Annotated in this window: 46 protein-coding genes (1 of these 46 cut by a window edge); 22 read left to right on the forward strand and 24 right to left on the reverse strand. The window is 44.3% G+C overall.

Translation table 11 applies throughout. The annotated features are described in order from the left end of the window. Positions 1 to 4: 4 nt before the first annotated feature. The 3 genes from tcdA to H9L11_RS03020 form a co-directional block, all read right to left on the reverse strand. Complete coding sequence (tcdA, locus tag H9L11_RS03010) at positions 5 to 814, reverse strand: tRNA cyclic N6-threonylcarbamoyladenosine(37) synthase TcdA (protein WP_005380241.1); 810 nt, start codon at positions 812 to 814, stop codon at positions 5 to 7. Between the two features lie 99 nt (positions 815 to 913). Next, positions 914 to 2017, reverse strand: a complete 1104-nt coding sequence (mltA, locus tag H9L11_RS03015) for a murein transglycosylase A (RefSeq protein WP_033905546.1) — start codon at positions 2015 to 2017, stop codon at positions 914 to 916. 273 nt (positions 2018 to 2290) lie between these two features. Continuing rightward, entirely contained in the window at positions 2291 to 2746 is a 456-nt protein-coding gene (locus H9L11_RS03020; protein ID WP_005380234.1) for a DUF2850 domain-containing protein, read from the reverse strand. A gap of 162 nt (positions 2747 to 2908) precedes the next feature. On the opposite strand from H9L11_RS03020, the gene argA reads away from it, so the two are divergent. After that, positions 2909 to 4246, forward strand: a complete 1338-nt coding sequence (gene argA / locus H9L11_RS03025; RefSeq protein ID WP_012841478.1) for an amino-acid N-acetyltransferase — start codon at positions 2909 to 2911, stop codon at positions 4244 to 4246. A gap of 400 nt (positions 4247 to 4646) precedes the next feature. After that, positions 4647 to 4835 (forward strand): hypothetical protein, encoded by a 189-nt coding sequence (locus H9L11_RS03030; protein WP_074191720.1) that lies wholly within the window; start codon positions 4647 to 4649, stop codon positions 4833 to 4835. 48 nt (positions 4836 to 4883) lie between these two features. Here H9L11_RS03030 and H9L11_RS03035 read toward each other — a convergent pair whose 3' ends face one another. The 6 genes from H9L11_RS03035 to recC all read right to left on the reverse strand — a co-directional run bounded on the left by H9L11_RS03035 (position 4884) and on the right by recC (position 16460). Further along, the gene (locus H9L11_RS03035) at positions 4884 to 5255 is read right to left on the reverse strand and encodes a hypothetical protein (protein WP_033905547.1); all 372 of its coding nucleotides are present in this window, start codon (positions 5253 to 5255) and stop codon (positions 4884 to 4886) included. A 26-nt stretch (positions 5256 to 5281) separates the two neighbouring features. Then, positions 5282 to 5656, reverse strand: coding sequence for a hypothetical protein (locus tag H9L11_RS03040; RefSeq protein ID WP_033905548.1), 375 nt, complete (start codon positions 5654 to 5656; stop codon positions 5282 to 5284). Next, a complete protein-coding gene (locus H9L11_RS03045) occupies positions 5644 to 6654 on the reverse strand; it encodes a LysM domain-containing protein (protein ID WP_033905549.1) in 1011 nt (336 codons plus the stop codon). Before H9L11_RS03045 ends, H9L11_RS03040 begins: the two co-directional genes overlap by 13 nt. 165 nt (positions 6655 to 6819) lie before the next feature. After that, positions 6820 to 8967: an exodeoxyribonuclease V subunit alpha gene (gene recD / locus H9L11_RS03050; protein ID WP_033905550.1), complete on the reverse strand. Its 2148-nt coding sequence runs from the start codon at positions 8965 to 8967 to the stop codon at positions 6820 to 6822. Then, positions 8967 to 12641, reverse strand: coding sequence for an exodeoxyribonuclease V subunit beta (gene recB, locus H9L11_RS03055; RefSeq protein WP_205391088.1), 3675 nt, complete (start codon positions 12639 to 12641; stop codon positions 8967 to 8969). The genes recD and recB overlap by 1 nt, the downstream gene beginning before the upstream one ends. A gap of 327 nt (positions 12642 to 12968) precedes the next feature. Continuing rightward, positions 12969 to 16460, reverse strand: coding sequence for an exodeoxyribonuclease V subunit gamma (gene recC, locus H9L11_RS03060; RefSeq protein ID WP_205390986.1), 3492 nt, complete (start codon positions 16458 to 16460; stop codon positions 12969 to 12971). Positions 16461 to 16712: 252 nt separating this feature from the next. Between recC and H9L11_RS03065 the strand changes: the two genes are divergently transcribed. After that, on the forward strand, positions 16713 to 18536 hold the full coding sequence (locus H9L11_RS03065; RefSeq protein WP_205390987.1) for a DUF3413 domain-containing protein: 1824 nt from the start codon (positions 16713 to 16715) through the stop codon (positions 18534 to 18536). 75 nt (positions 18537 to 18611) lie between these two features. Here H9L11_RS03065 and H9L11_RS03070 read toward each other — a convergent pair whose 3' ends face one another. Next, positions 18612 to 19586 (reverse strand): TDT family transporter, encoded by a 975-nt coding sequence (locus H9L11_RS03070; protein ID WP_005391714.1) that lies wholly within the window; start codon positions 19584 to 19586, stop codon positions 18612 to 18614. A gap of 109 nt (positions 19587 to 19695) precedes the next feature. On the opposite strand from H9L11_RS03070, the gene H9L11_RS03075 reads away from it, so the two are divergent. Next, positions 19696 to 20622, forward strand: coding sequence for a LysR substrate-binding domain-containing protein (locus H9L11_RS03075; RefSeq protein WP_205390988.1), 927 nt, complete (start codon positions 19696 to 19698; stop codon positions 20620 to 20622). A gap of 128 nt (positions 20623 to 20750) precedes the next feature. After that, entirely contained in the window at positions 20751 to 21050 is a 300-nt protein-coding gene (locus H9L11_RS03080; protein ID WP_005386503.1) for a YebG family protein, read from the forward strand. Positions 21051 to 21107: 57 nt separating this feature from the next. Here H9L11_RS03080 and H9L11_RS03085 read toward each other — a convergent pair whose 3' ends face one another. Next, positions 21108 to 21710, reverse strand: coding sequence for a hypothetical protein (locus tag H9L11_RS03085; RefSeq protein ID WP_033905556.1), 603 nt, complete (start codon positions 21708 to 21710; stop codon positions 21108 to 21110). Beyond that, positions 21694 to 22308: an AHH domain-containing protein gene (locus H9L11_RS03090; RefSeq protein WP_033905557.1), complete on the reverse strand. Its 615-nt coding sequence runs from the start codon at positions 22306 to 22308 to the stop codon at positions 21694 to 21696. The genes H9L11_RS03085 and H9L11_RS03090 overlap by 17 nt, the downstream gene beginning before the upstream one ends. 446 nt (positions 22309 to 22754) lie before the next feature. On the opposite strand from H9L11_RS03090, the gene dapD reads away from it, so the two are divergent. Continuing rightward, positions 22755 to 23786, forward strand: coding sequence for a 2,3,4,5-tetrahydropyridine-2,6-dicarboxylate N-succinyltransferase (gene dapD, locus H9L11_RS03095; protein WP_025768219.1), 1032 nt, complete (start codon positions 22755 to 22757; stop codon positions 23784 to 23786). Positions 23787 to 23856: 70 nt separating this feature from the next. Here dapD and glpQ read toward each other — a convergent pair whose 3' ends face one another. After that, complete coding sequence (glpQ, locus tag H9L11_RS03100; RefSeq protein WP_205390989.1) at positions 23857 to 24912, reverse strand: glycerophosphodiester phosphodiesterase; 1056 nt, start codon at positions 24910 to 24912, stop codon at positions 23857 to 23859. Positions 24913 to 24968: 56 nt separating this feature from the next. Then, positions 24969 to 26333 carry a glycerol-3-phosphate transporter gene (gene glpT / locus H9L11_RS03105; RefSeq protein WP_005380199.1) on the reverse strand — a complete coding sequence of 455 codons (1365 nt, stop codon included), beginning with the start codon at positions 26331 to 26333 and terminating at the stop codon, positions 24969 to 24971. Between the two features lie 896 nt (positions 26334 to 27229). Between glpT and H9L11_RS03110 the strand changes: the two genes are divergently transcribed. The 5 genes from H9L11_RS03110 to H9L11_RS03130 all read left to right on the forward strand — a co-directional run bounded on the left by H9L11_RS03110 (position 27230) and on the right by H9L11_RS03130 (position 33579). Continuing rightward, positions 27230 to 28084 (forward strand): MIP/aquaporin family protein, encoded by an 855-nt coding sequence (locus H9L11_RS03110; protein ID WP_005380195.1) that lies wholly within the window; start codon positions 27230 to 27232, stop codon positions 28082 to 28084. A gap of 59 nt (positions 28085 to 28143) precedes the next feature. After that, entirely contained in the window at positions 28144 to 29661 is a 1518-nt protein-coding gene (gene glpK, locus H9L11_RS03115; protein ID WP_005380193.1) for a glycerol kinase GlpK, read from the forward strand. A gap of 159 nt (positions 29662 to 29820) precedes the next feature. Further along, the gene (locus H9L11_RS03120; RefSeq protein WP_005380192.1) at positions 29821 to 30612 is read left to right on the forward strand and encodes a DeoR/GlpR family transcriptional regulator; all 792 of its coding nucleotides are present in this window, start codon (positions 29821 to 29823) and stop codon (positions 30610 to 30612) included. 176 nt (positions 30613 to 30788) lie between these two features. Beyond that, complete coding sequence (gene glpD, locus H9L11_RS03125; protein WP_033905559.1) at positions 30789 to 32348, forward strand: glycerol-3-phosphate dehydrogenase; 1560 nt, start codon at positions 30789 to 30791, stop codon at positions 32346 to 32348. Positions 32349 to 32625: 277 nt separating this feature from the next. After that, positions 32626 to 33579 (forward strand): CorA family divalent cation transporter, encoded by a 954-nt coding sequence (locus H9L11_RS03130; protein ID WP_005391702.1) that lies wholly within the window; start codon positions 32626 to 32628, stop codon positions 33577 to 33579. Positions 33580 to 33652: 73 nt separating this feature from the next. Here the strand turns inward: H9L11_RS03130 and H9L11_RS03135 are convergent, their stop codons facing one another. Continuing rightward, positions 33653 to 34837, reverse strand: coding sequence for an NnrS family protein (locus H9L11_RS03135; RefSeq protein ID WP_205390990.1), 1185 nt, complete (start codon positions 34835 to 34837; stop codon positions 33653 to 33655). Between the two features lie 184 nt (positions 34838 to 35021). On the opposite strand from H9L11_RS03135, the gene H9L11_RS03140 reads away from it, so the two are divergent. Beyond that, entirely contained in the window at positions 35022 to 35573 is a 552-nt protein-coding gene (locus H9L11_RS03140) for a gamma-glutamylcyclotransferase family protein (RefSeq protein ID WP_042521366.1), read from the forward strand. A gap of 38 nt (positions 35574 to 35611) precedes the next feature. Here H9L11_RS03140 and H9L11_RS03145 read toward each other — a convergent pair whose 3' ends face one another. After that, entirely contained in the window at positions 35612 to 36199 is a 588-nt protein-coding gene (locus H9L11_RS03145; RefSeq protein ID WP_017820436.1) for an outer membrane beta-barrel protein, read from the reverse strand. Between the two features lie 420 nt (positions 36200 to 36619). On the opposite strand from H9L11_RS03145, the gene ebgR reads away from it, so the two are divergent. Then, on the forward strand, positions 36620 to 37606 hold the full coding sequence (gene ebgR, locus H9L11_RS03150; protein ID WP_025768213.1) for a transcriptional regulator EbgR: 987 nt from the start codon (positions 36620 to 36622) through the stop codon (positions 37604 to 37606). 170 nt (positions 37607 to 37776) lie between these two features. Here the strand turns inward: ebgR and H9L11_RS03155 are convergent, their stop codons facing one another. After that, a complete protein-coding gene (locus H9L11_RS03155) occupies positions 37777 to 38718 on the reverse strand; it encodes a LysR family transcriptional regulator (RefSeq protein ID WP_064376473.1) in 942 nt (313 codons plus the stop codon). A gap of 88 nt (positions 38719 to 38806) precedes the next feature. Between H9L11_RS03155 and chrA the strand changes: the two genes are divergently transcribed. Beyond that, on the forward strand, positions 38807 to 39946 hold the full coding sequence (gene chrA / locus H9L11_RS03160; protein WP_017820434.1) for a chromate efflux transporter: 1140 nt from the start codon (positions 38807 to 38809) through the stop codon (positions 39944 to 39946). Between the two features lie 123 nt (positions 39947 to 40069). On the opposite strand, the gene H9L11_RS03165 is transcribed toward chrA, so the two are convergent. Next, positions 40070 to 40714 (reverse strand): response regulator transcription factor, encoded by a 645-nt coding sequence (locus tag H9L11_RS03165; protein ID WP_005380169.1) that lies wholly within the window; start codon positions 40712 to 40714, stop codon positions 40070 to 40072. Positions 40715 to 41282: 568 nt separating this feature from the next. Here H9L11_RS03165 and H9L11_RS03170 point away from each other — a divergent pair. From H9L11_RS03170 to H9L11_RS03185, 4 genes are read left to right on the forward strand one after another with little or no spacing between them, the layout of a single operon-like run. Next, positions 41283 to 42212: a hypothetical protein gene (locus H9L11_RS03170; RefSeq protein ID WP_005391691.1), complete on the forward strand. Its 930-nt coding sequence runs from the start codon at positions 41283 to 41285 to the stop codon at positions 42210 to 42212. 20 nt (positions 42213 to 42232) lie between these two features. After that, entirely contained in the window at positions 42233 to 42556 is a 324-nt protein-coding gene (locus tag H9L11_RS03175; protein ID WP_005380167.1) for a hypothetical protein, read from the forward strand. Between the two features lie 5 nt (positions 42557 to 42561). Beyond that, positions 42562 to 43239: a C39 family peptidase gene (locus tag H9L11_RS03180; RefSeq protein ID WP_005380165.1), complete on the forward strand. Its 678-nt coding sequence runs from the start codon at positions 42562 to 42564 to the stop codon at positions 43237 to 43239. Between the two features lie 54 nt (positions 43240 to 43293). Further along, positions 43294 to 43860 (forward strand): hypothetical protein, encoded by a 567-nt coding sequence (locus H9L11_RS03185; RefSeq protein ID WP_064376472.1) that lies wholly within the window; start codon positions 43294 to 43296, stop codon positions 43858 to 43860. 230 nt (positions 43861 to 44090) lie between these two features. Here H9L11_RS03185 and H9L11_RS03190 read toward each other — a convergent pair whose 3' ends face one another. Next, complete coding sequence (locus H9L11_RS03190; RefSeq protein ID WP_005380160.1) at positions 44091 to 45086, reverse strand: transporter; 996 nt, start codon at positions 45084 to 45086, stop codon at positions 44091 to 44093. A gap of 476 nt (positions 45087 to 45562) precedes the next feature. On the opposite strand from H9L11_RS03190, the gene H9L11_RS03195 reads away from it, so the two are divergent. Beyond that, positions 45563 to 47254 (forward strand): AMP-binding protein, encoded by a 1692-nt coding sequence (locus H9L11_RS03195; protein ID WP_025768211.1) that lies wholly within the window; start codon positions 45563 to 45565, stop codon positions 47252 to 47254. A gap of 375 nt (positions 47255 to 47629) precedes the next feature. Next, entirely contained in the window at positions 47630 to 48577 is a 948-nt protein-coding gene (locus H9L11_RS03205; RefSeq protein ID WP_017820432.1) for a LysR substrate-binding domain-containing protein, read from the forward strand. Between the two features lie 118 nt (positions 48578 to 48695). Here H9L11_RS03205 and fusA read toward each other — a convergent pair whose 3' ends face one another. Together fusA and radA are read right to left on the reverse strand one after the other, a co-directional pair. Continuing rightward, positions 48696 to 50786 (reverse strand): elongation factor G, encoded by a 2091-nt coding sequence (fusA, locus tag H9L11_RS03210; protein WP_005386444.1) that lies wholly within the window; start codon positions 50784 to 50786, stop codon positions 48696 to 48698. 215 nt (positions 50787 to 51001) lie between these two features. Continuing rightward, complete coding sequence (gene radA, locus H9L11_RS03215; RefSeq protein WP_005386443.1) at positions 51002 to 52381, reverse strand: DNA repair protein RadA; 1380 nt, start codon at positions 52379 to 52381, stop codon at positions 51002 to 51004. Positions 52382 to 52517: 136 nt separating this feature from the next. Between radA and H9L11_RS03220 the strand changes: the two genes are divergently transcribed. Continuing rightward, positions 52518 to 54866 (forward strand): PilZ domain-containing protein, encoded by a 2349-nt coding sequence (locus tag H9L11_RS03220; protein ID WP_205390991.1) that lies wholly within the window; start codon positions 52518 to 52520, stop codon positions 54864 to 54866. A 63-nt stretch (positions 54867 to 54929) separates the two neighbouring features. Here H9L11_RS03220 and serB read toward each other — a convergent pair whose 3' ends face one another. Next, a complete protein-coding gene (serB, locus tag H9L11_RS03225; RefSeq protein WP_005380142.1) occupies positions 54930 to 55910 on the reverse strand; it encodes a phosphoserine phosphatase in 981 nt (326 codons plus the stop codon). A 91-nt stretch (positions 55911 to 56001) separates the two neighbouring features. Between serB and H9L11_RS03230 the strand changes: the two genes are divergently transcribed. After that, positions 56002 to 56607: a YtjB family periplasmic protein gene (locus H9L11_RS03230; RefSeq protein ID WP_005391677.1), complete on the forward strand. Its 606-nt coding sequence runs from the start codon at positions 56002 to 56004 to the stop codon at positions 56605 to 56607. 95 nt (positions 56608 to 56702) lie between these two features. On the opposite strand, the gene deoD is transcribed toward H9L11_RS03230, so the two are convergent. Next, positions 56703 to 57422 (reverse strand): purine-nucleoside phosphorylase, encoded by a 720-nt coding sequence (deoD, locus tag H9L11_RS03235; protein ID WP_005380140.1) that lies wholly within the window; start codon positions 57420 to 57422, stop codon positions 56703 to 56705. 143 nt (positions 57423 to 57565) lie between these two features. Then, positions 57566 to 57671, reverse strand: the 3' portion of a protein-coding gene (locus H9L11_RS03240) for a phosphopentomutase (protein WP_205390992.1). It continues 1115 nt past the right edge of the window; only the last 106 of its 1221 coding nucleotides appear in the window; the start codon falls outside the window, past its right edge; the stop codon is at positions 57566 to 57568.

Raw genomic sequence — 57671 nt, forward strand, 5'->3', positions numbered from 1 at the left:
TAGTTTACTTCTTATATTTTGAAATCAACTTCTCAACGATTCGCGATACCGCGACAAAGCCAAACGTTGCAGTTACCACAGTCGCCGCACCAAAACCGCTAGCACAATCCATACGTTTTGGGCCTTCCGCTGTCGACTTCACACCACACACTGAACCGTCTGCTTGAGGGTACTTCAGCTGCTCGGTTGAAAACACGCAATCAATACCAAACTTACGAGCCGGATTCTTAGGGAAGTTATGATGACGACGCAAGGTGTCTTTGATTTTCTTCGCTAGAGGATCTTGGATCGTTTTCGTTAAATCAGCGACCATGATCTGCGTTGGGTCAACCTGACCACCAGCGCCCCCCGTAGTGATCACTTTGATCTTGTTGCTGCGGCAATACGCCAACAAAGACGCCTTCGCTTTTACGCTGTCAATCGCATCTAGCACGTAATCAAACTCTTTGCTTAAGTACTCATGTTGATTGTCTGGCGTGATGAAATCATCAATCAGATTGACTTTACACTCTGGGTTGATCAATTTGACACGCTCGGCCATAACTTCAATTTTGCTTTGGCCAACGGTGCCCGTCATCGCATGAATTTGGCGGTTAATATTCGTGACACAAACATCGTCCATATCAATCAGAGTCAACTCACCGATCCCCGTACGAGCCAGCGCTTCCACCGCCCATGAACCTACGCCACCAATACCAATCACACAAACGTGTGCAGCGCGAAGAATGTCTACTTCGCTGTTGCCATAAAGACGACGAGTGCCGCCAAAGCGTTGATTGTAGCTGTCAGATGCTGGGGTATCGAGTTCACGCATATTGAAGTCCAGATGATCGATAGAAAAACAAAGAGTGCGATTTATACGCACTCTTTGATGAAATGTCTAGATAAGAGAGTGTTCCTCTCTCTTGGACGACTATTGTAGCTTTTCTGGCGGTAAAGCCCAAGGCGCTTGAGTTGGTGAGTTTTCCAGCCCAAGTTTCCAAACTCGACCAAAATGCTTGTAGTGCCCTGCTTCCGTTCCTGCTCTCGCACCAATGCCATGATACAGATCCAAATGGTTCTGTTTTACCGCACCACCAGTGTCTAAAACGATCAGCATTCGCAGTTGATGCGCACCGCTCCACGTACCATCCGCATTCAGCAATGGTACTTCCGCCAAGATTGGTGTCCCCATTGGTAAGATAGAACGGTCACCCGCGACCGCCGCCATTGGCAACAAAGGAATACCAGCCGACCCCGTTACTGGCGCTTCCTCTTTTGGCGCAAAGAAGACGTAAGAAGGGTTTTGCTCCAACAACTCGCGCACTGTCGCATCGTCGTTGTCCATCACCCACTCTTTGATTGCTTTGAGGGACATTTTTTCACGCGGCACTTCACCACGTTCAATCAAAATGCGGCCAATACTAACGTAAGCTTTATTATTTTTCCCTGCGTACGCGAAGTACTCCAACGTATCATCATCTTCAAAATGCACATAGCCACTGCCCTGCACTTCCATCATAAACGGGTCAATACGATTAGGCGCATAACCTAGCACTAAACCTTGGCCATCTAATGCCCCGTTGTAGATCTCCGCGCGAGTCGGACAATCTGATGAGCAGTTTGGCTTGCCATAAACTGGGTACTTAAAAATGTCGTTTGGTGTATGACGCAGCTCCATCACGGGAGAAAAGTATCCGGTAAACAGTACATTACCTTTTTGATCACCACCGCCTAATTGCGCAGCTTGAATGCCAAACGCACTCAACGCGCTGGTATCTCCGCTTTGTTGCGCCCACTCACTTAATCGTTGATATAGCGGTTGGTAAATCTTCGCCATGGATGGTGACTTTATCACCACTTGCTCTGCTTGCTTGTTAAATTCAGTAAAATCGCGTGGTTTGTTAGACTCAACCACATCCACTTGATTGAGGATCTGAGGAAACTCACCATCAAGATATTGCTGAGCACGATCATTTTGTTGAGCACAGCCAAAGAGTAGGCTCAAAGAGATAATAGGAAGGAGTTTTTTTAACACGTGTCTTTTCCGTAAAAGAGAATAGCAAAAGGATGGCAAACAAATGCATACGGTGCAATTGAAAAGCAACGACAAAATGTTTCAACGCTAAGCCAATCCGTTTACTCGTTGTGAATTCATTCAGTTAATACAACATGATAGCAGCGGAAGAATTACGGAATTGTCCGGATTATGTTTGAAAGTAAGATTTACTGATTGAGAGATGAAATTGTGATCATCCATGTGACTCACAGACGCAAGAGATCTCTGCTTAACAGACAAAGATAAAAACGACTATCTTACCGCAATCCTTGCACGCCCCTCTAAACGGAATACAGGTAGATAATGTGCATTGGCATCCAGCTTCATTTCTGCATGCTGCTTACCCACAAAATTGAAGTGCCGCTCATTTGAACCCACTCGATACGAAAACGAATCCCCATCGAATTCAAAACTGGTCGCCACTGTAGAACCATTTACGGTAACACCGCGCTCACTCAACACAAATTCTTCACGAGCATAAGGCGCAACATCTTGCTCAACCCAGCGACCATAAATTGTCGATTTGGGAATGGGCGGATTAATGGTTCGAGTAATCAAATCACTATACAGCATGCACACGACAACGGTTCCAACTATCGCTATAAGCATGAGAGAACGCTCTAGCCACTTACGAAGCATTGATTTAGATGACGTTTTTGACAGATTTGAAGCAGTGATCGCAGCATTCTTATTAACAGCAGAAGACATGAGGTTCACGTATTGAGGAAAGACGCCACCATTGTAACCTTCCCTCTTAACGGGACCAAGAACCTACCTCAATATGTTTGTGCTTTATTCCAAAATTTCACCTTGCCACCGAGTGAATAAAAAGGCATTATTTTAACATAGTTAAACAAAGGGATGGCTGTAGTGAAAATTCGTAGTACTGCTCTCGTAAAAGGATTCCGTCAATCAACACCTTATGTCAATGCTCACCGCGGAAAAACCATGGTGATCATGCTGGGCGGAGAAGCCGTCGCACACAAAAATTTTGGCAATATTATTAATGATATCGCACTCATGCACAGCCTCGGAATTAAAGTCGTGGTGGTGTATGGTGCACGTCCTCAAATTAATCAGCTGCTAGAAAAACAAGACCTCACTACGCCTTACCACAAAAATATCCGCATTACGGATGAATCGGCTTTATCTGTTGTTATGCAAGCTGCCGGACAACTTCAACTTGCGATTACTGCGCGCCTATCAATGAGCCTCAACAACACTCCGATGGCAGGCACCCAGCTCAATGTCGTTAGCGGAAACTACATCATTGCTCAGCCACTCGGCGTTGATGACGGGGTGGATTATTGCCATAGTGGACGTATTCGCCGCATTGACACCGATGCTATCAACCGCACTCTTGATCAAGGCTCTATTGTGCTACTTGGCCCCATTGCGAGCTCTGTGACTGGCGAGTGTTTTAACTTACTTTCTGAAGAAGTTGCGACACAACTGGCGATCAAATTAGGCGCAGACAAACTGATTGGTTTCTGTTCAGAACAAGGTGTCATTGATGACAACGGTAATGCTGTCGCCGAGTTGCTGCCAATTGAGGCGGAGCATGTCATCAAAACGCTCTCTGAAAATACGTCTCCTGACCTAGATTACAACACTGGGACACTGCGCTTTCTTAAAGGGTCTATTGCCGCTTGCCGTGCCGGAGTACCTCGCAGCCACTTGATCAGTTATAAAGTAGATGGAGCCCTAATTCAGGAGTTGTTCTCTTTCGACGGTATCGGAACCCAAGTCGTTATGGCGAGCGCTGAACAAGTGAGGCAAGCCAATATTGACGATATTGGCGGTATCTTAGACCTCATTCGTCCTTTAGAAGAACAAGGTGTACTCGTTAGGCGCTCTCGAGAGCAGCTAGAGCAAGAGATTGGAAAGTTTACCATTATCGAAAAGGACGGTCTGATTATTGGCTGTGCAGCCCTTTATCCATACCCAGAAGAGCGCAAAGCAGAGATGGCTTGCGTAGCGATTCACCCTGACTATCGTGATGGGAACCGAGGTTTGTTACTGCTCAACTACATGAAACATCGTTCTAAATCCGAAACCATTGATCAGATTTTTGTCCTCACGACACACAGTCTGCATTGGTTCAGAGAGCAAGGTTTTTACGAAGTCAGTGTCGACTATTTGCCCGGAGCCAAACAAGGGCTATATAACTTCCAGCGTAAGTCAAAAATCTTAGCGCTAGATTTGTAGCTTAACCTTAAATCAGGAAGAGAAATTTAAGGTCCCGCTATACCAACACCTCAAGGTGCGGGATTCAGCTCATTGACGCTCAATCCCACACATCAAGTTTGTTTTGGAGTAAAGCCTCACATAAATCCTGCTTCGAGCTAGTGAGTCATCATGTAAACACCAACTTAGAAATGCGCAAACCATTGCTTAATTTTCGTTCCAATTTTATCTTTTAAATATACATTTGGTTGGCTATACTCTGCTCGCTAGTGATTGGTTTTTAACCAATACGAATGGATCTAGGTGATGTAATGTAGCCTTCACCCTAAAATACTGGGCAATTGAAAAACTAGTTAGCTCCGTATTGCACACCAAGGACAGTTGTTAATCTGACTTTAAATAAGCCGAGACGAGCACTGTTATGAGAACAATCATTTGTAATTCGCTTCAAAGCTTCTGGGATATGGCTGACAATCAGTTTTTAGAAGGCCTAGACGTCCACTGTGTTTTCCCCGTAAATGACGCTGTCCGAGATTTTATTCTTGCTTATCAACAGCAATACAAAATACGCAGCGTGTCTTTTACCAATGCGTTTGCAAAACATGCATAAAAGAAGACCGAGCCATAAGCTCGGTCTTCTTTTACGTACGTAATCAATTCAAAAAAAAATCATAGCCAACAAAGATGCAAAAATAGTGACTACGATAAAGATTAAAATAGTCCAGTACACTACCCCAATACTTATGAACCACTTTGGGCAAACTCTACGAATATCTGTTAGCTTTCTTTTTTTGGCCAACTTAGGAAATGCAACTGCGGCAACAAGGGCTAATCCATGTATTAAGGCCCCAAAGTGACATCCAGAAACTAAAGCAAGCTCAATATCTGTATAATGCTCACTAGTGTACGCATAGCGCTTTACTTTTTGCGGCGTGATAACAATAAGCAAAATACCTACTATCAGGTACCAAAAAACTAACAAAGCACCTGCAACAAAAAATGTAATAAAAGAAACTTCTAATAACTGCAAACTTCACCGACCTTCTATTCCAGCTCTCAAGTAATAGACATCCAAACCACCATTGAGCCTAAAGTGATCATAGCTAGAAGCAATAAAACGCTTATATAAATACGGCAAATTCCGATGAATAGACCGGAGCAAACTTGATGAATATCAGCAAAGCCCCTTCTCCTCGCTAAAGTTGGTAAAGCGACCGCCGCAACTAAGCCTACACCATGTACTAAAGCACCAAAGTGAAAACCCGAGACTAAGGCTAACTCTACTTCTGAATAATGTTTCGGATTAAAAGCAAACCGCTTCACCTTTGGCGGTATAAAAAATATAAAAATTGCTCCGATAATAACGAACCATAAAAACGCGACTCCTCCGGCGATAAAGAAGGTTAGAAAGGACCAATCTAATAACTGCATATATTACCTACACCTGTCGATTCAACTACGTCTAAGTGAGAATAGTGCTCTTTATATACCGCTGCAGCTTGTTTTCCTGAATAATAACTTCCGACAGATGAAGCAACTCCCAATACCAGAGCTCCCACCCAACCAACGGGTGTAGCAACAACAAATAATGATATTGCAATACCAGACATAGTACCTACAACTGTACTTGCTGCAGTTTCCACCAATATTTCGTTTTTCTTTGCCTTAGAGTCTGCTCTAGCTATCTGATCGCAGGCAATACCAATATTAACTGCAGTCAATACAGTGCCACCTTTAGCTGCTACTTTTGATAACTTTGCTAACCTATCAGTATTCTTCTGAAGCGCCGCGGTAGTCATAACCCCGCCGTTTCGAGATATCCTCATAGCCTCTCGAGCTTTCTTACCATTAAAGAGAAGCTTCTCAGTTGGTCCAAGGTTTTTTGCTACATTCTCTAATAGTTTTTTCCTGCGGTAATCATATTGCCCTTTCGAAAACTTTCCTGATTTATAATCTCTATATAAACCATCAAGCTTTTTTAGCTCTGCGACATTTCCTTTTTCACTATCTCCTAATAAAGCCCCCATGGACGCAAAAGTAGCACCGATACCTGCGCTCGCAGGCCCCCAATTGTCATCAAGCCAAGAAAGAGCCCAAAATGCTTCCTTTTCGTTTTGCGACATAGATTTCATCGTTGATTCAAATTGCGCTTGATCATGATCTGAAATGGCAATTTTAGAAGAAAACTCAGATTGCTTGGTGTTTGAAACGTTCAACTTTCTCAAGTAAATAGATTGACCAGATTTAATCGAATTAGGGTCTGAAATTTTTGGGTTGTCTTTTTTTATTTGAGCAACAGCAAAATTATAGCCATCTGTTCCAAACTTAAAATGATAAAACTTCCATATAATTCTCGTAAGAGTATCACCAGGCTTAACACTATATATGTAGCTATACCTATTAACGCTGTTAAAATAAGTTGTATTCATTCCATTCAAATCCTTATGCTCACAATTGCGCATAATGTTAACGTTTCAGATTCAAAAACATCAATTGAAATGACTTTTCTTTCAGAAAGAGAATTGTTAAAACACAACTCATCACCAAGTTTGACATGTAACAAAGGTAAAACTGACTGTAAACTAAGTCCATAATCAGTTAGTAAGCCGCTGTACTAACCCACTCGCGCGAGTCGTTTTCACCTTAATACCTCGCTTCAGAACGTTGAGTTCGGCGTAAAGAGCTAAACGCTTTTTCGCGCGGGTAATGCCTGTGTAAATCAACTCACGAGTTAATATCGGGCTAAAGTCTGGTGGCAAAATCATCAGGGTGTAATCAAATTCACTGCCTTGCGATTTATGGATGGTCATGGCGTAAGCCGTTTCATGTTCAGGCACTCGGCTTGGCAAGACCGATTTCACACTGCCGTCAGGTAACTCGAAAAAGACTTTCAAACGCGGTTCTTCTTCACTGTCATCTCGCATGCAAATACCAATATCACCGTTATACAAACCTAGACCATGATCATTACGCGTAACCATGACAGGTCTACCGTGATACCAAATTTCATCCTGCACCTGAATGAACTTGCGCGCCGCGAGCGCTTTCTCGATGCGCTGGTTTAGCCCAGCAACACCAAAGTCACCTTCACGAATCGCGCAAAGCAGTCGGCATTGGTTGAAGGTATCTAATACCGCTTTGGCTTTACGCGTTAGCGACTCTGGCTCTCCGGTTTCAGGATCGGTTTCCTGTTGTCCAATGCGTTTGAGGTAACGACCGTATTCCTGCACCAACGTCTGCATCATTTGGTTGTAGTGCTGACTACTTAGCGCGAAATGTTCGATATCAGAAAAGTCACGCGCCCAGACGTTATCTACGCTCGCTGCAGAACCTGAGTTAACCGCTTTTGCCAACTGACCAATGCCTGAGCGAGCGTCAAATCGGTAACTCTTTTGCAGCATACATAAACTATCGGCAATGCTAGATGCACTGTTACCCGTATGGGCTAAAGTATCGAACCCCGTCAGTTTTGCAATGGCTGACGCCTGCTCTTTTCCATAACCCAATGCGTGGAACGAACAGATATCACCCAACACGGCCCCTGCTTCAACTGAAGCAAGTTGATCTTTATCACCTAGCAAAATCAGCCGCGCATGTTTCGGTAAGGCATCGACCACTTTATACATCATTGGCAAATCGACCATCGACGCTTCATCGATAACCAAAATATCCAAATGCAGTGGATTTTGCTTGTTGTGACGAAATTCTGCGCTATTAGGAATCGCGCCCAGCAACCTATGTAAGGTACTCGATTCAGTCGGAATTTTGGCTTTTAGCTCCGGAGAAACTGGCAGTTCTTGCACTGCTTTACCAATGGACTCGGTTAATCGCGCCGCCGCTTTCCCCGTCGGGGCCACCAGCTTAATGGTCAGATTTTTCTCGTGCGTTGCCTGTTCAATCAAAGCAGCAAGCAATTTGGTTACTGTCGTCGTTTTACCCGTACCTGGGCCACCAGAAATCACAGCAAATCGACGGGTTAACGCAACTGCCGCCGCAATTTTTTGCCAGTTCACGCAAGCCGAGAGTGGCACGAGTTCATCCAGTGTTTGTAAATCCTGAACCTTGCGCGCATTGCTAAGCACGGAATCAATGGCGTGCCAATCCAACGATTCGCTTGCGACCACATCAAGGTGGTCACACACCAATTGTTGACGCAACACTTGGTTGCTGCTTCCCGCTTCTACTGCTTTGCCTAACGCGTTAAACAGAAAATGGTATTGGCGTGCAAATAAATGGTTGAGCAACTTGGATAATCGCGCAAACTCTTGTGGTTGCAAGTTAACTGCGGCGCCCAACTGATTGAGCTTTTCCGCCAGTGTCACTTCATAATGCCAATAGCGGTGCAGATACAGACGCTCGCCATCGAACATCAGCGGTAAGGCTTCTCCTTGCGCGCCGACCAAGCTGGAATTTTGTAATACTTGAATCCAATCTATGCCTTGCAACTGTGTATTGAGCGCCAATGCCGACTCACCAAACAGCCCTAGCTTACTGGCTAAATCCGTAGATTGCCCTTGTGCATCGAACAGAGACAGACAGATATGTCCTTTGCCGAGCTCACTACTGACAACACCCGCGATAAACGCCAGTGCTTGGCTATCCGACTGTTCATCATGCGTTTGAGAATCAATAAAACAGGCGAATTGGTAGTCGAGCTGACGAATAGCACCTTTGTGCGCCAAGCGTTCCAGCACTACCAATAGACTATCTTGGTCAGAATGAAGATTGCGATTTGTCGTCATTAAAGTAGCTCCATCTGCCCGGCTTGAGTTGAGCGCGTTTCAAGTGCTTGACCATCAATCAAACGATCCATCTCTTGTAAGAAGTCTAAGGTTGGTTTCGCGGCAAAAATGCCGTGGTCACTCTGCCCGTCCATGCCGCGCAAGAACAAGTAATACACGCCACCGAAGTGCTGTTCATAATCATAATTGGCCAATCGGCTACGTAGGAAACGATGCAGTGCTAACGCATAAATCTGATACTGCAAATCGTAGCGGTGATCCGCCATCGCCGATTTCAGAGCCTCACCATGGTAGCTCGTCACATCGTCGCCAAGATGATTCGATTTCCAGTCAAGCACGTAGTATTTACCTTGATGTTCAAACACCAAGTCGATAAAACCTTTGAGCATACCTTGCACGGTTTGGAAACCTAAATCCCCCGCTTTCGCCGACAACGGATCGTGACGTTGAATGACTCGGTTTAACGCCGGTGCAGACAACACTTCAATCGGCAGCAAAAATTCCATCTCCACCAAACGTTGCGACGGTGCATTTTGATTCAGCAGCAAAGACTTACCATCCAACGGCGTTGCGAGTACGGTATCAATCAATTGCTGTAAAATGGGCAACCACTCTTCATCGAGCTGTTCGCTTTCCATCAAGCCAAGGATGATTTGTGTATTCTCTTCCGTCGTGGCTGGCTGAGTAAATTCAATTTCCTCAAACAGGCTGTGCAGGAACGTACCCGGACGCGCACCACGAGGGAAGGTAAAAATCGAACGCTCTGGCTCCACCAAATCCGCTTCGTCTTGTTCTTCAGATGAGTCGATATCAAAACCTGTAATCTCAATCGTGGCATCATGCTCGGCGTGATGAGAGCCTTGCTTGACCAAGCCAGAATAACTGGTGATGCGCCAGTTTCTGTCGATAGGGTTTTGCAGTTCTTTCGCACTAAGATCGTGTATTTCTTCTTGTGGCGCTACGTACTTATCTTCGAGTTGCTGCGGCGGATCGGCCACAACGACACAATCAAGCTCGTCTTGTTGCTTTGTTAAACCTTGGTGCAAATCGTTAATGCCACCTTCTTGACCATTTTGAATCAAATAGCCAATCGCACTGCGGTGTACACCAGTTGGCTCTTTGGTCGAACGGCCATTGCGCAACGGTGAGGCACCGATAAAACACGCATAAACAGCACGCGTTAGTGCCACGTATATCAAGCGTAAGTCTTCCGCCAAACGCTCTTTGTCCGCTTGCTTCATGGACGCATCGTTGCCAGTGATATCCAGTACCGTGCGGTCATTGGCTGCATCGTAATATTTGGCTTCACTGGCTTCTCGATAGCTGAACACAAACGGCAGAAATACGAGGTCATACTCCAAGCCTTTTGATTTGTGAATAGTTACGATCTGCACTAAGTTACGTTCCGATTCTAAACGTTGGATTTGGTCATCACTGCCACCCAAACCGTTTTCCGCATCACTGATAGACTGAGCGAGCCAACGCAGCAGACCGTGATCGCTATCCAGTTCATTACTGGCGTGTTGAAGCAGTTCACCAATGTGCATTAAATCGGTAAGTACTCGCTCACCATTTTCACCCTGTGAACTCGCACCTTCTTCTAGTAATCGCTCGGCAATATGGCGTTTGCTGATCACCGCGCGCAACATCGGCAGCACACCACGTTGAATCCAAAGTTTGCGATATTCTTTGAATTCGTTTACGGCGTTTTCCCACACCACTTCATCGTTATTAAGTGCATCCAAACTTGCTGCGTCGAGGGCAAACAGCTCAGAAGCAAGACTTGCACGCAGCGCACGGTCATTTTCTGGAGTCAGCACCGCTTGCAGCAAACGCTGTAGATCCTGCGCCACTGAACTGGTAAACACACTGTCTCGGTTAGACAGGTACACGCTGGCAATGCCTTGTTCAGCCAGCGCTTGTTTGATCATTCGACCTTCACTACCTGTTCGAACCAACACCGCGATATCGCCCGCTTGAACCGCTTTCTGTTTTTCGCCATTCACCAGACACGCTTGCCCCTGTTGAGCCTGCGTCAAAATAGTTTGGATTTGGCTTGCAGTCGCCTCTGCCATTCGAGTCAAATACTCGCCTTTTGGTAGCGGTTTATCGTCCGCTTCTTGCAACCAATAGGTCAGCGCGGGTTGCTTTTGGCCACCCATAGTCCAAATGCGTTTTTCGGCATTGGGACTGTACCTAACGGGTAAGAACGGAATATCCGAATCATAGATAAATGGACTGTCTGGCAAAGCAAATACTTGGTTTACCGCCTGCACCATATCTGCGCTAGAACGCCAGTTGGTTCCTAACGTGTAGTGGGCACTTACTTGGTTACGCGCTTTGATATAAGTGAAAATGTCTGCGCCACGAAAGCCATAAATCGCCTGCTTGGGGTCCCCGATCATAAACAAACCACATTCCGGGTTGTTCAGATAAATACGGCTGAAAATACTGTATTGAAGCGGGTCGGTATCTTGGAACTCGTCAATCATTGCGACAGGATACAAAGTACGAATACGCGCAGCTAAAAGCTTGCTTTCGTCCGTATCGATAGAAGCAGAAAGTTGTGTCAGCAAATCATCGAAAGAGAGCCACTGTTTTTGATTTTTCGCGTTAGCCAGCATCACACGACAATGTTCAATCGCATGAGCAAGCAGTGGCGCTTTTAAGCTGATTGGGTTGGCAAGAAATGTTTCAATGACTTCAAATACCGCATGCTGCGGCGCACTGCCTTTCGGTGTTTTTTCCAACAAGACGTTTTGCGCGAATTTCTCCAGCTTGTCTGGATAATCGTAACCTGTAGTTTCCGTTGCCGCCCAAGCGTTTACCGCCTCCAACCACGTCGGCAGAGACTTTTTGGTATAGCTACGTTTGTTAATATCTGAATCTGAAATTAGCGTTAAGAAGTCATCTTGGCTTTCTCGCCACTGTGCTTTTAATTCATCAATTTTTTTCAAATTTTCAGTATGAAGATCAGCCAAACTGCCTTTCATTGCTGGAACAGAAAGGCTTAACGGCGCACCAGTTAAGTAATTGCTGATGTCAGACAACAACGCAGATGGAGAGCCCCATAGCTGGCGAATTTCTCCAGCCAACGTAAATGGCAACGGGTAGAAATTGCGACGCCAGTAATCGGCTACAACTTGCGCTTTTAGGTGACTTTCATCGGTCACAAACTCGTTATTAAATCGGCTGCCAGATTCAAACGCATTTTGCGTTAGCATACGTTGGCAAAAACCGTGAATGGTGTAGACCGCCGCCTCGTCCATCTGACGCTCTGCCTGCAATAAAATTTCTGCGGCTTGCTTGTGATCGTCAAACTCATTAAGCAAAGGTTGGATCACCGGGTCGGAACTCTGTCCACGCGCAAACGCGATTCGCGCATCATGGATTCTTGCCCTGATACGATCGCGTAATTCCGCAGTTGCCGCTTCGGTAAAGGTTACAACCAGAATTTGGTCGACCGTAAGCGGTACGCGATGCCGAGTTTCCGCGCTGCCGTGACCAAGCAAAAGGCGCAGATATAAACCTGCAATAGTGAAGGTTTTACCTGTACCTGCTGATGCCTCGATTAACCTCGCGCCATGCAGAGGAAACGTCATCGGTTCTAGTGGCGTTGGTTGAGGTTGCTCTGTGCGGTCTAACGTATGTAGAGGGCACTCTGCACCTGACATTTGATCCATAACGCTGAATCTCTCCGGATTATTTACTAGGACGTATCACCTAATAAATGTGATCTATAGTTAAAAATTCTATTAATATGTTTAACAAGTTGGATCATTTAGAGCTTTGTGAGATCTTTCTCACGGTTATCCATAAGACGTACCGTTAGTATGCGCCCCACGAGATAAGCCAAACCTTTTTGGCGGCACAACTCAAATGAATTAAACAAAAGTATCATGGTCCCTCTGACCTTGTGGCCGTACAGCGAACGCCCTACAAAAAATAATGATTTTCTGGCGGCCACCCTACTCTTCCTTCTCTTTATCCAACTTTCTTTATCACGCTTTTACATCATCAGCGTCTTGAACCGCTAAGCGCGCACCTTGCAGTACTAATGCTGTCAGCAAACGAACTTCTGAGGCCAACTCATCATTCCAAGCAGGCCAAATTCGAGAGATGTACGAATTATTGCCTTCGCCCGGGCTCATGAAGCCATCATTGAATGCGTTAGCCATTTTCTTCAAAGATTTCTCTTCGTCATCGACCCACTGACCACGGCTAAAGCCCGCTTCAACACAAGCCAACGCCGTTTTCGGGAAATAAGGCAAAGGCTTAGTCATGCCTTCGAAGAATAAGCGAACTAATTCAGTCAGTAGATGTTTGGCATACTGCACATCGGCAATTTCTGGGTAGATCAAATGCAGCGCGCCTTCTTTACGATCGTAACCAATGATGTGAGTTTTCTTAGCATGACCCGACGCCGACATGGCAAGGTGATCGATCCACGCAGCAAGGTAATCCTGCGAGCGAATCTTACCGCTTCTATAGCGAATCAAACCGGATTGGTAGCATTGAGTCAGCCAACCTGTTAGGCGAACGTTTTTCTCTTCGCCTTCATTTCGCTCAAACAAGGAATCAAACGTCAGGTCGATTTCCAAATCGTCTTGAGGCGCACCAGATAAAAACGCCAGTTTATCCACCAGCTCTTCCGCCTGAACTCGGTTGGTTTCAAACTCGATATCACCAAACGCCCCCACCGGCAGTTTGCCTTGCGCGCGCTGTTGACTCATAAAGTGTTTAAGCACCTCTGTTTTTTTCTCTGGCTGCATCAATGTCGTTTCAAGCAAGGTTTCTAACAGCTCATCACGCATTTGATAACTTTCCAAACCACCTAAAACAAAGGGTTCGTCGTCTTCCATCACCGGCAGTGGCGGCTCAAAGATTACTTTTAAGCGACGATTGAAAAAATACTGCACCGGTAAGCGCCAGAAACGTTGCAACTCGACTAAGTCGAGCTCAAGTGGGAACGTCGCTCCTAACAGATAGTCGTCTAATGCCCGATTAAAATCACGACGAACATAGCCTTGCGATTGACTACTTTGAGTCAATGCTGCTGGAATCCACTCTTTCGCGTAGCTGGCGTGCATGCCTTGGAACGCACTTGGGCTAAACGGCACCATGGCGTGGGTATTCACCAACGCATTTAATAAGTTGTCGCCAGACTCATCAACGGGCAACGCTTCATCACCACTTAAACAATAGTTTTGGTGGCAGTATTCCATCAGCTCAGAAACCAGAACCGAAGGCACTCGCTCGGTATTGTCTTGGATTGAACGGCCAACATAACTGATGTATAGCGTTTGCTGTGCCGATAGCATTGCTTCGAGGAATAGGTAACGGTCATCATCTCGGCGCGAACGGTCGCCCGGTTTGGTTCTTCCGGTCATCAAGTCAAAGCCTTCTGGCGGCATGGAACGCGGATACACGCCGTCATTCATCCCCAACAGACAAACGGTTCTAAACGGAATAGAGCGCATCGGCATCAGGGTACAAAAGTTCACTTGACCAGCCAGGAAGCGCTGGCTGACTCTTGTGCCAGATAATTTGTTTTGAAGGTATTGGCTGATGATCGACGGCGATAACGCATCATCAAATGCGGCATCAGCTAATTGCTCTTTGAGTTGGCTGAGCGTATCGCGAATGGATTTGAGCGCCATTTCGCCTTCTAACTCAACCGAGAAGAAGTCATCCAGCAGTGAAACCAAAGTCTCTCGCCAACCATCGATAGTTTGAACATGAGAAAGTTTGCTTCGATAAGTGCTAATTTGTTGGATAAAGTGTGCCAACTTGCCCGCCAGCTCTGCGCCCATGCCTTGCACTTCGTTGTACGGAGACAAACTGCCTTGCTCGGTTTCAAACAAGCCTGCGGATTCTGGCATCGCGTAGCCAAGCAACATGCGTTGAATACCAAATTGCCATGTGTTTTGACGGGTTTCCGGCAGTTCAAATTCGCGTCCGGTATTGGCGTCCAACCCCCAGCGAATTCCCGATTCCTCAACCCATTGTTTAGCCTGTAAGAAATCACCTTCGCTGAGTTCAAAACGCTTTAATATCGCCGGAGTTTCCAGAAGTTCGAGTAGTTCTGATGCCAAACAGCGCGTATTGGGTAAGTTCACCAACTGCATAAATGCGGCCAGAATTGGGCTCTCTTGATCGGCGGTTCGGTCAGAAATCGAATATGGAATAAAACGCTCACCCGGCGCGTTACCAAAGACCGCCTGAATCGCAGGGCTGTAAGCGTTGATGTCCGCGACCATCACGATAATATCGCGCGGTTTTAACGTTGGGTCAGCATCGAACATCGCCAACAGTTGATCATGCAGCACTTCCACTTCACGCATCGGGCTGTGACAAGCGTGTAGGCTCAGTGATTTATCACCCAAGCTAACCACTTGTTTGTGATGACTGTTTTCAATCTGTTGGTCATCTTGATGTTCTTCAAGATTGAGAATATCCGCTTGCAATTGATGGAGCAGACTGTCGCGCTCAACATCAACAAAGGCTTCAACTTCATGAGATTCCAGCTGAGACAACAGATACATATTGTCGCGCCCGAGTTTACCCATGGATGCCAACAGACTGTTTCCGACCACATCGGTGTGCAGCTCATCGATCACATTATCTTCCAGTGATCCTTTCAGTTGCTCAGTTTCACCTTGCACTTCCGAGTGATCGTCCTGCCACACAACGTGCTGACGATGTTTCGCCGCCAAACGAGCCAGATATTTGCGATCTCGAACTTCACCCCAGTAATAACGACACGGGTTGGTGAACATCAGATGCACGTCGATGTGTTCACCAATTGCTTTTAGCGCATCCATATAGCGAGGCGGCAACGAAGAAATGCCAAAAACAAACAAACGCTTGGGTAAATGGTCAAAATTGCCGTTAAAACTCTCTAACGTGTCGATAAAGTGCTCATAAAGGTTGGCACGGTGATATGGAGACTGTCCTAATGACACAGTGTGATCATACAACGCTTGCCATAAGATCGGCTGCCACGGATGCTCATCTTCCAGCTCTGGCACACTCTGCCCAGCTTCCCAACTTGCGATCCATTCCGGACGATACACCAAGTAACCATCGAAAATATCGGCAATTTTCTCAGCCAGCTGATACAGCTTAGAGTGGTCAATGTCATCTTTGAGGTACTGCGCTAACGGCGAAAACACCTCTTGGTTGAGAAGCCCCGGAAGCAAATGCATCAACTTCCACGTCATCGCTTCTTTGTTAAACGCACTGCGTTTTGGCACGTCTGGCAATACCTGCGTAAACATTTCCCAAATGAAAGTCGCAGGGAGCGGAAAATCAATGTTCGCGGCAACACCAAACTCTTTGGCCAATTCCATTTTTAGCCACTGGGACATGCCTGGACTTTGAACCAGAATTTGTTCTTTTTCGAACGGGTTTTCCAGCGGACTGATTCGAATCAGTTCGACAAGGAGTGATTTAAGAACGTCAACTTGGTTGGAGTGATAAACAGTAAACAAATTGGGAATACCGAGCGCCGATTGAAACTGTTAGCTAGCTTAGCACAGCCCCATTTAAACCCGCAGTGATCTCGCGTTCGGAAAAAACAAAAGGTTATATATCACTCAAATAGAGTATGAATCTTCTGAATTTTCACATGTCAATCAAGTCTGACATTTCCATACAAAATGTGACATTCGTCGCAACTATTCCATAATAAAAAACACTGTTTTATACTCCCTCTACCCATAATTTATAAACAAACAAAAAGTATGTTTCGCAAACTGTCTTCCAACAGCGCTTGGCTGATTGCTTTTTTTGCTTGCTTTGCAGTGTACCTGTCGATCGCTTGTTATCCTTTTGTGTTGTCTAACAATCAGAATGAACCGCTAACCTTGTTGCAAGGTTACTATTTGGTTTCGACTCAATATGGCTGGCTGGGCTTGATCGCTCTTCCATTTATGTTGTTGAGTTTATTGCTCTCTTTTCTACCGACTCGAGCATTCAAAGGTATCGTGATCGCTATCGCGATCTGTCTATTGATCATGTTTAAAGTCGATATCCTCGTTTTTCAGCAATACAAACTTCACATCAACGCCCTATTAATCCGTATGTTTTTCGAAGGTGGCGGTGATGTCTTCGATATTTCTTGGATGAGTTGGCTTATCTTCGTCAGTGAAGTTGCCGTTCTGGTGATCGGGCTTGCCTGTACCGTTTGGGTAAGTAATAAACTGGCACAAAGCCGAGCTAAGTTCGTTTTGATCAGCGTTTGGTTTGCTGTATTGCTTAGCACGCAGATGATTCATGCGTACAAAAACGCACTTTACGACGATGAAGTCAGTCAGTTTTCGAATAACTGGCCACTTTACTACCCGCTGACGGCTCGTAAATTTATTTACAAACACGACCTAGTGGATGAGAACATTGCATCGAAGAACCGCGTAGAGTTAACCAACATTGAACGTAGCTCACTCAACTATCCGCTTGCGCCGATTCAAGTGCAAAGCAAAGAGAAACAACCCAATGTCTTGTTTATCTTGGTTGATGCGTGGCGCTACAGTGATGCGACGCCGGAAGTCATGCCAAATGTCAGCAAGTTCGCCGAAAAAACAGTGAATTTCACACAACATATGAGCGGCGGCAACTCAACTCAAGCGGGTATTTTCAGCCTGTTTTACAGCTTGCCAGCGACCTACTGGGAAAGCTTTTACGCAAGTCAACGCTCTCCTGTTTTTATGGATACGCTGCAAGCAGAAGGCTACCGCATGGGCATTTTTGGCTCGGCACCGCTCACCAGCCCGCCACTTTCTCGCACGGTATTCAAAAAAGTGTCGGACTTGACCCTGAAACAAACTGGGGAAACAGCTGTCGAGCGCGATCAGCAGATAACAGACAAGTTCATCGAGTTCCAAAAGCAGGATAGCGACAAACCGTACTTTGGTTTTCTGTTCTACGATGCCGCCCATGGCACAGTATTTCCCGAACCTGAATTTGCGAAATTCAAACCATACTGGGAACGCGTTGACCACATTTTGCTCAACAACGATTTTGACGCTTCGCTTTACCATAATCGATACAAGAACTCGTTGTACTACATCGATAGCTTGATTGGTGATGTGCTGAAAAACGTCGACTTAGACAATACCATTGTGGTGATTTCATCAGATCATGGTGAAGAGTTTAATGACCATAAGATGAACTATTGGGGCCACACGGGTAACTACAGTGACGTTCAAGTACATGTGCCTCTTTACGTGTACATGCCAAATCGTCAGCCAGAGCAAATTGATTACCGCACGACCCATTTTGACGTCGTGCCAACCATGATGAATACGCTGTTTGACGTTCAAGGCACAACGAGTTCATACAGCGTTGGTCATAACTTGTTTGATAGCTCAGCCTCTCGCGATTGGTATATTGCAGGCAGCTACTACAACTATGCATTGGTCGGCAAAGAACTGATGCTTGTGGTCAACCCTGGCGGGCACTCTCAGCAACTGAATCGCCAGTTAAAAGTCGAGAAAGAACAGAAAGTTCCTGTCGATATCATTCGTCATTCTCTGGATGAGATGTCGCGATTTTACAAAAAAGGCTAGCGTTCAACATCGACGCCGATTGAAATAAAAAAGCCTCTTGGTTGTAAGACCAAGAGGCTTTTTCCTATCTGCTATTTAAGCGTGATGAGCGTGCATCAAGCGTGGCTGAATCAACAAGTTGTTGATGTATTGTAAGGCCACATAAGAGACAACAAATGTTGCCACAATCAACTCAAGACTAGCTAAGCCTCGCACTTGTTGAACATAGTGCGCAGCCAATCCTTGCAACTCCATCCAATTCGCCATTTTAAACAGCGCCGTCGCACCGATCACCATCGGGAAAGTGAACGCCGCATAGCCTGGGCTAAATGGCAGTCTAAGCAATTTAAAGAATGCGAGGTAAATGATGGCTGTCATCAATACCGCGATACCAAATAGCATAGCGATGATCACTGGTGATGGTGTCGCAGTGACCGTTAAGTACCCTGCCAATGATAGACTTGCTGGTGCCGCCATAATTGCCATTGTTGGTTTCGCTGCATCCGGAATTTCATGGGTAAACATGAAACGGTAAATCATCATCGGCAACATGATCGCGTACGCCACCATACCAAACATCAATGCACCTTGTGCCACTGGTGCTAACATCGGGTTGCCAGAGAAAGACACATCCGCAACGATGATACCCACAGGCGGTACAAACCAACTAGGAACCATGTGGTGCAATTCAAAATCTTTGGCGCGATGGTAAACAAAGCTCACCAAGAATACGATGTGCAAAACCACCGCAATCAGCCAAAGCGCATCGCCAGCTAATGGGTAAAAATGGCCGAGAGAGTTCGATACCACCATAGTGCCCATCGCAAATGTCGGAACCACGCTGCCCACAACCGGATGAGCAAGATCTTGTCTCAATAGATGATTATGTAGCAAAAACTTGGTTGCCAATATAGCCAACAATATGCTCGCGATACCCGCACTAATCCACTGTCCGTAGCCATGTAATTCGGCGAAGTTCTCCCAACTCCAGCCCAAGCTTGCAATACCAAGAGCCAAACCCGCCATTGGAGTTGGTGCTCCCATTACTTTTGCTTTTGTTCTTTGAATCATGATGACCTCAACCAGACTCACTCTTGATGGGACGTATAATACGCTTGCACTTCGTTCCGATATATCTAATTATTTAAAACAAACGTTCAGAATTACTTAACGGTGGGGTATGGCAAGTCACATTTCTCTTAAACAACTGAAAGTGTTTACGACGATCACGCAGCACAAAACGCTCACAGCGGCTTCTGATAGTCTCTTTTTATCGAAAGCCGCAGTGAGCATGGCACTCTCAGAATTAGAAAAGCAGATCGGCCATCACTTATTTGATCGTGTTAATAACCGACTGATTTTGAACCAAGAAGGTCAAAAACTACTGCCACTGGCGGATGAATTACTCAACCGAGCCAAGGACATCGAGAGCATTTTCGATGGTGACCAAGCGCTATCGGGCCAACTTCGCATTGGTGCCAGCGACACCATTGGCAACCAAGTCGCGCCCTATTTGCTTAGCGAATTTCGTCAGCAAACGAACCATCGTTCTCAAAGTCTGTTCATTTCTAACTCCGCACAAATCTGCGACATGCTGACCGATTACGAGTTAGACATAGCCCTCATTGAAGGCAAAACACTTCACCCTGAATTGCAGTCTACCCAGTTTAGCGAAGATGAAATGTGCGTGATTTGCGCGCCCAATTCCCCAGCCGCGCACGAAGGGCCAGTAAACTTAACCGAGCTAGAAAACAGTGAATGGATATTGCGAGAGGCAGGATCTGGTTCACGCGAATTTTTTATGCGCGTTGTCGCGCCGCGCTTGGAACATTGGCATGAAGCTTTTCAGCTCAATACCACCGAAGCGTTGATCAACTCAGTATCGGCAGGGTTAGGCTTGGGCTGCTTGTCACGTTTGTCTGCAGAACCTGCTATTCGTGACGGCCGCGTAAAACTGCTCGACATGCCTTTAGATATGAAACGTCGCTTCTGGTTACTGGTTCATAAAGAGAAATATCAAAGCCCATTGCTCAAAACGTTTATCGAATTTTGCCAAGATTGGGAGCGACCAACAAACCTTCCTTTGACGGACAAACCCGCAAAGTGAAACCAAGATAGTTTAAATGCTAGTCAGTTAGTTGTACGTGTCTCTCATTCTGAGGCTTGTCGCTAGACTTGATTGGTCAAAAACTGTATAAAAAGCCAGTATCAATACACCAAATTAGGGGACCAACCATGGCTGTAATCGTCAAGTACGTGGTAGAACGCAATGGAGAAGAGAAAATGACTTTTACCTCTAAAGCGGAAGCTGACGCATACGACAAAATGCTGGATATGGCAGACGAGTTATTCTCACTGCTGGGTAAAAGTGAACTTCTAGAAGACGAAGGTAAGCAAGAAGATCTTGCAATGTACCTTGCGCAAAACAAAGAAGAAGTGCTTTACGCTCTGGGTGCAAAACGTAAACCTGCACCAAAAAAAGCAAAGAAGCTTGAAGCTGTTGAAGAAGATAGCGAGCAAGAAGACGCTGCATAAGCCTCTCATTTGTTTAGAAAAAACGTCGCATTATGCGGCGTTTTTTTATTCCTGAAGTTAAACACTCTCTATTTCATAAAAACTAACCCCGGTAAACTCGTTTTTAGTCACTAGATTTAAAAAGCTATTGTCGATATTTGAAGTATAGATGCTTATTGGAGAACCACTTAATTTGAAGAGCCTCGGGGTTGAAACTTTAGCACGATCAATAACAAAACGCTTATATGGTCTAGTTCTATGAACTCTGCCATTTGGCTTGTAGTTTATCTCGCACAGTTCAGTATGTAATGCATCCAATTTAGAAGTCACATTAAGTGCATACCAAATGGAGTTATCCACATTTACAGGTAGGAATTCACAACAATCTCCGAGCGTATCTTTGAACAAGCTCGCAATATCATGGCGAACTACGTACGTACAGCTACCCCAGGCAGCAATCATTGGTTTTATTAAGTCATCGGAATCATCATGCCGGAGCCAATCAAGTGTCAATGGTTGCCAAGTTGATATTTTTGAAGCTCCATTGAATATTGGTAAAACTTCATTATTCACGTCGTCTAAACCCAATAGGCTCGTGTGCTCTAGATATAAATATTTATCCACATCTGGCTGAATACCAAATACCTTAGTAAAAGTTTGTTTTTTAAACTGCAATTTCATTCGCCCTTATTTTTCTGGTTATTGGAAACATGCCCATTTTCAAGTCGTCTCCAATATCCTCTAAAACCTCAACGATATCTTCTCTATCTGCATCCTGAGCAATCGTATTTTCAAGTAAATGTTCAACGTTCAAATAGTAAAATGAAGTATGGATACAGGAGTGAGAATAAGCTTCAACCATTTGCGAATGGGGCACATGTTTATTCCATCTTGGTAAAAATACACCATTTTCCGCACTATCTATATCGATTCGAAATGCTGATAGCCTCATTCTGGACTTTGCAGCTCTAATGTCTTTCCATGATACAATATGATGAGCAGCTACATTCTTAGGACGACATTGCCCTGTTTTTTTAAGGATGTTTTTGGCCAAGCGATAACTATGGGCCTTATTATGCTCCCACCTTATATGTTGATTAAGTAAAAGATCATCTTTGGATATCACCCCTCTCTTATACTTAATAGAATCTATCACTGAACCTGCATAAAATATTTGAAATTGCGAAGCTTGCTTGGAAGCGAATAACTTATCACCAGTCACATTAAACAAATCTCTTTCCAGCTCAGACGTTGTAACCGTAACGACTTTTTTACCCATACTGATCTCATTGAAAATGCTTAAAAACGTAGATCAACCTTAATATGAATCAATATGAATATAAAGGATTATTTATCTCAAAACCGAGCCGCCTCAAGCTTGCGCCAAATTTATTTGAACTTATACGACACCTTGTTCTAAACAATTAAAAACATACCTCTGTATCTCGAAAGAACTCGCCAGAATAGGAAAACGCCCTTTCTTTCTAGAGCCGAGACAAGAAACTGCCTTCTATCGTTTCAGCAAAACTCCCCCAATAGACCACCTCGTAGCCACATTTCTCATCAGACAAACATATCTCTAAAAAGACAAAAGGTATCCATCTACGGACTTTCTCCATTTCCCCTCTTTAAACTCCCCAACACTCTCTTTATGATGACTGACAACTTAATTATTTCTTGTCAGTGAACAGACGAGACACAAGACTCAACACATGGAGATCAACTATGGCTTTCTTCTCTCTAGCCTTTGGTACGGCAACTAAAAACCGCGACGGCAAAATCATCGAAGCGTTTTTCCCAAACCCAGTTCTTAACCCAAGCGAAGCGCTTGTTAACGCACTAGCAGCAGTAGCAGGTTACGAGCAAGGCAACCAAGCTATCGAGATCTCTGCAGCACAAAGCGCAGAACTGGCAGCAGCATTTGAAGCAAACGGCGATGCGGCAAACGCTTCTTTCGCAGCAAAAGCAGCAGAATCAGCACAACCACTTGTACTGGTTATCCTTGCAACTGACGAGCAGCCACAAAGCGTTGCTGAAGGCTTCCTAAAACTTCAACTTATCTCTAACCGCCTAGTTCAACCGCACGGCACGGTACTAGACGGTATCTTCGGTCTACTACACAACATCGCATGGACTAACGAAGGTCCAATCGACCTACCTGAACTGGCAGAGCGTCAAATCGAAGCTCGCCTAGCGGGTCGTGCACTAAGCGTAGATTGCGTAGACAAGTTCCCTAAAATGGTGGACTACGTGGTACCAACTGGCGTTCGTATCGCTGACACTTCTCGCGTACGTCTTGGCGCACACGTTGGCGAAGGCACAACGGTAATGCACGAAGGCTTCATCAACTTCAACGCAGGTACAACTGGCGTGAGCATGGTTGAAGGTCGCATCTCTGCTGGTGTAGTGGTTGGTAACGGCTCTGACATCGGCGGCGGCGCATCTATCATGGGTACGCTATCTGGCGGCGGTAAAGTTGTGGTTTCTATAGGTGAAAACTCGCTACTAGGCGCGAACGCAGGTCTTGGCTTCCCAATGGGTGACCGTTGTACTATCGAATCAGGTCTATACGTAACTGCTGGTTCTAAAGTACGCATGCTAGATTCTGACGGTCAAGAAGTCGAAGTGGTGAAAGCACGCGATCTTGCTGGAGTTTCTGACCTACTGTTCCGTCGTAACTCTGTAACAGGTCAAATCGAATGTCTTGCTAACAAGAGCGCGGTTGAACTGAACAGCGAACTGCATAAAAACAACTAATAAATAGTTAAGAAAAATCCCCCAGCAGGAAACTGTTGGGGGATTTTTTAGCTTAAAGAAAAATGCGTGATTACTGATTTAAAAAGCTGACCGCTTTATCTGGGAAATCAGTAAACAAACCATCCACTTTTACTTGGTTGTAGTACACATCCATCATGCCTTCAAAGCTGTCAGTGTACGCTGGAATGCGTCCTGGATCGGCGCGGAACGTGTATGGATGCACTTGCAAGCCAGCGTCTTTTGCAGCCTTCATCAACGGCTTGATGATGATATTGTCTTTGGTTGACTTATCATCCACCAGCATCGGCTTCCAAGGTCCAATTCCTTCCGCGTAACTCGCTACTTTCTTCATTCCGTCGGCTTCGAACATCCAGTCATAACTGTATGGTGTTGCCTTGTCGCCTTTGTACACCATAGTTTCGTTCCAGTCCGTGTAAGCCATAAGCTGAACGAGCTTTAAGTCCATGTCCATTGCAGGCATGAGTTCACTGTTGATGCGTTGAAGTTCATTCGCATCAAAACACTGAAGGTAGACTTTGTCGTCTTGAGAGCCGTAACCGTACTGCTTCAAGACTTTAAGTACTGCTTTAGAAATGTCCTTACCTTCATGACGATGGAACCAAGGCGCTTTAATTTCTGGGTAAATACCGATGTCATAACCCAGCGTTTTGTTTAAGCCTTGGATCAGCTCAATCTCTTCAGCAAACGTCGGCACGGTGAAGTCAGATTTCCACATAGGGAATCGGGTTGGATAGCCCGCTACTTTGTTGCCTTTCTCATCGATGTTGAACCCTTCGGTAGCTCGCAAGGATTTGATTTCCGCCAGAGTGAAATCAATCGCGTAATAACGACCATCTTTACGTGCACGATCAGGAAAACGCTCCGCAACATCCGTTACGCGATCGAGATAATGGTCATGCAACACGACCAACTGGTCGTCTTTCGTCATTACCACATCTTGTTCTATGTAGTCAGGTTTCATTGCGTAAGCAAGTGCTTTGGCTTCTAGCGTGTGCTCAGGCAAGTAGCCCGATGCGCCACGGTGCGCAATGACAAGCGGCTTCGCAATCGCACCAGCAGAGAGGCTAAGTGCTAAAAAAGTAAGACATACTGACTTTGTTTTCATTGTTATTTCCTTGATAAAGCGAAGAGGCAGTATTCCACTGCCTCTTTAAATAAATATTACGCTAGCGCTTCCTTCTCGCGCTCTTTTTGCTCGTGGTGCGCACGTTCACCTAAGAAGGCGTACATCAAACACACGATAGAAGTAATACAAGAACCCACTAAGATGATAAAGCCACCATCCCAGCCAAAGTGGTCTACGGTGTAGCCCAAAATCGCGTTTGCGGCAACTGCCCCACCCAGGTATCCAAACAAACCAGTAAGACCAGCGGCAGTACCTGCGGCTTTCTTCGGAGCGAGTTCAAGTGCGTACAAACCGATCAGCATAACCGGACCATAGATTAGGAAGCCAATTGCAATAAGCGCCATCATATCTACTGTTGGGTTGCCCGCAGGGTTAAACCAATAAACCATCACTGCAACTGTCACTAGAACCATAAATAAGATACCAGCAGGTGCACGACGACCTTTGAACAATTTGTCAGAGATCCAACCACACAATAGTGTTCCTGGAATGCCAGCCCATTCGTATAAGAAATAAGCCCATGACGATTTATCTACCGAGAAATCCTTCGCTTCTTTTAGGTAAACCGGTGCCCAGTCCAGTACGCCGTAACGAATTAGGTAAACAAATGCGTTTGCAATTGCAATCGACCAAAGAAGTTTGTTGTTGAAGACGTATTTGAAGAAGATTTCCTTCGCTGTCATTTCTTGTTCATGGGACTTGTCATAGTCATCTGGGTAATCGTCTTTGTACTCTTCAATCGGAGGCAGACCACAAGACTGAGGGGTATCGCGAACCGTCATCCAAACAAACACAGCAACCAACGTGGCGAAAAATGCAGGAACATAAAATGCAGTGCGCCAATCATCGTTAAATGCCCATAGGCCAAGAATAAATAGTGGACCAATCAAGCCGCCACCCACGTTGTGCGCCACGTTCCAAACCGAAACGATCTCACCACGCTCTTTACGTGACCACCAGTGCACCATGGTTCGGCCACAAGCAGGCCACCCCATCCCTTGGAACCAACCGTTTAAGAAAAGCAAAATGAACATCGCAGTGACGCTACCAGTCGCCCATGGCATAAAGCCAAAGCAAAACATCACTAATGCAGACATCAATAGGCCGCCACTAAGGAAATAGCGAGGGTTGGAGCGGTCTGAAACGCTGCCCATTAGAAACTTAGAGAGACCATATGCAATGGAAACAGCTGCCAAGGCGACACCTAAGTCTCCGCGGCTAAAGCCTTGCTCGATAAGATAAGGCATCGCCAAACTGAAGTTTTTACGAACTAGATAGTAACCGGCGTAGCCAACAAAGATACCGATAAAGAGTTGCCAACGGAGGCGAGAGTAGGTGCTATCGATGCTGCCAGGGGACAGACGATCAATGTGCGCCTTAGGTTTGAATATTCCAAACATAGGAACCTCATTATTTTGTATGCGATGGTAAAAACACAAAAGGAGCGAACGAAACAAAATAAATCTTCGTTCGAAAGTTCATGAATTGTATGGAGTTAGGATTTTATTTCTGTGACAAATGTTGCACATGGATTAAATATAAGTAAATACAGTAAATTATATGAGCATTAATTAGATCATCGTTCAACTTTACTCAAGATTCGTTAATATGAAACTGACATTCAAACCTCTCACTTGAGCATTCCAATTCGAAACCTTTGAAACAAAGGCTCGAATTAGAACATAAACTAACCGTAAAAAGGGCGATTTACGCCTGCCCTACTCGCTCCGAACCAACTAATAACTAAAAAGCTGAAAAACGATCACGTTTAGCATCAAACGAAATAAAAAAAACAATTTTTATTTGAATACAAGCCGAAGCAATGATTCACAAACACAAGACATTAACAGCGTTTATTCTCTTCTCAACTCATCCTATTGGTATCAATGGGATGACGATTTTTCTAAAAGTCCAAACATGACAGCGTATTTTTTTATATCACTGCTAGCCCTTGATACATTTGACATTCTCCTACTCCTTTAGGGTTAACTGCTGCACAAGTTCTGTGTAATAAATCTCCAAGCACGTAGCAGCTTCACAAAACTCCTCTTACCAGTTGTGCATTCTTTTTCACATCGGTAATTTGAGCGCTCTCATCACTGGCCTCGTGACAAATAAATTATTTTCGTTGTGTTCTTTTCCGGTTAAAAGATGCGCCATTTAACAAAAACGAAGACTTTGATTAACAAATTTATGCTCAAACGCTCATTTTTAACGCTCGTTTGTTTTCGCAAACGTTTATATATGCACAATAGTATCGTGCTAGACAGGCAAAAATGATCAAAGGACTTTTAACATGACAACGAACAAACACCCCTCTCTGCTTGGAGAATGTTTGGCCGAGTTTATCGGTACAGGACTACTTATTTTCTTCGGCGTAGGCTGTGTTGCAGCCTTAGTTCTAACAGGCGCATCATTTGGACAATGGGAAATCAGTATTGTATGGGGCTTCGGTGTCGCCATCGCGATTTACTGTACGGCTGGCGTCTCTGGTGCACACATCAACCCTGCCGTTACCATCGCACTTGCTATGTTCCATGGTTTTGATAAGGCGAAAGTGGTGCCATACATTATCGCTCAAATGCTTGGGGCATTCTGTTCTGCTGCATTGGTATACAGCTTATACAGCAACCTTTTCACCGACTACGAAATCGCTCATAACTTCGTTCGCAGCAGCCAAGATGCACTAGCAACTGCTGGTATCTTCTCAACCTATCCGCATGCCTCCCTCTCTTTCTTTGGTGCTTTTGCTGTGGAATTCGTTATCACTGCTGTGCTGATGTTTGCGATTCTGGCTCTGGGCGATGAAAATAACGGCGCGGCTCGTGGCGCAATGAACCCTCTATTGATCGGTATTTTGATTGCCGTCATCGGTGGTTCACTTGGCCCACTAACAGGCTTTGCGATGAACCCTGCTCGTGACTTTGGACCGAAGCTGTTCGCTTACTTCGCAGGTTGGGATTACGCTCTGACAGGTGCAAAAGACATTCCTTACTTTATCGTGCCTTTACTTGCTCCGATTGCAGGTGCGTGTTTTGGTGGTTGGTTGTATCCAAAAGCGATTGCAGCTTACCTTCCACAACAAGGCCACGGTTGCACGATTCCAAACCAATGTGAGACGGAAGAAGAAACAGAAGAAGCTAGAGCTTAAAACTGACGTAACTCGAACATTTACTAAAATATAAATAACGAAACAAAAGGATTCTTACCATGACTGAGCAAAAATACATTGTTGCCCTAGACCAAGGTACAACAAGCTCTCGCGCAGTGATTCTTGATCACGATGCGAACATCGTAAGCGTCGCGCAACGCGAATTTACTCAGATTTATCCAGAAGCTGGTTGGGTTGAACATGATCCAATGGAGATCTGGGCAACACAAAGCTCTACCTTAGTAGAAGCTCTAGCTAAGTCTGGTATCCGTAGCGACCAATTAGCGGCTATCGGTATTACTAACCAGCGTGAAACGACCATCGTCTGGAATAAAGAAACAGGTAAACCCGTTTACAATGCGATCGTATGGCAATGTCGCCGTACTGCTGATATCTGTGAAGATTTAAAAGCACGCGGTCTCGAAAACTATGTACGTGACAACACTGGTTTGGTGCTTGACCCTTACTTCTCAGGTACCAAAGTTAAATGGATTCTGGACAATGTTGAAGGCGCACGAGAAGACGCAGAAGCAGGTAAGCTGTTGTTTGGTACTGTCGATACTTGGTTAGTTTGGAAGATGACTCAAGGTCGCGTTCACGTAACCGACTACACTAACGCATCGCGTACCATGCTGTTTAACATCAACGATCTATGTTGGGATCAAAAAATGTTAGATGAGCTTGGCATCCCAGCATCTATGATGCCAGAAGTGAAGCGCTCATCGGAAATTTACGGTAAAACCAACATCGGTGGTAAAGGCGGTACTCGTATTCCTATTTCTGGAATAGCAGGTGACCAACAAGCGGCGCTTTACGGCCAAATGTGTGTTGAAGCGGGTCAAGCGAAAAACACTTACGGTACGGGTTGTTTCTTGCTAATGAATACGGGCCAAGAAAAAGTCACTTCGACACATGGTCTTCTAACAACTTTGGCTTGTGGTCCTGCAGGCGAACCAGCTTATGCACTTGAAGGTGCCGTATTCATGGGTGGAGCTTCTATCCAATGGCTACGCGATGAATTGAAAATCCTAAACGGTGCAGAAGACTCTGAATACTTCGCGACAAAAGTGGATACATCAAACGGCGTTTATGTCGTGCCTGCATTTACTGGTTTAGGCGCTCCATACTGGGATGCCTACGCACGTGGCACGATTGTCGGCCTTACTCGCGGTGTGAATTCAAACCATATCATCCGTGCAACATTGGAAGGCATCGCTTATCAAACTCGTGACGTACTGGATGCGATGCAAGCTGACTCAGGCATTAAGCTTGCGAACCTTCGAGTCGATGGTGGTGCAGTAGCGAACAACTTCCTAATGCAATTCCAATCCGATGTATTGAACACAGAAGTACACCGCCCTCAAGTAACTGAGGTTACCGCTCTTGGTGCAGCCTACCTTGCCGGCCTTGCCGTTGGTTACTGGGATAGCATTGATGAGTTGCAGAATAAAGCGGTACTTGATCGCACCTTTGAGCCACACGATGATGAAGAAAAACGCAATCGTCGTTACAAGGGCTGGAAACGTGCAGTGAAATGTGCACAAACCTGGTCTGAACTTCACGACGAAGAAGATTAATCTCATCTCCATACGAAAAAAAGAGCGCCATTTGTGCGCTCTTTTTGCGCTTTATCCCCGATTCCTGAACTCGCTTACTTCTCACAACGAGCAAATTCGAGCACAATAGAGCTTCGAATTTGAAGCATTGGCCGTTACCAATGCACAAGGGAGTGGTAAGTGAAGCAAATACCTCGACACCAGCAGATTGTTGAGCTGGTGAAAAAACAAGGCTATGTCAGCACGGATGAGTTGGTAGAAAGATTCAATGTCAGCCCACAAACCATCCGACGCGATCTCAATGAACTCGCCGATGACAACAAAATTCGTCGTTATCACGGTGGAGCCACTATTCCTCTCAGTTCTGAAAACACATCTTACAACACGCGTAAAGCGCTCAACTTCAATGAAAAAGATGTCATTGCAGACGAGGTAGTCAAACACATTCCAGATGGTGCCACACTATTCATCGATATCGGCACCACACCAGAAGCAGTTGCGCGAGCGCTCAATAAAAATCATAAACAGTTGCGTGTTGTCACCAACAACATCAATGTTGCGACCATTCTTTTCCCTAACCCTGAAATCAAAGTCATCTTAGCGGGTGGAGAAGTCCGCAGCAGAGACGGCGGTATTGTTGGCGAGGCTACCCTCGATTTCGTTAAACAGTTCCGTCTCGACTTTGGTATTCTCGGCATTAGCGGTATCGACTTCGATGGCTCGCTATTAGACTTTGATTACCACGAAGTCCGGGTAAAACAAGCGATCATTGACAATAGCCGTAGTGTATTTCTTGCCGTAGACCACACCAAGTTCGGGCGCAATGCTATGGTGAAACTAGGCAATATTGCACAGCTCAACATGATCTTTACCAATAAGCAGCCACCAGAAGAAATCTTGTCAATTTTGAAGGAAGCTTCTATCCCACTTGAAGTGGTTGAAGCTAACGAATCAAACTCCGAAAACGAGTAACGTCAATCGTATAACTCCCCCTCAAATGACCTCTGTCTTAATTAGACAGAGGTTTTTTTGTGTCTAAATCACACAAAACGCTCACAAACGAAAATAATAGATGATCACAAACGAAACCTGAGCTAGGATTACATTATGTTCTAAAATGCTCGTTCGCTCACCAAGAGGTCAAATTTATGAGTATACAAAATAATGCTTCCACTACTAGCTCATCCACTACCTTAGACTTGATCGTAATCGGTGGCGGCATTAACGGAGCTGGTATTGCAGCAGACGCAGCTGGCCGAGGTTTGAGTGTTGGCTTATACGAAGCAAATGACTTCGCATCTGCGACTTCTTCAGCAAGTTCTAAACTGATACACGGCGGTTTACGCTACCTTGAACACTACGAGTTTCGTTTAGTTTCGGAAGCGCTCGCAGAGCGTGAGGTTATTCTTCGTAAAGCACCACACGTCGCACTACCAATGCGTTTCCGTTTACCGCACCGCCCATTCCTACGCCCAGCTTGGATGATTCGTTGTGGCCTTTTCCTTTACGATAACTTGGGTAAACGTACGACGCTGCAAGGCAGTAAAACCGTCAACCTTGCGAAATCTGGCTTGCTAAAACCAGAAATGAAAACGGGTTTCGAATACTCTGACTGTTGGGTTGATGATGCACGTTTAGTATTACTGAACGTTCTTGCGGCTCGCGAAAACCATGCTGAAGTGCGTAACTACTGCCGCGTGGAAAAAGCACACCGTGAAGGTGGTATCTGGCATGTTACTATTCACGATGTGATGACAGACCAACGTTTCGAACGTAAAGCGAAAGCGTTAGTCAATGCTGCGGGGCCTTGGGTAAAACAGTTCTTTGATGATGGATTAGAGCAAGCCTCTCCTCGTAACATTCGCTTAATCAAAGGCTCGCACATCGTTGTTCCTCGTATCCACAACGAACCGCAAGCCTACATTCTTCAAAACAAAGACAATCGCATCGTATTTATGATTCCTTACTTAGATAAGTTCTCAATCATTGGTACAACAGATGTGGAATACAAAGGTGACCCACGTGAAGTGTCGATCTCAGATGACGAAGTCGATTACCTCATTGATATCGTAAACCAACACTTTGTCCACCAGTTGACTCGCGAAGATGTAGTTTGGACATACAGCGGTGTTCGTCCTTTATGTGACGATGAATCTGACTCTCCGCAAGCAATCACACGAGACTACACGCTAGAGCTCGATGCGGAATACGACCATGCACCTCTGCTTTCTGTTTTTGGTGGTAAGTTAACGACCTACCGTAAGTTAGGTGAAGCAGCAATGAAGAAACTTGCTCCGTTCCTACCTGAAATGGGTAAAGACTGGACGGCCAACCAAACCCTTCCTGGTGGTAACTTCAGCTGTAGTCGTGAACAATTAGCGAAACAAATTCATGCTAAATACACTTGGGCGCCAGAAGCATTGATTCTTCGTTATGTCACTCAGTTTGGTACCCAAACGTGGAACTTAATGGAAGGTACAACAAGTGAAGCTGACTTAGGACAAACGTTCTCGACACAAGCCGGTGGTGTTTACCAACGTGAGATCGATTACTTAATGAACCATGAAATGGCAATGACCGATGAAGACATTTTATGGCGCCGTACTAAGCTTGGTCTTTACATGAACGAGGAAGAAAAACAGGCCTTAACGGACTATTTAAAGAAAAAGCTACAACAGAAAGTGGTTAATCTTTCTCAAGTTGGCTAACAGCTCCCCTCCCTCCCCCCACAATAAAGCCTGCTTAGTTGCAGGCTTTATTGTTTTGTTGTTTAAGCACAACACCTTGGTGCGCTCCACTCGATTGCAAATAAGAACAACTATTCATAGACATTTGGCGTTAAATACAATCATACTCATTTGAAAAATAATGCATCAATGACTTCAGAGTACCGTACTCAGAGCATTGCCTCTGTATGGCAATGCAATTCTCGCGAAAGAAGTATCTTGAGGTTATTTTGGTATCGGCTCAAACAAGGAAAAGAAAATGGGTTTTATGATTGAACATTGGGACTTCTCAACCCCAGAAGCAACTCAACAATCCACCACGGCAGAGCAAATTCAAGCTAAGCATTGGTACCATTGCGAACGGCTGCATCCTGATATTCGTGGTTGGCTGGAGCAAAACCAAGTACCTCGAGCTACGGTTGATCATCTATTAGCCGACGAAAGCCGACCATCTTTCCATCCTTTAGATGACGAGAACTTCATGTTGATTTTACGAGGCGTCAATATGAACGGCAATGCATCACCAGAAGATATGCTTAGTATTCGAATTCTCTACTTTCAAGGCGCACTCATTTCAACTCGTAAAATTCCATCACGCGCGATCATGGAGATTCGCCAAGCATTAGCGGAACACAAAGGCCCAAAAAGTCTTGCTAGTTTACTTCATCAGATCATTGAAGGATTAAACAGTAAAATAGACATTTACCTTGATACAATTGAAGAAACACTAAACCAGTTCGACGTGAATGATGAATCGACGTACAAACATATGGCGACTCAAAAAGCACTGATTTCTATCAAGCGTTTTATTCGCCCTCAGCAGTACGCTATCCGTGATCTTGTGGAGTCAGAATCAGAATTGATTGCTTTGAGACCTCATCAATATCGCTTCGCACACAATAATATTACGCGCATAAATGAAACACTTGAGTTTTATCTTGGAGAAGTGGCGCTTTTCCAAGAAGAGATCAAACATCATCGTGATGAGAAAACCAATAAAAACAGTTACCTGTTTACTTTGGTAGCAACGATTTTTCTACCAACCAGCTTCTTAACAGGTTTACTCGGTATCAATGTTGGTGGAATGCCAGGCGTGGAATCCACCATGGCATTCACCTGGTTCTGCATCGCCTTAATTGTCATTTTTGGTCTAGAGTGGTGGCTATTTAAACGCTTGGGGCTCACGAATAAAGCGGACGACGAAGACGAATAAACACTAAACCTATAAAGAACAAAAACCAAAAGAGGAGCACGCGGCTCCTCTTTTCTCTACTCACATTAGAATCTTATCCGGGGTGACCATCCACACGAGGGGTCACAAGCATCACACCAAAGCGCCACACAAACAGCCCAAACGCAACAATCCATAATCCGCCGCTGATATCAATCCACAGCATCATGTTCGCCGGGTCAAAGATCACGGCGAAACTGCGAACCAAAGCTGCCGCGGTAATCGCTGTAAACGCAAGGCTCATGTTTGGCCCTTTGTAGATCATGCGACCAGTATGTCCCATCGTCACCCGTGCAATCATCGCTAAAATCAAACCGCCTAACGCACCTATCGCAAACAGGTGAATGAGGTTATGGCTGGCAAATGCATCTCCCCAGACGCCTCGCAAAATTAAGCTTAGTGGTAAACACAAATACGCAGCATGCAGCGACCACACTAAAGGCTCGCTCAGGGTTAACCAAGGTTTCCAGCGAACAAAACGCACCAACTGAGCAACACCTGCAAATAGCATCAAAGGACTACCTAGTTCTGCAAACGTCACAGGGAAAAAGCTCAGCACAAATAGCATTACCAATGGCAAGTTCGCGAACCACTCTAACCAAGCCAATGGTTGCACTTTTTCGAAATTAAATCGACGCGCAGTAAAAAATGGAATCACACGTCCGCCCATCACTGACAACAGCAAGGTAAACCACCACAGCATTGCTTGCCACACCGCTGAAGAGCTAAAGGGCGGCATACCTTTTATCGTTGCGTAGCTTGCAAAGTTCGCAAAGATGGCCAAAAGAAACAGTGGAACGAAAAACAAATTACGCCAACCTTTGGCTCGATACACACGAATGCCCACCTCATAGGCGATAAACAGTAAAAATACCGCTTCGATACTGCTGGTTAACCATAACGGTGCTTGTGTCCAAAGCAATATGCGGGGCACTAACCACAAGCCAAATAAAGCCAGAAGCATGTAATGCTTGGTACCATTAATGCCAGTCCAGTTTTGTACCGCGGTCAGTACAAAGCCAACTACGATTGCCATCGAAAAACCGAACAACATTTCATGTACGTGCCACCATAATGCCGGTACAGCTAATGCGTTTGGCTGTCCGCTCTGGAACATCCACACCCACAACGCGATCGCAACAATGGCGTAAATCGACCCAAACAGAAAAAACGGCCGAAAGCCTAATCGCAGCCATGCGGGGATTTTTTCTTCCACTTTTTTATCGGTGATATTCAGCATTATCTTGCCCTCAAGCGTCTCTTGATGCTGGTTGACTCAACTACAATATTGATGCTACCACAAACATGCATAAAAAATACATGTTTATAATTAAGATTATACTTAAGAGGTAAAGTTGTGCTTCAGAGGCGGGTTAGGTATAAACGGTGAGAGACACAACCATCAGTTAAGGGATGCAACGAAGATGTACATATTTGGCTATGGCAGTTTGATTAATTCTGCGTCACGTAAGTTAACCGGACAAACGGGAGAAGCCATTCCCGTCATTGCTCATGGACTGGTGCGCTACTGGGGGAAGATTGACGACAGCTACAGCCTCTCTCCATTAGTGGTGAACCAAGGCGATGGACAGGTTAATGGCGTTTTACTCGAAGTGAATAAAGAAGCGCTCGCAGAATTCGATCGCCGTGAGCGAGGTTATCATCGTATTCAACTGCAGCCAGATCAAATCGAAACAGATGCGAGTTTTAACCAAGAACACGACATTTGGGTTTACGTAAAAGACGAGCCACTACCACCATGCGCAAAGAGCCCAATCATGCAAAGTTATGTTGATACCGTACTGGCAGGTTGCTTGGAAGTTTCCCACGCGTTTGCAGAGCATTTTGTGCGTCACACCATTGGCTGGCAACACGCGAAAGAAAATGACCGCCACCAACCCAAATATGGCAACCTTGCAGGCGTACAAGATCACCATTATGAGTTGATTGATAATCTAATAAAAAAAGGAGCCTAACGGCTCCTTTTTAGTATCTATGTTTTGCTTACGCGAGCTTAAAACTTGTAATCAACACCAACGTACAGGCTGTCAAAATCAAAATCTTCGCTGCCACCGTTTTCGGCATCAATACTTACCGAAGAAGCACGGTAGCCACCAGATACAACCAAACCTGAAGCGAACTCATAACCAGCCTCAACACCGTAGTTAAAGCCTACATCACGACCATCATCGGTAACAGTGCTAGATGATTTCACTTCATAAGAAACACTCATTACACCAAGGCCAGCAATCGCACCAACATAGAAGCCTGTACCTGCAAATTGGTATTTAGGCTTCGCATTGAAATTGAACGCAGAAGCATCAACACTAAATTTAACCGGCCACCCCATGTAAGAAAATGTTTCTTCAAAGTCGCCAAAGTATATGTACTCACCTTCAAAAGCTAGTTTGAAGTTTTCTGAATATTGAAGCTCTTTACCTACAGCAAGGCTAAGACCTGTCGCAGAAAGATCTTTTGACAAGCTTTTAACTTTAAGATCTGAATTTACCAAATCAGCACCAACATACCAGTTACCTTTTGCTTGAACTGATGCTGAAGCAACCACTGCACCTAAAGCCAATAATGGCAATACTTTTTTCATTATAATTTCCTAATTTTTCATACTGTTAGACAGCTTTTAAAAGCGCGGAGATTATAAATAGAGTTGAATACTTTCCTATTGATTTGTTTATAAAATGAGACACAAAACATAAACATGAACAATAAAACGTTTGCTTGATTAAACTCTAAACAGCTCGAGTCCTATTAAGTACTAGAGTTACCACAAGTAGCAAGTTTCCAAACCAGTCGCGTTTTTCAGTATTTTTACAGCAATATAATCCTTACGTTTACGGCTTTATTTATTACTCAATAGAGTCTATTTCATGAAAACAATTTGGCTTGATATGATGATTTAAAGTGTTTAGGACTGTCTTACTAAAGGTTTGTGCATATCTAAGTAGCTGTTTAAAATAGTCAGATTATTGAGCTCACACTTGGGCAGTGCCAACGGGAAATTTACATGGCAAAGCTAAAAGATATCGCCATTGAAGCAGGCGTCTCACTTGCAACCGTATCGCGGGTTTTGAACAACGACCCAACGTTGAGCGTTAAAGAAGAAACCAAATACCGCATTTTGGAAATTGCAGAAAAACTGGAGTACCGCACCAGTAGCTCGAAGAAAGGCATCAAAGAAGCTAAGCAAAAACATCACTTTTTAGCCTTATATAACTACAAACAAGAAACAGAGGTGAATGACCCTTACTACTTATCAATTCGTCATGGGATTGAAACGCAATGCGACAAATTAGGTATTACGCTAACCAATTGCTATAACAGTGAAATTGATGTTGAAACGAAAAAGATAACAGGTGTCCTTTTAGTCGGAAATGTCGACCAAAAGGTAGTAGATAAATTACCTAAACGTCTAGCCGATAGCATTTGCTACATAAACTTTTCAGATCCAACCTGCCCTTATGATTGCGTTGATGTCGACCTTATTCGAATCAGTAGGCAAGTAGTTGATTTCTTTGTACAACGAGGCCACCGCCGCATCGGTTATATTGGCGGTCAAGACAAGCACGACGCAGCTGACACTCGTGAAAATGTGTTTTTGGACTATGGCTATCTAAAAGGCGTGGTCGCAGAACATGATATACACTATTGTGCCTGCTCTAGTTTGTCCGGTTATAACTTAGCGAAAGAGATGCTAGCCAAAGGTGACTTCCCGAAAGCAGTATTCATTGATTCAGACTCCATCGCGATTGGCATAGTACGTGCAATCCATGAATTTGGCTTAAAGATACCAGAGGATATTACGCTGATTAGTATGAATGATATTCCTACTGCTCGCTTTACCTTTCCGCCGTTGTCTACAATTCGTATTCACTCTGAGTTGATGGGAACTCAGGGAGTGAACTTACTAGTGGAAAAATACCGAGATGGACGCTTACTCCCTCTTCATGTATACGTTCAAACAGAGCTTAAACTACGTGGTACAACTCAATGATACCTTTTCCATTAATTTCTTTTATGAATTAAATCTGGAACATCCCCCCCTAACCCAAGATATTCATTTTGCACAATCAGTACTGTTTCGGCGTAACGCCGATAACTCAGCGGGTAGTAAGAAGTTCAACAACAAATCACTCTAAGCACCATGAGTGCCCCAAATGTTTATCATTTAGAGGTGATGGTCGAAGAAACCAACTCGCGTAGCCAAATGCCTTTGTCTTCATTGTTTCGGCTGGAATGCCACAGCATGGCAATATCAAAATCCGCAACGGCGATCGGCGGCTTAACAGTAATGAGATCGTCCGAAAAGCCCTCCGCCAACGCCATTTTTTCTGGCACGATGGCAATGAGATCGCGCTTTTTCAATAGATGCCGAATAGTGAGAAAGTTGCGCGACGCCACGGTGACTTTGCGGCTCAAGCCATGTTCTGCGAGCTTTTGGTCTACTTGTGTCTTTAAGCTCCCATCGGGACTTACCAGAGCTTGCTCGATGTTCGCGAACGCTTCCAGAGACAGCAGTGTTTCCCCTTTCAACACCTGTTTATCACACATGCACACGTGTTTTTCGGTGTACAAGTACAAGCTCTCAAAGTTGTCATCCAACACCGGCATGCTGCCAATAATGACATCGAGCTTTTCGTGCTCAGTTAATGCCACGTAGTTGCTACGATTGACGTTAATAAAACTGATCTGCGCCTCTGGGGCGCGCTGGCGTATTTCGTCATAAAGCCGAGGAGCAAAGATAAACTCGGCATAATCCGTTAACCCGATGCGACATACACCCGCGTAATTTTCAGGTTGGAAGGCAGACTTAGTGAGCAAGTCTTTGGCGATAGAATCCAACAAGTGATGCACAGTTGGCGCGATGTGGTGAGCGTGCTCGGTGGGCTCCATATTGTGCCCTTTTCGCTCAAAAAGCGGGTCGTCAAACAACAACCTTAAACGAGACAAACTATGACTCATCGCCGACTGGCTAACGTAACTTTTCTCTGCCGCGACGCTAACGCTTCGATAGCGATACAAGTAGGAAAACGTCACCAATAAGTTCAAGTCAATGTTGCGCCACTGAATGTCCTCTTTCACTCCAACATCCTCATCCCATTTCATTCATAGATGAAATTAAAATCATCAATTTGAGTCATTTTAGAGCATTCGATAAATTAGCAACAATGCTTTTTAGATAAACAGGCTCGACATGTTCACCATATTCAAAACTTTTTTCTGGCTGGGTTGGTTCAGCTTCGGCGGCCCGGCGGCTCATATTGGTTATTTTCGCCAAACCTTTGTTGAGAAACTGAAATGGCTTGATGACAGCGAGTACGCGCAAATTGTCGCACTCAGTCAGTTTTTGCCGGGACCGGGCTCAAGCCAAGTTGGCTTTGCTTTAGGTTATAAACGCGGCGGTTTAGGTGGCGCATGCGCAGCATTTGTCGGATTCACTCTTCCTTCGGTGATCATCATGTTGGCGCTGGCGATGGTGAGCAGCCAAATCACCGACACCGCAGTGTTCCAAAACATCGTTCACGGCCTAAAACTGCTCGCAGTCGTCGTCGTGGCGGATGCGACTTGGGGCATGTACAAAAACTTCTGCCAAAGTAAACTGACCGCGGGTTTGTGCGTCGCGACTGCGATTGCGTTGCTGGTGGCACCAAGCATCATGACGCAAATGTTCGTGTTGATCGCAGCAGGTTTTGTCGGTACGCGATATCTGAAGAAAGACTCCGCGTCATCAGCCGAGCCGTTTAAACCGTCTATCGCGCCATTGGCTCTATTTGCGGTGCTTTTACTCGGCTTACCATTAGTGGCTCATACGTTACCTTTGCTTGGGCTGTTTAGTGATTTTTTCCAAGCTGGTAGTTTAGTGTTTGGTGGCGGTCATGTGGTGCTGCCGCTTCTGCAAAACATTGTTGGCGACCAGCTCAGCCAAGATGCATTTTTAACAGGCTACGCCGCTGCACAAGCTGTACCGGGGCCAATGTTCACCTTTGCGACTTTTATCGGTTATGAGCTTTCGGATACGCCAATTTTAGGCGCTCTGATCGCAACGCTTGGCGTATTCCTCCCAGGGTTTCTTTTACTGCTTGGCGTTCTTAAAAACTGGCAAGCACTGGCAGGCAAACCGCTGGTCTCCGGCGCCATCAACGGTGTAAATGCCTCGGTAGTAGGGTTGCTACTCGCGGCACTTTACCAGCCAGTATTTAGCAGCGCAGTTGTTGCTCCCATCGACATGGCGTTAGTGATTGCGGGTTTCTATCTACACAAAAAGCTCAACCTTTCGGTACTATGGATGATCGTGTTTTTTGTGGCAGCAGGCCTTGTCACGGGCATGATGTAGCCTGCTGATACGCCAACTATTGAATCTAGATAAACCACGGGCACTCAAATACGAGTGCCCTTGCTTAGATTAGATAGTGAAAACGGAACAGACCCCGATAAAAAGAGCATCACAAATTGTGACTTAACTTCTCTCGGTTAAGCCATTGTTCATTCTTACCAACTTAACCGCATCATGACGAGAATGGACATCGAGTTTTTTGTACAACTTGTATATATGGCTTTTCACTGTACTTTCAGATAAAAAAAGTCTTGAAGCAATTTGTTGATTTGAAATGCCGTACACAAGTAGCTCTAGAATCTGTTTTTCTCTGCATGTTAACTCATCATGCTGCTGTTCTTCGGACAAATTTGCATGCCGATAATTGAGGACTAACTTCTCTAGGTACATTCTTGGTAGCCACAACCCACCTTTCAGTACGTATTCCGCGCCATCACATATATGTGTCACTGATGCACTTCGGAGCAAAATTCCTTTTAACAACTTCCAATGCAGTAAGTCCGTTTGTACTTTTTCACAAGGGACGTTGTGAAGCATAAAGGACCACCCAAATAGATCAAAATCTGGTAACTTTCCTTGTACTTCAAGCTGACGCATAAAATCGTAATCAATAAACATCAAATCGATACTGAGTGAGTGACTTCTGAACACCACTTCATCTGGTTGCATTATCTTTACATCGACATCATGAATGGAAGACAGCTGTTTTTTTATTAAGTTACTTTGTAAATTACTCTCAGCTAGCAGTATCAAGTGCTTCTTTTCCATAGTCCCACCACATTAACTTACCTGTTTCACCAACCCCCGTTAGAAAATTAATTGGGGATAGCAAAGAGAATTTATCTTCATTTTAAGTAGAAAATATAGCACTTCAGAATGATATCGCATTGCTTTTCAGCACCGAAAAAGACTTAAAAAGTATGAACATGTTATATTTTTATCCATACTTTTCAACCTGTGTTAGCATAAGGATATGATTTATAATATTAAATAATAAAGATAATAATTGGATAAAATACCATTTATAAAAAATGGATGACTGCTCCGCTCAGTGCAATAGAACGAATTACTTCTTTATATTGGCTTCATTTCATACTTGATGAGTACTTAAAGTAAATACAAAAAATAACATTATGATTATGTTATTTTTTTCTTTAACACCTTAAAGAGACGCACCTAAATACTCCCTTCCAGCCTGAATCATTCTCAATAATGAGAACAGCTTTCACTGATCCTTTCTTATAATTTCATCGCTTCCCACAACATTTGAAGGAAGCAGCAAGAAGTTAAGTGCAGTCATTTTTAATCAGGAATAACAGGAAATGGAGTAATCGTTATGACTCTAAACAAAACAGGGCTTGCTTTAGCAATGTCAGCAATTTTATTTAGTGGCTCTCTAATCGCGAATGAGATCGATGATGGAGACGACAACATGCAATGGACTGACAGCGCTAATACCGATATCGGTTTATCTGGCAGCTTCAATGATAACAGTGACAATAGCGCATCTCTCGGTGTTGGTGATAGCTTCAACGACAACAGCGATAATAGTGCGTCACTAGGTATTGGTCATAGCTTCAACGACAACAGCGACACTGACAACAGTGCAACTCTTGGTGTTGATGACAGCTTTAATAACAACAGCGACAACTCAAACTCGAGCACTAACACAGCTCAAAGCCACAACGACAATAGTACGTCTAACGCTAACGACAACAGTACCAGTGCTGATCTTGATGTGAGCCTAAATAGTGATAGTAGTGACTCAAGTACTAACACAAATAGAAGCCACAACGACAACAGCGACTCTAGTACTACTGTAAGACGTAGCAACAACGACAACAGTGACTCTAGTATCAACAGTAGCTTTAACGATAACAGCGATAATCGTAATCAAAGCGACAACCGTAACCAGAGTGATAACCGTAGCTACGCTGATTCAAGCACAACAAACTCGAACAGCTTTAACGACAATAGTAACTATCAAAGTGACTCGAGCTCAACAAATGTTGATAGCTTCAATCAAGTCCATATGGATACAGATATGGTTGTTGCGAGCTCAAGCCTAATGGGTGGTGTTACAGGTGCATCAGTTATTTATGCAACTAACGCGGATGATACTCGAGTTCGAGTTGAAAACATGAACACCCTTGGTGGTCTTGGTGGTGCAGCTGGTATTACTACCGTTGGTCAAAATGCTGGTTCAAATTCACTTGTACAACAATCTGTTACAACTAATGCAAGTGTGTTTACTGGGGGTGAGTAACCGACTAGTAGGAGAAAGCGATGCGTTTGGCAATCTGTACTTTGAGTATGATAGTTGCCTGCACTGCACTCGCTGATGACATTGCATTATCTGGCGGAGAAGTTAGCTTGGATATCATGAATGAATCAAGAGGTGGACAAAATGTTGAACTCGACTTGGTTTATGCAGAATCAGATATCAATGGTATTTCGTCAGATAATGTCGCGTCAAACACCGTGAGTGGTAACAATATACTATCAAGTGGAGCGTTCGCAGACAGTTCGGGTATATCCAACGTAATTCAGAACAGCGGAAACAACGTTTTAATCCAGAACTCTACCGTCGTTAACCTGACACTCAAGTAAACAATATGAAAGTATTAAATAACTTAATTTGGCTGATGCTCGTTTATTCAGCATCAGCCATTTCATTAGAACTGCTACCTTACCGAGCACATTACTCTGTTCCTGTTAAAAGCTACAAAGAAATAGTGTTCGGTGATGTTTTTCGCCAACAGTATGACTTCAGCTGTGGCTCTGCCGCCCTGGCTTCTCTTCTCACTTTTCATTATGCAACAGAGTCATCTGAACAAGATATCTTCAAAAGCATGTTTGAAAAAGGTGATAAAGAAAAAATCAAAGAGAAAGGTTTTTCTTTGTTGGATATGAAGTTTTACTTGGATTCCATAGGGTTACGTTCTGACGGCTTTCAAGTAGGATTGGAGAAAATTAAAGAAGTCGGCGTCCCTGGGATTACTCTCGTTAATTTCGATGGGTATATGCATTTTGTTGTCATCAGAGGTATAAACAATCACTCAGTTATTCTAGGAGACCCTTCTAGAGGAACCATGATAATGAAACTGGATGAGTTTGAAAAATATTACCAAGGAATTGTGTTACTGGTCCGTAACGAAGCGGAAATGGGAAGGTCTAGCTTTATAACCAATGATAATTTCACCGTATATCAAAGATCACCATTAAAAACAGGAGTGTCTAGAGATTCCTTAGGGGTATTTAGCATTACTCTCCCAGTTTCCGGTGAAAATTAATATACCATTGTTTTAAATAACTTTAAGAACTAAACAACCTGAAAGGCCTGCATTATGAACTACAATAAATTTTTGTTAGTGCTTTGTATGCTAATACCTCATTTTAATGTGAATGCTAAAGATGTTGGCCTGCAAGAACTTACTCCTCTTTCAAATTCATCTTTAGAAGAATATCGAGGTGGTTTCCAAATTACGGACGAGTATATTATTAATATTGGATTAAGCATTACTACGACTATAAATGGCGATGATATTTTGAACACAAACATTGCCAACTTAGTAATTGAAAATGGTAATTTAAAAAACATTAGCGCAAATAGTGAAAATCAAAGTGGAGATGTTTTCAACCAGGGTATTGTTAACATCATACAATTTGGTGAAGGCAATATTATTGGAGATGATTCTATAGATTCACCCAAAATGCCTTCGTCTCAAAATCCTAATATAATAAGTTCAGACTTTATAAATTCAAGTATTATCAATATTATTCAAAACACGAAAGATAACAGTATTATTGGACTTAGCACGCTCGTAGACATTGATGCTCAAGTAAATGGGGTAATACGGGAAATCAAAGCAAACCAACAATTAGAAGACGCCTTATTGAACCACCTTCAATGAGCATTTCCATTTTTATCTGAAAAATTGTCACGTTAAGCTTCTTTGATATTAGAAACGACTGATATCTATGATTACATACCAAAAGAAAGTTCGATATATCAATCGGCCACCATCATTTAAAGAATATATACCTACTTTATCCAATATAATCCAATCAATTTATAATGCGAACACTAGGCGCTAACGATAAATTAGGCCCAAGACTCAAGGGCCTAGGCCTAATATCCATTTTACAAATTAAAAGGTACTCGTACTGTTAATTGAAAGTCGGGAGTATCTTCTGTAAGACCAGCTTGAGCACTAACATTGATAGATGAGCGTTCACTAAAGGCATAGTTTATACCAAAAGTTAATGCATCTAATTGAAGCAACTTAGCATCATCTGCCGATCTGCCATTTACTTTGCTTTTTAAAATAGTTTTATGGCTAAGTCCTAAAGAGAATGAAAGATCGGGATTCACCGCAAACCCCATTCCCCCTGAAAGAGAAATAGTGTCTCCAAGTTCAACATCAGCTTTTGTGTCGCCAACTGTAACAGTATCCTCTAAGTTATAAATATAACTTAGACTAGCGAACAAGACCGCAGGATCAACAGGGTGAATAAGAGATAAATTAGGCTCAAAACTCCAAAAACCCGAACCTGTAGGGACATCACTAAATGAGTTGCTTCCATCTTCAATAGAAACATCATAAGGCGATCGTCCTGTATCCGACTTTACTCTAAGGCCACCTACCCAGTATGGCGCAGACTCAAAGTTAAACTGGTGCCTCAATGCGAACTCTACATCACCAAGCCCTCCGCCATCCACCGTTGTGTTTACTACTTCACTGTTTGAACCATCTTGAATGGGGCGCGTAGAAACTTGGTCATTACGATACACATACGGCACTCTAACTTCTAACTCTGTGGCGTTTGTTAAACCGTACCGAGCAGTTAATCCAACGGTTACTGTAGTCCTATCCGAATCACTCACTTCAATTCGCCCAACAATCAGAGTTGGTAAGACTGTATACCCAACAACAGATACTTTGTTTGAAGAGTTTTGTGTATAGCTTAAAGACGAATCAAATGACCATTTACCTTTAGGTGTGAGAACGCCTGGGCGCTCAATAACATCACCAACCGTTTGGGCGCGCTGAGGAATATCATCTCCTTCAGCACCATATGCATTCCCCGCAATGAATAAACTACAAAGATAGGTACCCAGTAAAGTCTTCCGTAACATCACATCTTTCCTTTTGCTGATGATCGTACCCAAGTAATCTCAGGCAATAGCTTGAGGTGAAGCTCCTAACTTTCCAAAGTAAGATTAGTATAGCTACTTCAAAACCACGACATACCTTTAAGTTTGGCGCTTTGAAGAAATTAGGAGACATTTATACTTATCTTCAACACTAAGCCACTAGTTAATAAATAATTAGGATAGATTCTATGTTTTCGCAATATTATTAATAAAATAAATTGCTTACCTGTGCTCTTAGTATGAAGTCGGTATGACATAACAGCTGAAAAGCCTGTTCTCTTTTGCGTAGCATCAATCACATTGCTTTTTAGATCGAGTCGCTCCGACTTCAACCATAACTAACGCTATCTTCCCCACATATTTCATCAAAATGCATTCCCGTGTCGCGATTTAACATGCTAAAGTTAACAATGCGTTAACAATTATAAATACAATGAGAAGACATGGAGTCACTTAAAATGAATCAGCCGAATCTAAATAGCGCTGCTGGTTGCGCTCTCCCACCACCAAATGAAATGATCCTCAAATGGGCTCAAGAGCGTCCAAATGAGGTCTACCTAAAACAAATTATTAACCGACAATTTGTTGAGTACACATTCTCTGATGTTGCAGATCAAGCCTTAAAACTTGTCAGCGCACTACGCTCACTTGGTGTAAAGCCTGGCGACAAAGTCGCATTAGTATCTAAAAACTGTGCAGAATGGTTTATTTGCGATCTTGCTATGATGCTTGGTGACTATGTCAGTGTGCCAATCTTTCCTACCGCCGGTGCAGACACCATCGAATACTGTGTGACTCATAGTGAAAGTAAAGCGATCATTGGCGGAAAACTCGATGATCCCAAAGCAACTCAGCAAGTCATTGATGCTATGCCTGAACTCATTAGCATCGCTCTACCTTATGACACGGCACCAAAGTGTAAGCACGAATACCAAGCGCTCATTGCTGATGCAGTGCCAAGTAAAGAGCGTCCGCAGCATTACGATGACAAGCTAATGTCGTTGGTGTATACCTCAGGCACATCAGGGTTACCGAAAGGCGCGATGCTAACTTACGGCGCATTCAGTTGGTCTGTTCAGCAACTGATCAATCATATTGGTATCCAAGAAAACGACCGATTGTTCTCTTATTTACCGCTCGCTCATATTACAGAGCGTGTTTATATCTTCGGTTCATCGATTATGGGTGGCGTGCCAACAGCATTTCCAGAGTCACTGGACACTTTTATCGAAGATGTGAAGATGCACCGACCAACTCTGTTTATCTCCGTCCCACGATTATGGACGCTATTCCAGCAACGTATTCAAGACAAACTTCCACAGAAGAAGCTCAATATTCTGTTGAAAATCCCATTCGTCAATTCTTTGATCAAGAAAAAGCTAGCAGATGGTCTAGGTTTAGATCAGGCTCGAGTATTAGGCTGTGGCTCTGCACCTGTCTCGCCAGCGCTGTTGGAATGGTACCACTCAGTGGGCCTTGATATCACAGAGGCTTGGGGGATGACGGAATCATTTGCCTACAGCACGCTCAACTACCCATTTAGAGCTGACAAAATCGGTAGTGTCGGTAATGCAGGACCAGGCATTGAGTTAAAAATCGCAGCTGATGATGAAATCATGGTGCGTGGCAAAGGGCTATTTTCTGGCTACTACAAAAATGACATTGCCACCCAAGAGTCTTTTGATTCAGAGGGCTGGCTACACACAGGCGATATCGGCGCTATCGACTCAGATGGTTATCTAACGATTCAAGGCCGTAAAAAAGATAACTTCAAAACCGCCAAAGGTAAATTTGTCTCTCCGGTTCCTATCGAGAAAAAGCTTTTCGAGTACAGTCGCGTAGAGATGATGTGTCTCATCGGTTTAGGGCTACCCGCTCCGATTCTTTTGGTTGTGCCACATGACTTCCCTAACTTTGATCGAGAGCGATACGCACGTACCACACGTAAAGTTATTGCCAGGATGAATCAAGAACTCGCCTCTCATGAGCAAATCAAAGGTGTGTTAATGATTAAAGAACCTTGGAGTATAGAAAATGGCGTACTGACGCCAACGCTTAAAATTAAACGTCATGTGCTCGAACAAAAGTATCATGAGATAGGCCACAATTGGCCAAAAGATGAATTGGTCGTGTGGGAAGAAGACTTGTAATTTTGCTTGCACTCCTCAACACCATTGGGGAGTGCAACTTAACTTTGAGCTTGAATCAAACTCATAAACTACTCTCTCCAGAATGGCTTACTCACTTCACAACTAATCTCCCTTTCACCTAACCCAATATCGTCCCAAAGGTGCTTTGGTAACTCTCTCAAGTGACGACGTGTCTTATAGTTCCTTCTCCAAGCCGCCAGTTTAGAATAAATTAACTGTAACCCGCTCTGATGGGCAGTAGGTATAGTACGCTCACAAGTGTGTGTCATGTTTTCCATTTCAAAGATCCCTATACAATGTTGACCACTTAATAATCAGCGACTACGCTGATATCCTCAAACGATAGAATCTGCCATAGAGTTAAGGAAAACTAATGTGAAAGATCGAATGCCTCCCTTACAGGGCTTGTATTACTTTTTCGTTGCAGCAAAGGAAGGAAGCTTTAAAACGGCAGCAAAAGAACTCTTTGTTACGCCAGCGGCCATTAGTCAGCAAATTCGTCATTTAGAAGAGTTCTTAGGCACGGACCTATTTGTTCGTCAGCACAGAAAAATCGTGCTCACACCTGAGGGAGAGCTACTGTTTAGTCAGGCAGAAAGAGGGTTTGCTCATTTGCAGCAAGGGGTTAGATTAGTCAATCAAGATCCAAACCCGAACCACCTTTCGATATCAACACTCCCCTCTTTCGCTCATCATTGGTTAGTCCCGAAAATTACGGCTTTTCGTCAGCGTCACCCTGATATCGCCTTGCTATTAGAACCAACCAATGATTTGGTGTCTTTTCAAGATAGCCAGATAGATTTATGTGTTCGTTACGGTTTAGGAAAGTACCCCAATTTAGAATCACAATGGCTAATGGACGAAGCTTTTTATCCAGCTTGTCATCCGGTGTACCAGAAAGAGCACGGGATCTATAACATCGAGGATTTAAGCAAAGCTGAGCTGATTGAAGATGTTTGGCCTGATCTTGATTGGAATATGTGGTTAGCAACCTTGGGTCACTGCGCAGCAAAGCCTACCTTAAAATACAGTGGATCACATCTCGTGCTTGAGGCTGCACTATCACTTCAAGGCGTGGCATTAGTAAAACACAGTTTAGCTCATCAATATTTTCGTTCTGGCAAATTGGTCCGAATTGGAGATATCGCTATCAAGCCCAACTTTGCGTATTACTTGTGTGCGCCAAAAGGCTACTTAAAAAGACCTAAAGCTCAATTGTTTGCGCAATGGTTGAAGGAAGAAATAGAAATATTTGAAAAGTCAGTGGTACCAGACTTTAAGACCATTGACCTAAAAGGCAACAGCACTAGAACGGCATCATAACAATCGTCAAAACAAACGCTAAATAGGAATAAAACAAAAACGCTCTGCGTATAAGACTGCTAGATACAAAAAGCCCCGCACTAAGCGGGGCTTTCAAGTTATAGAGTTAACTTAAGAATTACTTCTTAGCGTTACGCTCTTTAACGTCAGCAATTACTTGCTCTGCAACGTTTGTTGGACATGGTGCGTAGTGTGAGAACTCCATAGAGAACTGACCACGACCAGAAGTCATAGTACGTAGAGTACCGATGTAACCAAACATTTCTGATAGAGGTACATCACCCTTGATACGTACGCCAGTAGACGCTGCTTGTTGGTCTTTGATCATACCACGACGACGGTTAAGGTCACCGATTACGTCACCAACGTGATCTTCTGGAGTGAACACGTCAACTTTCATGATTGGCTCAAGAAGTTGCGCGCCAGCTTTAGGCATAGACTGACGGAATGCACCTTTCGCTGCGATTTCGTAAGCGATAGCTGAAGAGTCAACTGCGTGGAAACCACCGTCGAATAGTTCAACTTCAACGTCTAGAGTAGGGAAGCCAGCTAGAACACCGTGCTCCATCATTGACGCAAAGCCTTTCTCAACTGCAGGCCAGAATTCTTTAGGTACGTTACCACCAACAACTGTTGATTTGAACGTGAAGCCAGAGTTTGGCTCACCTGGTTTGATGCGGTAATCGATCTTACCGAACTGACCAGAACCACCAGACTGTTTCTTGTGCGTGTAACTATCTTCGATTGCTTGAGTGATAGTTTCACGGTAAGCAACCTGTGGAGCACCAACTTCTAGCTCAACGCCGTAAGTACGCTTAAGGATATCTACCTTGATGTCTAGGTGAAGTTCACCCATACCTTTCAGGATAGTTTCGCCTGAATCTTCATCAGTCTCAACTTGGAATGATGGATCTTCTGCAACCATTTTACCGATCGCAATACCCATCTTCTCAGAACCGCCTTTATCTTTAGGCTTAACTGCGATAGAGATTACTGGATCTGGGAAGATCATTGGCTCAAGAGTACATTCGTGCTTAGGATCACATAGAGTGTGACCAGTTTGAACGTTCTTCATACCAACTACAGCGATGATGTCACCAGCTTGTGCTGAATCGATCTCGTTACGCTCGTCCGCGTGCATCTCAACCATACGGCCGATACGCTCTGTTTTACCAGTTGCAGAGTTAAGGATTGTATCACCTTTCTTCATCTTACCAGAGTAGATGCGGATAAAGGTTAGAGCACCGAAGCGGTCATCCATAATCTTAAATGCAAGAGCACGTAGTGGCTCGTCTGCAGATACAGTCGCAACTTCACCAGTTGGCTCACCAGTCTCTGAATCAGTTAGAGGCTGTGGATCAACTTCTGTTGGAGATGGTAGGTAATCAATTACCGCGTCAAGAATAAGTTGGATACCTTTGTTCTTGTACGCTGAACCACAGTAAGTTGGGAAGAATGCTAGATCACGAGTACCTTTACGGATACAACGTTTGATGTCTTCTAGAGATGGCTCTTCGCCTTCTTCTAGGTAAGCCATCATTAGATCTTCGTCTTGCTCTAGAGCAGTTTCGATTAGCATTTCACGGTATTCAGCAGCTTTCTCTACCATGTCTGCTGGAATATCTTGAACTTCGTAGTTCTCTGGTTGGCCAGACTCATCCCATACGTAAGCTTGTTGGCTTAGTACGTCTACAACACCTACGAAATCTTCTTCGATACCGATAGGTAGAGTCATAACTAGAGGTGTAGCACCTAGTACGTTCTGTACTTGATCTACAACTTTGTAGAAATCTGCGCCCATACGGTCTAGTTTGTTAACGAAGATCAGACGTGATACGTGTGATTCGTCAGCGTAACGCCAGTTAGTTTCTGACTGAGGCTCAACACCACCAGAACCACAGAATACACCGATACCACCGTCAAGTACTTTTAGAGAACGGTAAACTTCGATAGTGAAGTCAACGTGTCCAGGAGTATCGATGATGTTTAGACGGTGATCGTTCCAGAAACAAGTTGTTGCTGCAGACTGGATTGTGATACCACGCTCAGCTTCCTGCTCCATGAAGTCAGTAGTAGTTGAACCGTCGTGAGTGTCACCGATCTTATGGATCTTACCAGTTAGCTTTAGGATACGCTCTGTAGAGGTAGTTTTACCCGCGTCTACGTGAGCAAAAATACCAATGTTTCTGTATTTTGATAAATCAGTCATTGTCTTACTCTGTTAATAAGGTATAAAGTGCGCGCAGAGTATATCACATTCTGTCAATACTGATACCCTTGCGTGCGGATGGAAGAAAAAAAATTTTAACGTGAAATTTCCGTCCCCAAAGCATAGTCAAACACAGCAATTTATGTACTTTATTCGCATTTTATTGAGGACGGATAGAACAGTTTGTGATTGCACAAATACCATTCTTATGAGCATTACAGCTCGTCAAAAGCCTCTATAGCTTCCGACAATTTCTTAACGCCGTGAATTTGCATGCCAGGGATGCCACCTTTCGGCATGTTGGCTGCTGGCACGATGGCTTTCTTGAAACCATGTTTGAACGCTTCATTCAAACGCTCTTGCCCACTTGGCACAGGACGGATTTCGCCCGCAAGCCCTACCTCACCAAAAATCACCACATCTTTAGGGAGTGGACGGTCACGAAAACTCGATAAAAGCGCCATAACTAAAGCAAGATCAGCGCTCGTCTCCGTCACCTTAACACCGCCAACCACATTAACAAAGACATCTTGGTCTGCCATTTGTAAGCCACCATGCTTATGCAATACAGCGAGCAAAAGTGATAGGCGGTTCTGCTCCAAGCCGACCGCAACACGACGAGGGTTGGCTAACTGCGAGTAATCCACCAGCGCTTGAATCTCTACTAGTAGAGGGCGCGTGCCTTCCCAAACAACCATGACGGAAGAGCCTGATGTTTCTTCTTCACCACGAGAAAGGAAGATCGCTGATGGGTTACTCACTTCTTTCAATCCTTGGCCTGTCATTGCAAAGACACCAAGCTCATTCACAGCGCCAAAACGGTTTTTATGACTACGCAAAGTGCGGAATCGGCTATCCGTTCCACCATCGAGTAGTACCGAACAGTCGATAATGTGTTCAAGAACTTTGGGGCCCGCAAGGGTACCATCTTTTGTTACGTGACCAACAATAAATACCGCAACATTATTCTGTTTTGCGTATCGTGTCAGAGCCGTCGCAGATTCACGTACCTGAGCAACACTGCCAGGCGACGATTGAACATCAGAAACGTGCATCACCTGAATCGAGTCTATTACCATTATACGAGGCTGCTCTTTTTCGGCGATTTGGCAAATTTTGTCGACGTTCGTTTCCGATAGCATTTTTAAATGATCTTTCGGCAAGCCCAATCGGGAAGCACGCATTGCCACCTGCTGTAACGACTCTTCACCGGTTACGTAAAGCGTTGGCATTTGCGCAGATAAACTACACATGGTTTGCAACAGAAGTGTTGATTTACCTGCACCAGGGTTACCACCAATCAAAATTGCGGCACCTGGCACAACCCCACCACCCAACACACGGTCAAGCTCTTTAAACCCACTGGTGAAGCGAGGTACTTCTTGCAGATCAATTTCGGATAGCGTTTGAACCGTAGCTTCTGTTGCGGAACCAGCGTAGCCGCTTAAGCGTTCATTGCGAGCAACGGTTGGCGATGCAGCGATACGTACTTCTGTTATCGTATTCCATGCACCACATGCGTTACACTGCCCCTGCCAACGGGGAAAGTCCGCGCCACAATCATTACAAACATACGCTCGTTTTGCTTTCGCCATGATGCCTCAATTTTTTCTACAAATGTGACTAAGCACAGCCAAGTCAGACCTGAACTGAAATGAACTATTGATATACTTAAGTATTACTTCGCTTAGCCGATACAATTTAAAGTAACGACATACTCTAACAGAAATAATGCAGCAATCTGAAATTCTCTCGCTCGCAGAACGACTCATTCCCGTTTACGGTACGAATGACTTTGACTTTGTCCTTGGCCAACTGACCGAGGAAGAGCCGCCTTCGGCCAAAATTTTGGTTAAAATGGAACTTAACCGCTTAATGGCTCCATGCAAAAAAAGCATTGATTTGCGAGGTCGCGTTCAAGGCGAATGTCGCGAGTATATTTTGGATGGCATTCCACATTGGTTGGATGATGTTGCTTTCAACGCTTACCATAAAAACATCAAAAAGTTTGGCTGCTACACGGAAGGAATGTGGGAAGCATTGGTCAACACGCGAAATAACTTTCGCGTAATGAGCAAGCGCCTTACTCAGCAAAAAACGCAATCGTTAACGGATCCTAAAAGCCCGTTCTTAGCAGAACCCGTTCACCTAGGCTACGATTTAAAGCGCCAAGAAAAACGCTTGAAAGTCCAATCTCAAGTTGAAATTTGCCATTCTAAAGGACAGCTTCTTCATGGATTAAGCATTGATTTATCTAGCTCTGGCGCAAAGTTCAAAGTCCCTAGCGCATTTAAATATAACCTTGGGGAAATTATTCAGGTCACGTTTACTGAATTTGCCAGCAAATCTAACGTTGCAGGTATAGAGAAACCGCTTGCATACCGCATACTCGCGGTTGATGACTGTTACGAAAATGATTCAGTTCGATACCTCAGAACCATACGCTTAACTGACACCAATGTCGTCACCCGAGTGATAGATGAAGCGCTCAACAGTGCTGCTAAAAGGGCTCGTCACGACAATCAAGACAAGATTATTCGAGCTCGAACTCGCGGTTATGAGCACATCGCACTAAAGCACACCAGCAGCTTGCCTCTATTCTTTGATGGTAGTGACCTAAAATTAGCAATGTTAACGCCAAACAATCAAAAGCTTTGGCAATACTGGCACGATGAGAGAAACCAGCAAATGTTTGGTTCCTTATTCAACGAGCAACGCATCGCGTCACTCATTAAGCCTGGTGTTAAAGGAACAACCAATGTCCTTTATTCATTTACTCACGAGCACGAGAATCGAACCTATTTCTATTCGATGTTTCGCCCAGAAGCAACTCGCGAACAGCGCCAGCTATTTTGGCATTTAGGTGGCAAACGAGAGAGTTGGCGCGCCTTTAGAATTTCAATCTTTGAACTATCAGAGCAAGAGCAGGAAGACCTAGCAACTTTCTCTCCAGAGTTGGCAGAAACGTCTCAATCACTGACTCATATTGGTATTTTGCAAGAAATTGCTGACGAAAAATCAGGGCAAGATTACCTGCTAACTGAAAAGCCGCGCTTACCCGCTAATACGTTAAACGCGTTTCGTCATCCGAGAAGAGTTATCGGCAATCCAAAGGGCATTTATTTTGATGCAAAGTCTCGTCGTAAAGAGCCTCGTTATCGTTTTAAAACACCTTTAGAGTTGTACTCAGGACAAACTAAAACAGGCGGCTGTACTGTTGACCTTTCCAAAAGAGGACTCGGAATTAGGCTAAGTGAGCCCACGATGTTACGTTCTGGGCAAGAGGTAAGAATCAACTTTCGAGAATTACAACTCTACGATAAAAAATTGCCGTTAATGTCGGTGCCATACCGAGTAATTCGTGTAAGCCCAGATGGTTGTAGCGTGCAGCTAGTTATTGATGAAAGCAGCCAAACCATGAAGGTAATCGCTTTTTTCAATAGCATTATCGAGCACAATCAAGACAAGCTAATCCCGCAAAAAGAGACGCTACCAAGTAATGCTCTACTTGAAAGGCTGCACTGCATGTTGCTCTCGCGTACGCTGAGCACGCCCATTTTTATCAGTAAGAGCACGTCATCTTCAATCAAAACCCCCGTTATCGGGGTGAACTTGCCGCTACCTAAACACATTGAGCTTTTTGCCCGTCTTGGGCATGACCAACTGTTGTCACTTGAACCTATCTTTAAAGGCCGGACAAGCACATTAATCGCAGAGCCAATAAAACGTGTAGAAGGTGCTCAAGCCAGACATCAGGATATCTACATAAGCGCCGCAAAAGTAGGCAATAAAATTACAGGCATTGAGTCAAAGCTTCATCAAGAGTTCAACAGCGTAAAAGAGCGGATTCAATTTATAAAGAAAGCGCGAATGATGGGTGACTTTTACGTGATTCGCCTTTCTACTGCGCCAATTTTCGATCCGATGACATCATTACTGCAACAAGATTTAAGTGACTTAACCCAATTTGGCGTACATCAAGCGAGCAAGTTAGAAAAAGAGTTAACAGCGCTCGTTGGTTACAGTGAATTTGAAGACATTACTGAAGAGGTTGTAATTAGATTGGAGTTAACCGAGTAAATTCAAAGTCATACCAAATTGAAAAAAAACACCGCCTTTCTGGCGGTGTTTTTGAATGGATGGTTAAGGTTTAGCTTTCCAGCTGACCTTTTGCTGCTTCACCAATGCGCCAGATAAAATACAGAGCACACCGCCCAACCCTGCAAAGCGAATCGCTGATTGCGCTTGAGCTTCCACTTTTGGTTTTGCGTGATACGCAATCCCTAATCCTGCCACCGACATCATCACAAGATCATTAGCGCCATCACCGACAGCAACCGTGTTGTGCTGCTCAATTTCATATTCATCCGCCAGTTCCACTAGAATGTCAGACTTCATCTGCGCCGTTACCACATCGCCAAGTACTTTACCCGTGAGTTTGCCGTCAATAATTTCTAATTGATTGGAGCGAGCAAAGTCTAAGTCGACTTTATCTTTGATGTAATCAGAGAAGTAAGTAAAACCACCGGAGGCAATCGCTGTTTTCCAGCCCAAGGCTTTCAACGTCGCAATTAGCGCTTCAAAGTCCGGCATGAATGGTAACTGGGAACGAACTTGTTCAAGAATTGATTCATCGGCACCTTTGAGCTTACCAACTCGCTGACGTAAACTTTGCTCAAAATCCAGCTCACCTTGCATGGCACGTTCAGTGACTTCAGCGACCTCATCCCCTACTCCTGCCAGTTTCGCGATTTCATCAATACACTCTATCTGGATCGCCGTTGAATCCATATCAAATACAATCAACCCTTGGGTTGATAGATCGGGCACTTCATTAAGCGAGGCGTAATCTAGGTTGAGACTTTGTAAGATCGTTTCATGTTGAGGAGTCAACTCTCCGGCCATCAGGGCTACTTCATATTGGCCAACTTTCCACGTTTCTAGTATTGGGTTGTAAAAGCCGGTGAAGAAATCAATGTCTTCGAAGTGACTTGGCGAAAGGTACTCAGCAAATACGATCCAGTTTGCTTTTGCTTTATCTAATTGGGAGGCAAATCGAGTCTCGGGTAATCGTTTTAAAAGTGTCGTATGTTTTCTGATAGGCAAGCTTTTTGACGCGTCCATGTATATAATCCCTTATGACTTTGCTAAAACGTTACCTCAACAAACTAAAAAGGCAAGTCTTTGTTTTATTTTAAATGGATGAGTAAAGAGCATGAGTGAATCTTTGTTCTCAGTAAGGAATGCCCTAAGAATTCTGGCACTAATCCTACTGTGTGTGATGTTGTTTATCACAATAAAAAACAGTGTTGTGATCAGTAAGGGTAATGAGAAAATTCAAGCACAACAGCTTGAAACGCTCACCAAAGTTTTGATTTCACAGGCGTCTCTTTCTGCCAGTGAGATGATTTTAACTAAAGATCAAGAACGATTACTTCAGCTAACAAACCAGCTAGCACAAGACCGTTTAGTGTTTGATGCAACAATCTACGATGCACAGGGTGTACGTTTAGCGTCTAGTGAAGAGGCATTATCGGTACGCGAAGTTCTTGGCCTGGATACGCCTTTGGCAACAGCTTCCATTGGTCGCCAGCAGTTGGTTGAACCAGTTTTTGCAGATGGTGCGCTTATCGGTTTTGTTCGCGTGACCTTTGAGACGGGCCGGGTGACGGCTATTTCTGACCACCACTATCGCAAGAGCGATCGTTATATGTACATGATGGTCTTAATGAGCTTTGTCTGTGGTATGTTGTTCATCTTGATTTTACGTCGACAACCGATACGTCGTAAAAAAGCGCCAAACCTGCTGCTAACCAAGTAACTAGGTAGCGCTAACAACTCATATAAAAACAGCCCGCAATGTGCGGGCTGTTTTTTTAGCTCTTGAGAGCGAAAAATAGAATGACTCTTCGTCGCTTACTCTTCGTCACCAAGCAATACTGAATCTAGTGCGATTAGCATCATGTCGTTGAATGTCGTTTGACGCTCGTCAGATGTAGTCTGTTCGCCAGTCTTGATATGATCAGAAACCGTACAGATTGTCAGAGCTTTTGCACCGTATTCTGCCGCAACACCGTAAATACCAGCCGCTTCCATTTCAACACCAACAATGCCGTACTTGTCCATTACATCGAACATTTCTGGATCTGGCGTGTAGAAAAGCTCTGCTGAGAATAGGTTACCAACTTTAACGTCAATACCGCGAGCTTTTGCAGCGTCTTCTGCCGCACGAACCATGTTGTAGTCTGCGATTGCCGCGAAGTCATGACCTTTAAAGCGGATACGGTTCACTTTAGAGTCAGTACATGCACCCATGCCGATCACAACATCTCGCACTTTGATGTCTTCATTCACTGCGCCACAGCTGCCAACACGGATGATTTTCTTCACGCCGAAGTCTTTGATTAGTTCAGTCGCGTAAATCGAGCATGATGGGATACCCATACCGTGGCCCATTACCGAGATCTTACGGCCTTTGTATGTGCCTGTGTAACCAAACATATTACGAACGTCACACACTTGAACGACATCTTCAAGGAAAGTCTCTGCGATGTATTTTGCACGTAGTGGATCGCCAGGCATCAGTACGACGTCTGCAAATGCACCCATTTCAGCATTGATATGTGGAGTTGCCATTTTCTTTTCCTTAACCTTTCTCTAGCGCTCCGCGCTTAAGGCGATATAAGCCAGAGTATTCTCATTTCCGACAAGCAGCATTTACATACTGCAAACATAAAACTAGGAGCTATCAAGCTCCTAGTTTTCAAAAACCTAACTAATTATAGGAAGTTCTTACCGTAATCCATTGGAGAAGTACCGAAGTAACTTGCCAATGTTTGACCGATATCTGCGAATGTTTCGCGGCGGCCAAGAGAACCAGCTGGT

This window comes from Vibrio sp. sp1 (genome assembly GCF_016920955.1).
GTDB classification, from domain to species: domain Bacteria; phylum Pseudomonadota; class Gammaproteobacteria; order Enterobacterales; family Vibrionaceae; genus Vibrio; species Vibrio alginolyticus.

Coding starts and splice junctions, on each gene's coding strand:
- tcdA (WP_005380241.1), bottom strand. CDS start 814: ATGCGTGAACTCGATACCCCAGCATCTGACAGCTACAATCAACGCTTT.
- H9L11_RS03020 (WP_005380234.1), bottom strand. CDS start 2,746: ATGTCTTCTGCTGTTAATAAGAATGCTGCGATCACTGCTTCAAATCTG.
- H9L11_RS03030 (WP_074191720.1), top strand. CDS start 4,647: ATGAGAACAATCATTTGTAATTCGCTTCAAAGCTTCTGGGATATGGCT.
- H9L11_RS03040 (WP_033905548.1), bottom strand. CDS start 5,656: ATGCAGTTATTAGATTGGTCCTTTCTAACCTTCTTTATCGCCGGAGGA.
- H9L11_RS03045 (WP_033905549.1), bottom strand. CDS start 6,654: ATGAATACAACTTATTTTAACAGCGTTAATAGGTATAGCTACATATAT.
- recD (WP_033905550.1), bottom strand. CDS start 8,967: ATGACGACAAATCGCAATCTTCATTCTGACCAAGATAGTCTATTGGTA.
- recB (WP_205391088.1), bottom strand. CDS start 12,641: ATGTCAGGTGCAGAGTGCCCTCTACATACGTTAGACCGCACAGAGCAA.
- H9L11_RS03065 (WP_205390987.1), top strand. CDS start 16,713: ATGTTTCGCAAACTGTCTTCCAACAGCGCTTGGCTGATTGCTTTTTTT.
- H9L11_RS03070 (WP_005391714.1), bottom strand. CDS start 19,586: ATGATTCAAAGAACAAAAGCAAAAGTAATGGGAGCACCAACTCCAATG.
- H9L11_RS03075 (WP_205390988.1), top strand. CDS start 19,696: ATGGCAAGTCACATTTCTCTTAAACAACTGAAAGTGTTTACGACGATC.
- H9L11_RS03080 (WP_005386503.1), top strand. CDS start 20,751: ATGGCTGTAATCGTCAAGTACGTGGTAGAACGCAATGGAGAAGAGAAA.
- H9L11_RS03085 (WP_033905556.1), bottom strand. CDS start 21,710: ATGAAATTGCAGTTTAAAAAACAAACTTTTACTAAGGTATTTGGTATT.
- H9L11_RS03090 (WP_033905557.1), bottom strand. CDS start 22,308: ATGGGTAAAAAAGTCGTTACGGTTACAACGTCTGAGCTGGAAAGAGAT.
- dapD (WP_025768219.1), top strand. CDS start 22,755: ATGGCTTTCTTCTCTCTAGCCTTTGGTACGGCAACTAAAAACCGCGAC.
- glpQ (WP_205390989.1), bottom strand. CDS start 24,912: ATGAAAACAAAGTCAGTATGTCTTACTTTTTTAGCACTTAGCCTCTCT.
- glpT (WP_005380199.1), bottom strand. CDS start 26,333: ATGTTTGGAATATTCAAACCTAAGGCGCACATTGATCGTCTGTCCCCT.
- H9L11_RS03110 (WP_005380195.1), top strand. CDS start 27,230: ATGACAACGAACAAACACCCCTCTCTGCTTGGAGAATGTTTGGCCGAG.
- glpK (WP_005380193.1), top strand. CDS start 28,144: ATGACTGAGCAAAAATACATTGTTGCCCTAGACCAAGGTACAACAAGC.
- glpD (WP_033905559.1), top strand. CDS start 30,789: ATGAGTATACAAAATAATGCTTCCACTACTAGCTCATCCACTACCTTA.
- H9L11_RS03130 (WP_005391702.1), top strand. CDS start 32,626: ATGGGTTTTATGATTGAACATTGGGACTTCTCAACCCCAGAAGCAACT.
- H9L11_RS03135 (WP_205390990.1), bottom strand. CDS start 34,837: ATGCTGAATATCACCGATAAAAAAGTGGAAGAAAAAATCCCCGCATGG.
- H9L11_RS03140 (WP_042521366.1), top strand. CDS start 35,022: ATGTACATATTTGGCTATGGCAGTTTGATTAATTCTGCGTCACGTAAG.
- H9L11_RS03145 (WP_017820436.1), bottom strand. CDS start 36,199: ATGAAAAAAGTATTGCCATTATTGGCTTTAGGTGCAGTGGTTGCTTCA.
- ebgR (WP_025768213.1), top strand. CDS start 36,620: ATGGCAAAGCTAAAAGATATCGCCATTGAAGCAGGCGTCTCACTTGCA.
- H9L11_RS03155 (WP_064376473.1), bottom strand. CDS start 38,718: ATGAAATGGGATGAGGATGTTGGAGTGAAAGAGGACATTCAGTGGCGC.
- chrA (WP_017820434.1), top strand. CDS start 38,807: ATGTTCACCATATTCAAAACTTTTTTCTGGCTGGGTTGGTTCAGCTTC.
- H9L11_RS03165 (WP_005380169.1), bottom strand. CDS start 40,714: ATGGAAAAGAAGCACTTGATACTGCTAGCTGAGAGTAATTTACAAAGT.
- H9L11_RS03170 (WP_005391691.1), top strand. CDS start 41,283: ATGACTCTAAACAAAACAGGGCTTGCTTTAGCAATGTCAGCAATTTTA.
- H9L11_RS03175 (WP_005380167.1), top strand. CDS start 42,233: ATGCGTTTGGCAATCTGTACTTTGAGTATGATAGTTGCCTGCACTGCA.
- H9L11_RS03180 (WP_005380165.1), top strand. CDS start 42,562: ATGAAAGTATTAAATAACTTAATTTGGCTGATGCTCGTTTATTCAGCA.
- H9L11_RS03185 (WP_064376472.1), top strand. CDS start 43,294: ATGAACTACAATAAATTTTTGTTAGTGCTTTGTATGCTAATACCTCAT.
- H9L11_RS03190 (WP_005380160.1), bottom strand. CDS start 45,086: ATGTTACGGAAGACTTTACTGGGTACCTATCTTTGTAGTTTATTCATT.
- H9L11_RS03195 (WP_025768211.1), top strand. CDS start 45,563: ATGAATCAGCCGAATCTAAATAGCGCTGCTGGTTGCGCTCTCCCACCA.
- fusA (WP_005386444.1), bottom strand. CDS start 50,786: ATGACTGATTTATCAAAATACAGAAACATTGGTATTTTTGCTCACGTA.
- radA (WP_005386443.1), bottom strand. CDS start 52,381: ATGGCGAAAGCAAAACGAGCGTATGTTTGTAATGATTGTGGCGCGGAC.
- H9L11_RS03220 (WP_205390991.1), top strand. CDS start 52,518: ATGCAGCAATCTGAAATTCTCTCGCTCGCAGAACGACTCATTCCCGTT.
- serB (WP_005380142.1), bottom strand. CDS start 55,910: ATGGACGCGTCAAAAAGCTTGCCTATCAGAAAACATACGACACTTTTA.
- H9L11_RS03230 (WP_005391677.1), top strand. CDS start 56,002: ATGAGTGAATCTTTGTTCTCAGTAAGGAATGCCCTAAGAATTCTGGCA.
- deoD (WP_005380140.1), bottom strand. CDS start 57,422: ATGGCAACTCCACATATCAATGCTGAAATGGGTGCATTTGCAGACGTC.